The 56,048-nt window shown below is 63.2% G+C and carries 55 protein-coding genes (2 of these 55 only partly in view); 30 read left to right on the top strand and 25 right to left on the bottom strand.

Going from position 1 to position 56,048, the window contains the following annotated elements; all coding sequences use genetic code 11:
- Positions 1–735, top strand: the 3' portion of a protein-coding gene (locus tag BcanWU425_RS31160) for a TAXI family TRAP transporter solute-binding subunit (RefSeq protein WP_204513738.1). Its footprint begins 243 nt before the window's first position; 735 of the gene's 978 nt are visible here — the last part of the coding sequence; its start codon lies off the left edge, out of view; its stop codon occupies positions 733–735.
- 184 nt (positions 736–919) lie between these two features.
- Here BcanWU425_RS31160 and BcanWU425_RS31155 read toward each other — a convergent pair whose 3' ends face one another.
- Positions 920–2,149 carry an ABC transporter substrate-binding protein gene (locus tag BcanWU425_RS31155; RefSeq protein WP_204513739.1) on the bottom strand — a complete coding sequence of 410 codons (1,230 nt, stop codon included), beginning with the start codon at positions 2,147–2,149 and terminating at the stop codon, positions 920–922.
- Between the two features lie 99 nt (positions 2,150–2,248).
- Entirely contained in the window at positions 2,249–3,142 is an 894-nt protein-coding gene (locus tag BcanWU425_RS31150; protein WP_204513740.1) for a helix-turn-helix transcriptional regulator, read from the bottom strand.
- 301 nt (positions 3,143–3,443) lie between these two features.
- On the opposite strand from BcanWU425_RS31150, the gene BcanWU425_RS31145 reads away from it, so the two are divergent.
- From BcanWU425_RS31145 to BcanWU425_RS31135, 3 genes are read left to right on the top strand one after another with little or no spacing between them, the layout of a single operon-like run.
- Positions 3,444–4,277 (top strand): substrate-binding domain-containing protein, encoded by an 834-nt coding sequence (locus BcanWU425_RS31145; protein WP_204513741.1) that lies wholly within the window; start codon positions 3,444–3,446, stop codon positions 4,275–4,277.
- 54 nt (positions 4,278–4,331) lie between these two features.
- Positions 4,332–5,438, top strand: a complete 1,107-nt coding sequence (locus BcanWU425_RS31140) for a molybdopterin-binding protein (RefSeq protein ID WP_204513742.1) — start codon at positions 4,332–4,334, stop codon at positions 5,436–5,438.
- A 12-nt stretch (positions 5,439–5,450) separates the two neighbouring features.
- Positions 5,451–7,400: a molybdopterin biosynthesis protein gene (locus BcanWU425_RS31135; protein ID WP_085384383.1), complete on the top strand. Its 1,950-nt coding sequence runs from the start codon at positions 5,451–5,453 to the stop codon at positions 7,398–7,400.
- A gap of 7 nt (positions 7,401–7,407) precedes the next feature.
- Here the strand turns inward: BcanWU425_RS31135 and mobA are convergent, their stop codons facing one another.
- Both mobA and fdhD read right to left on the bottom strand, forming a co-directional pair.
- Complete coding sequence (gene mobA, locus BcanWU425_RS31130) at positions 7,408–8,043, bottom strand: molybdenum cofactor guanylyltransferase MobA (protein WP_085384396.1); 636 nt, start codon at positions 8,041–8,043, stop codon at positions 7,408–7,410.
- Positions 8,030–8,920, bottom strand: coding sequence for a formate dehydrogenase accessory sulfurtransferase FdhD (gene fdhD, locus BcanWU425_RS31125; RefSeq protein WP_085359762.1), 891 nt, complete (start codon positions 8,918–8,920; stop codon positions 8,030–8,032). The genes mobA and fdhD overlap by 14 nt, the downstream gene beginning before the upstream one ends.
- Before the next feature lie 207 nt (positions 8,921–9,127).
- On the opposite strand from fdhD, the gene mobB reads away from it, so the two are divergent.
- The 8 genes from mobB (at position 9,128) to ybaK (ending at position 19,046) form a co-directional block, all read left to right on the top strand.
- The gene (mobB, locus tag BcanWU425_RS31120) at positions 9,128–9,655 is read left to right on the top strand and encodes a molybdopterin-guanine dinucleotide biosynthesis protein B (protein ID WP_085350470.1); all 528 of its coding nucleotides are present in this window, start codon (positions 9,128–9,130) and stop codon (positions 9,653–9,655) included.
- Positions 9,656–9,664: 9 nt separating this feature from the next.
- Entirely contained in the window at positions 9,665–10,921 is a 1,257-nt protein-coding gene (locus BcanWU425_RS31115; RefSeq protein ID WP_204513743.1) for a molybdopterin molybdotransferase MoeA, read from the top strand.
- Positions 10,922–10,987: 66 nt separating this feature from the next.
- On the top strand, positions 10,988–11,251 hold the full coding sequence (locus tag BcanWU425_RS31110; protein WP_018456154.1) for a sulfurtransferase TusA family protein: 264 nt from the start codon (positions 10,988–10,990) through the stop codon (positions 11,249–11,251).
- Positions 11,252–11,569: 318 nt separating this feature from the next.
- Entirely contained in the window at positions 11,570–13,225 is a 1,656-nt protein-coding gene (locus BcanWU425_RS31105; RefSeq protein ID WP_018456153.1) for an OFA family MFS transporter, read from the top strand.
- Positions 13,226–13,316: 91 nt separating this feature from the next.
- Positions 13,317–13,604, top strand: a complete 288-nt coding sequence (locus BcanWU425_RS31100; RefSeq protein WP_204513744.1) for a hypothetical protein — start codon at positions 13,317–13,319, stop codon at positions 13,602–13,604.
- 248 nt (positions 13,605–13,852) lie between these two features.
- Entirely contained in the window at positions 13,853–15,562 is a 1,710-nt protein-coding gene (locus tag BcanWU425_RS31095) for an NADH-ubiquinone oxidoreductase-F iron-sulfur binding region domain-containing protein (protein ID WP_018456151.1), read from the top strand.
- Positions 15,559–18,327 carry a formate dehydrogenase subunit alpha gene (fdhF, locus tag BcanWU425_RS31090; protein WP_204513745.1) on the top strand — a complete coding sequence of 923 codons (2,769 nt, stop codon included), beginning with the start codon at positions 15,559–15,561 and terminating at the stop codon, positions 18,325–18,327. The genes BcanWU425_RS31095 and fdhF overlap by 4 nt, the downstream gene beginning before the upstream one ends.
- Positions 18,328–18,572: 245 nt before the next feature.
- Positions 18,573–19,046 carry a Cys-tRNA(Pro) deacylase gene (gene ybaK / locus BcanWU425_RS31085; protein ID WP_204513746.1) on the top strand — a complete coding sequence of 158 codons (474 nt, stop codon included), beginning with the start codon at positions 18,573–18,575 and terminating at the stop codon, positions 19,044–19,046.
- 12 nt (positions 19,047–19,058) lie between these two features.
- On the opposite strand, the gene BcanWU425_RS31080 is transcribed toward ybaK, so the two are convergent.
- Positions 19,059–19,742 (bottom strand): GntR family transcriptional regulator, encoded by a 684-nt coding sequence (locus BcanWU425_RS31080; RefSeq protein ID WP_231188853.1) that lies wholly within the window; start codon positions 19,740–19,742, stop codon positions 19,059–19,061.
- A gap of 154 nt (positions 19,743–19,896) precedes the next feature.
- On the opposite strand from BcanWU425_RS31080, the gene tcuA reads away from it, so the two are divergent.
- The 3 genes from tcuA to tcuB are packed head-to-tail and all read left to right on the top strand — an operon-like array spanning position 19,897 to position 23,456.
- On the top strand, positions 19,897–21,288 hold the full coding sequence (gene tcuA / locus BcanWU425_RS31075) for an FAD-dependent tricarballylate dehydrogenase TcuA (protein WP_204513747.1): 1,392 nt from the start codon (positions 19,897–19,899) through the stop codon (positions 21,286–21,288).
- A 28-nt stretch (positions 21,289–21,316) separates the two neighbouring features.
- Positions 21,317–22,345 (top strand): esterase, encoded by a 1,029-nt coding sequence (locus BcanWU425_RS31070; RefSeq protein ID WP_085384376.1) that lies wholly within the window; start codon positions 21,317–21,319, stop codon positions 22,343–22,345.
- A gap of 4 nt (positions 22,346–22,349) precedes the next feature.
- Complete coding sequence (gene tcuB, locus BcanWU425_RS31065; protein ID WP_204513748.1) at positions 22,350–23,456, top strand: tricarballylate utilization 4Fe-4S protein TcuB; 1,107 nt, start codon at positions 22,350–22,352, stop codon at positions 23,454–23,456.
- Between the two features lie 72 nt (positions 23,457–23,528).
- Here the strand turns inward: tcuB and BcanWU425_RS31060 are convergent, their stop codons facing one another.
- The gene (locus BcanWU425_RS31060; protein WP_204513749.1) at positions 23,529–26,933 is read right to left on the bottom strand and encodes an acyl-[ACP]--phospholipid O-acyltransferase; all 3,405 of its coding nucleotides are present in this window, start codon (positions 26,931–26,933) and stop codon (positions 23,529–23,531) included.
- 537 nt (positions 26,934–27,470) lie between these two features.
- Here BcanWU425_RS31060 and BcanWU425_RS31055 point away from each other — a divergent pair.
- Positions 27,471–28,091 carry a TetR/AcrR family transcriptional regulator gene (locus tag BcanWU425_RS31055; protein ID WP_204514092.1) on the top strand — a complete coding sequence of 207 codons (621 nt, stop codon included), beginning with the start codon at positions 27,471–27,473 and terminating at the stop codon, positions 28,089–28,091.
- Positions 28,092–28,105: 14 nt separating this feature from the next.
- Here the strand turns inward: BcanWU425_RS31055 and BcanWU425_RS31050 are convergent, their stop codons facing one another.
- The 3 genes from BcanWU425_RS31050 to BcanWU425_RS31040 form a co-directional block, all read right to left on the bottom strand.
- Entirely contained in the window at positions 28,106–29,413 is a 1,308-nt protein-coding gene (locus BcanWU425_RS31050; protein ID WP_018456141.1) for a GGDEF domain-containing protein, read from the bottom strand.
- Between the two features lie 246 nt (positions 29,414–29,659).
- The gene (gene pncB, locus BcanWU425_RS31045; RefSeq protein ID WP_018456140.1) at positions 29,660–30,964 is read right to left on the bottom strand and encodes a nicotinate phosphoribosyltransferase; all 1,305 of its coding nucleotides are present in this window, start codon (positions 30,962–30,964) and stop codon (positions 29,660–29,662) included.
- A gap of 51 nt (positions 30,965–31,015) precedes the next feature.
- Positions 31,016–31,960 (bottom strand): LysR family transcriptional regulator, encoded by a 945-nt coding sequence (locus BcanWU425_RS31040; protein ID WP_204513750.1) that lies wholly within the window; start codon positions 31,958–31,960, stop codon positions 31,016–31,018.
- A gap of 95 nt (positions 31,961–32,055) precedes the next feature.
- Here BcanWU425_RS31040 and pcaH point away from each other — a divergent pair, with 95 nt between their 5' ends.
- Both pcaH and pcaG read left to right on the top strand, forming a co-directional pair.
- Positions 32,056–32,844: a protocatechuate 3,4-dioxygenase subunit beta gene (pcaH, locus tag BcanWU425_RS31035; RefSeq protein ID WP_085350039.1), complete on the top strand. Its 789-nt coding sequence runs from the start codon at positions 32,056–32,058 to the stop codon at positions 32,842–32,844.
- A 4-nt stretch (positions 32,845–32,848) separates the two neighbouring features.
- Positions 32,849–33,475, top strand: coding sequence for a protocatechuate 3,4-dioxygenase subunit alpha (gene pcaG, locus BcanWU425_RS31030; RefSeq protein ID WP_026233093.1), 627 nt, complete (start codon positions 32,849–32,851; stop codon positions 33,473–33,475).
- A gap of 18 nt (positions 33,476–33,493) precedes the next feature.
- Here pcaG and BcanWU425_RS31025 read toward each other — a convergent pair whose 3' ends face one another.
- Both BcanWU425_RS31025 and BcanWU425_RS31020 read right to left on the bottom strand, forming a co-directional pair.
- Positions 33,494–34,105 carry a LabA-like NYN domain-containing protein gene (locus tag BcanWU425_RS31025; RefSeq protein ID WP_018456136.1) on the bottom strand — a complete coding sequence of 204 codons (612 nt, stop codon included), beginning with the start codon at positions 34,103–34,105 and terminating at the stop codon, positions 33,494–33,496.
- Between the two features lie 360 nt (positions 34,106–34,465).
- Complete coding sequence (locus BcanWU425_RS31020) at positions 34,466–35,371, bottom strand: helix-turn-helix domain-containing protein (protein WP_204513751.1); 906 nt, start codon at positions 35,369–35,371, stop codon at positions 34,466–34,468.
- A gap of 48 nt (positions 35,372–35,419) precedes the next feature.
- Between BcanWU425_RS31020 and pobA the strand changes: the two genes are divergently transcribed.
- Complete coding sequence (gene pobA / locus BcanWU425_RS31015) at positions 35,420–36,592, top strand: 4-hydroxybenzoate 3-monooxygenase (protein ID WP_085359785.1); 1,173 nt, start codon at positions 35,420–35,422, stop codon at positions 36,590–36,592.
- A gap of 35 nt (positions 36,593–36,627) precedes the next feature.
- On the opposite strand, the gene BcanWU425_RS31010 is transcribed toward pobA, so the two are convergent.
- Together BcanWU425_RS31010 and BcanWU425_RS31005 are read right to left on the bottom strand one after the other, a co-directional pair.
- Positions 36,628–38,769: an adenylate/guanylate cyclase domain-containing protein gene (locus BcanWU425_RS31010; protein WP_204513752.1), complete on the bottom strand. Its 2,142-nt coding sequence runs from the start codon at positions 38,767–38,769 to the stop codon at positions 36,628–36,630.
- A gap of 18 nt (positions 38,770–38,787) precedes the next feature.
- Positions 38,788–39,459, bottom strand: a complete 672-nt coding sequence (locus tag BcanWU425_RS31005; RefSeq protein WP_085384366.1) for a hypothetical protein — start codon at positions 39,457–39,459, stop codon at positions 38,788–38,790.
- Positions 39,460–39,611: 152 nt separating this feature from the next.
- On the opposite strand from BcanWU425_RS31005, the gene BcanWU425_RS31000 reads away from it, so the two are divergent.
- Together BcanWU425_RS31000 and BcanWU425_RS30995 are read left to right on the top strand one after the other, a co-directional pair.
- Positions 39,612–39,947, top strand: a complete 336-nt coding sequence (locus BcanWU425_RS31000; protein ID WP_161494832.1) for a hypothetical protein — start codon at positions 39,612–39,614, stop codon at positions 39,945–39,947.
- A 101-nt stretch (positions 39,948–40,048) separates the two neighbouring features.
- Positions 40,049–40,507, top strand: coding sequence for a hypothetical protein (locus BcanWU425_RS30995; protein ID WP_085359789.1), 459 nt, complete (start codon positions 40,049–40,051; stop codon positions 40,505–40,507).
- Positions 40,508–40,547: 40 nt separating this feature from the next.
- Here the strand turns inward: BcanWU425_RS30995 and galE are convergent, their stop codons facing one another.
- Together galE and BcanWU425_RS37470 are read right to left on the bottom strand one after the other, a co-directional pair.
- A complete protein-coding gene (gene galE, locus BcanWU425_RS30990; RefSeq protein ID WP_204513753.1) occupies positions 40,548–41,540 on the bottom strand; it encodes a UDP-glucose 4-epimerase GalE in 993 nt (330 codons plus the stop codon).
- Positions 41,541–41,569: 29 nt separating this feature from the next.
- Complete coding sequence (locus tag BcanWU425_RS37470; protein WP_268738914.1) at positions 41,570–41,695, bottom strand: hypothetical protein; 126 nt, start codon at positions 41,693–41,695, stop codon at positions 41,570–41,572.
- A gap of 239 nt (positions 41,696–41,934) precedes the next feature.
- On the opposite strand from BcanWU425_RS37470, the gene BcanWU425_RS30985 reads away from it, so the two are divergent.
- Complete coding sequence (locus BcanWU425_RS30985) at positions 41,935–42,219, top strand: hypothetical protein (RefSeq protein WP_085384365.1); 285 nt, start codon at positions 41,935–41,937, stop codon at positions 42,217–42,219.
- A gap of 148 nt (positions 42,220–42,367) precedes the next feature.
- A complete protein-coding gene (locus tag BcanWU425_RS30980; protein WP_018456126.1) occupies positions 42,368–42,814 on the top strand; it encodes a CHRD domain-containing protein in 447 nt (148 codons plus the stop codon).
- 44 nt (positions 42,815–42,858) lie between these two features.
- Here the strand turns inward: BcanWU425_RS30980 and BcanWU425_RS30975 are convergent, their stop codons facing one another.
- From BcanWU425_RS30975 to BcanWU425_RS30965, 3 genes are all read right to left on the bottom strand, one after another.
- Positions 42,859–43,224, bottom strand: a complete 366-nt coding sequence (locus tag BcanWU425_RS30975) for a VanZ family protein (RefSeq protein ID WP_204513754.1) — start codon at positions 43,222–43,224, stop codon at positions 42,859–42,861.
- Between the two features lie 115 nt (positions 43,225–43,339).
- Positions 43,340–44,929, bottom strand: a complete 1,590-nt coding sequence (locus tag BcanWU425_RS30970; RefSeq protein WP_204513755.1) for an EAL domain-containing protein — start codon at positions 44,927–44,929, stop codon at positions 43,340–43,342.
- A 600-nt stretch (positions 44,930–45,529) separates the two neighbouring features.
- Positions 45,530–45,703 (bottom strand): hypothetical protein, encoded by a 174-nt coding sequence (locus BcanWU425_RS30965; RefSeq protein WP_162847250.1) that lies wholly within the window; start codon positions 45,701–45,703, stop codon positions 45,530–45,532.
- A gap of 999 nt (positions 45,704–46,702) precedes the next feature.
- Between BcanWU425_RS30965 and BcanWU425_RS30960 the strand changes: the two genes are divergently transcribed.
- The 3 genes from BcanWU425_RS30960 (at position 46,703) to BcanWU425_RS30950 (ending at position 47,915) form a co-directional block, all read left to right on the top strand.
- Positions 46,703–46,978, top strand: coding sequence for a hypothetical protein (locus BcanWU425_RS30960; RefSeq protein WP_018456121.1), 276 nt, complete (start codon positions 46,703–46,705; stop codon positions 46,976–46,978).
- A gap of 41 nt (positions 46,979–47,019) precedes the next feature.
- Positions 47,020–47,436: a hypothetical protein gene (locus tag BcanWU425_RS30955; protein WP_018456120.1), complete on the top strand. Its 417-nt coding sequence runs from the start codon at positions 47,020–47,022 to the stop codon at positions 47,434–47,436.
- Positions 47,437–47,639: 203 nt separating this feature from the next.
- Positions 47,640–47,915, top strand: a complete 276-nt coding sequence (locus tag BcanWU425_RS30950) for a hypothetical protein (protein ID WP_083926416.1) — start codon at positions 47,640–47,642, stop codon at positions 47,913–47,915.
- A gap of 20 nt (positions 47,916–47,935) precedes the next feature.
- Here the strand turns inward: BcanWU425_RS30950 and BcanWU425_RS30945 are convergent, their stop codons facing one another.
- Positions 47,936–49,159, bottom strand: a complete 1,224-nt coding sequence (locus BcanWU425_RS30945; RefSeq protein ID WP_018456118.1) for a hypothetical protein — start codon at positions 49,157–49,159, stop codon at positions 47,936–47,938.
- A 104-nt stretch (positions 49,160–49,263) separates the two neighbouring features.
- Here BcanWU425_RS30945 and BcanWU425_RS30940 point away from each other — a divergent pair, with 104 nt between their 5' ends.
- Positions 49,264–49,596, top strand: coding sequence for a hypothetical protein (locus BcanWU425_RS30940; protein WP_231188852.1), 333 nt, complete (start codon positions 49,264–49,266; stop codon positions 49,594–49,596).
- A 323-nt stretch (positions 49,597–49,919) separates the two neighbouring features.
- Here the strand turns inward: BcanWU425_RS30940 and BcanWU425_RS30935 are convergent, their stop codons facing one another.
- A complete protein-coding gene (locus tag BcanWU425_RS30935) occupies positions 49,920–50,312 on the bottom strand; it encodes a hypothetical protein (RefSeq protein WP_204513756.1) in 393 nt (130 codons plus the stop codon).
- A 205-nt stretch (positions 50,313–50,517) separates the two neighbouring features.
- Between BcanWU425_RS30935 and BcanWU425_RS30930 the strand changes: the two genes are divergently transcribed.
- A complete protein-coding gene (locus BcanWU425_RS30930) occupies positions 50,518–50,904 on the top strand; it encodes a hypothetical protein (protein WP_231188851.1) in 387 nt (128 codons plus the stop codon).
- Positions 50,905–50,945: 41 nt separating this feature from the next.
- Here the strand turns inward: BcanWU425_RS30930 and BcanWU425_RS30925 are convergent, their stop codons facing one another.
- Positions 50,946–51,485, bottom strand: a complete 540-nt coding sequence (locus BcanWU425_RS30925) for a hypothetical protein (RefSeq protein ID WP_231188850.1) — start codon at positions 51,483–51,485, stop codon at positions 50,946–50,948.
- A 183-nt stretch (positions 51,486–51,668) separates the two neighbouring features.
- Positions 51,669–52,406, bottom strand: coding sequence for a metallophosphoesterase family protein (locus tag BcanWU425_RS30920; protein ID WP_085359805.1), 738 nt, complete (start codon positions 52,404–52,406; stop codon positions 51,669–51,671).
- Positions 52,407–52,598: 192 nt separating this feature from the next.
- Between BcanWU425_RS30920 and BcanWU425_RS30915 the strand changes: the two genes are divergently transcribed.
- Positions 52,599–53,222 (top strand): transglutaminase-like cysteine peptidase, encoded by a 624-nt coding sequence (locus BcanWU425_RS30915; RefSeq protein WP_085359807.1) that lies wholly within the window; start codon positions 52,599–52,601, stop codon positions 53,220–53,222.
- A gap of 10 nt (positions 53,223–53,232) precedes the next feature.
- Here the strand turns inward: BcanWU425_RS30915 and BcanWU425_RS30910 are convergent, their stop codons facing one another.
- From BcanWU425_RS30910 to BcanWU425_RS30900, 3 genes are all read right to left on the bottom strand, one after another.
- The gene (locus tag BcanWU425_RS30910; protein WP_085359809.1) at positions 53,233–54,513 is read right to left on the bottom strand and encodes a hypothetical protein; all 1,281 of its coding nucleotides are present in this window, start codon (positions 54,511–54,513) and stop codon (positions 53,233–53,235) included.
- 176 nt (positions 54,514–54,689) lie between these two features.
- Positions 54,690–54,965: a hypothetical protein gene (locus BcanWU425_RS30905; RefSeq protein ID WP_085359811.1), complete on the bottom strand. Its 276-nt coding sequence runs from the start codon at positions 54,963–54,965 to the stop codon at positions 54,690–54,692.
- Positions 54,966–55,039: 74 nt separating this feature from the next.
- Positions 55,040–55,477 carry a hypothetical protein gene (locus BcanWU425_RS30900; RefSeq protein ID WP_231188848.1) on the bottom strand — a complete coding sequence of 146 codons (438 nt, stop codon included), beginning with the start codon at positions 55,475–55,477 and terminating at the stop codon, positions 55,040–55,042.
- Positions 55,478–55,891: 414 nt separating this feature from the next.
- Here BcanWU425_RS30900 and BcanWU425_RS30895 point away from each other — a divergent pair, with 414 nt between their 5' ends.
- Positions 55,892–56,048: the start of a polysaccharide biosynthesis/export family protein gene (locus BcanWU425_RS30895; RefSeq protein ID WP_085359815.1), read on the top strand. 1,046 nt of this gene lie beyond the right edge of the window; the window shows 157 of its 1,203 coding nt (coding positions 1–157); it begins with the start codon at positions 55,892–55,894; the stop codon falls past the right edge of the window.

Here is a 56,048-nt window from a genome sequence, read left to right as displayed (position 1 = left end):
TTGGAGAAGGGCGCGCTCGATCTCGCTCTGGTCGCGGGCGAGCCGGCCTATGAAGCCTTCGCCGGCATCGGCCGCGCGCCGGTACGGTTGAAGATTCTCACGGCGATCTATTCCAACCCCGGCATGTTCGTGGTGCGCGCGGACAGTTCCTCCAAGACCATTCGCGATCTGGTCGGTCAGCCCGTTGCATTCGGCGCCAAGGGCTCCGGCCTGCCGATCCTGGCGCGTTACGTGCTCGATGGTCTCGGGTTGAAGCAGGACGAGGACTTCAAGGCGATCTATCTCGACCGCGCCGGCGATGGCCCCGCGATGGTCGAGGATGGCCGTGTCGCCGCACTCTGGGGCGCCGGCATCGGTTGGCCCGGCTTCGCCGCGGTGGCCTCGAGCGTATCAGGCGCGCGCTTCATCGCGCCCAGTGCCGAGGAGATCGCGCGCATCCGCGCCAAGCATGCGTTCCTGAAGCCGCTCACCGTGCCGGCCGGCAGCTACCCGAACCAGTCCGAGCCGATCGCCTCGCTCGGCTCCTGGAGCTTTGTGCTGACACGCGAAGATTTGCCTGACGATGTCGCCTATCGCCTGGCGAAGACGCTGCACGGCGTCGAGCCCACATTCTGCAAGCAGCTCGCCCAAGCCTGCGAGACCACGGCCGCGAACACGGTCGCCGCCGCGCCGAAGCCCGAGCTGATCCATCCCGGCGTGATGAAGTACTTTCGCGAGATCGGGGTGCTGAAGTAGGGCGCTTCCTTCCTTCTCCCCCTGTGGGAGAAGGTGGCGCGAAGCGCCGGATGAGGGGTATCTCTCCGCGAACTCAACAGCGAGTTGGACTCGCGGAGACGACCCCTCACCCGGCTTCGCTTCGCGAATCCACCCTCTCCCGCAAGGGGAGAGGGTGCACCGTCAGCGCGGCTTCGCTACACCCTCACTTCTTCACCATCGCACACGCCGGGTCCGGCGGACCGAACGCCTTGTCGCCCGAGATCGTGGTGAGGATCTTGTAATAGTCCCACGGATATTTGCTTTCCTCCGGCGTCTTCACCTGCACCAGCCACAGATCGTGCACCATCAGATTGTCTTCGCGTAAGCGGCCGCTGCGGGCGAAGAAATCCTCGATCGGCTTTTCCCGCATTTTGGCGGCTACCTTGAGCGGATCGTCGGTGCCGGTGTCCTTGATGGCGTTGAGATAGTGCATCACGCTCGAATAGACGCCGGCCTGCCACATCGACGGCATCTTGTTCATCTTGGCGAAGTAGCGCTTCGACCATTCGCGGGTCTTGTCGTCCAGGTCCCAATAGAACGATGTCGTCAGCAACAGCCCTTGGGCTGCCTGCAGGCCGAGGCCGTGGATGTCGGTGATCAGCGCCAGCAGCGCCGCCATCTGCTGGCCGCCCTTGAACACGCCGAATTCGGAGCCGGTCTTGATCTCGTTCATGTTGTTCGGCGGACCCGCCGCAATGCCGATGATCTTGGCCTTGGAGGCCTGCGCTTGCAGCACGAAGGAGGAGAGGTCGGGCGTCGCCAGCGGCGGCTTCACCGAGCCCAGCACCTTGCCGCCATTGGCGGTCACGACCGCCGAGGCGTCGCGCTCCAGCGAATGGCCGAAGGCATAATCGTCGGTGATGAAGAACCAGCTGTCGCCGCCGCGCTTGACCACCGCGTCCGCGGTGCCGACCGCGAGCGCGCGGGTGTCGAACACCCACTGGATCGCATAGGGCGAGCAGAACTTGCCGTGGAAATCGGCGGTGCCGGTGGAGTGGGTGATGAACAGCCGCTTCTTCTCGTTGGCCATGTTCTGCACCGCGAGCCCGACCGCGGAGACCGGTACGTCGACGATCAGATCGACCTGGTCGACGTCGTACCAGCGCCGCGCGATGGCGCCGCCGATATCGGCCTTGAGCTGGTGGTCGCCGACGACGATGCTGATCGGCTTGCCGAGCACGGTGCCGCCGAAATCGTCGATCGCCATCTGCGCCGCCGTCACCGAACCCTGGCCGGTCGGCGCCGAGGCCGGACCGTTCATGTCGGTGAGCACGCCGATCTTGACGACGTCGTCGGACACCTGCGCCATTGCGGCGCCCGGCAGCAGCGTCGCCGCCAGGAACGTCGCTGCAAAGCCGGCAGCGACCGGCAGTCCAAATCTCGTTGGCTTCATATTTGTCCTCCCCTGATCCGGCGCGTTGGCCGGTGTACCCCCGGGTATGGCCCGGCTGAATTGGTTTCTTTTGCAACTATTTGGGGGCGGGCGTCAACGTCAGGCGGCGAAGCGGATTTGTCCGGCCGGGGAGGGATCGTAGCCGGTCAGCTCCTCGGCGCGCTGGAGCAACCGCTTTTCGCCGAGGAACCGGATCAGGCCCTGCATAGCGGGGCGGAAATAGCTGCGCTGCCGCATCGCGAGGTCGAAGTTCTCCCAGACCAGCGGCACGAAATCGAGGCCGGCCGAGCGCGCGGACGCACGCGTCGCGATGCCGCAATCGGCCTGTCCCGCGCGAACGATCTCGGCGAGATCCGGCCCGGTCAGGGCCGGCATCTCGATCCGGCGCAAATCGCGCGCCGAGGCGCCGGCGCGCTTCAGCAGCACATCGAGCAGCATCTGCGCGCCCGTGCCCTGCTGTCGCATCGCCATCCTGGCCCCGAGCGCGAGCACGTCGGAAAGGCCGCGCAGCCGCTTGGGATTGCCCGGCGGCAGCACGAGACCCTGCTCGCGGCGCGCGAACGCGACCAGCAATGCATCATGCAGGTCCGGAGCGTCTCGCAGAGCCGTCGCATTGGCATCGGCGGCAAGATTGCCGTCGGCATCGAGGCTGTGGAAGTGCATTGCCACGGCCATCACCTCGTCCCGCTGCAAGCGCTCGAGCCCGCGCGCGCTGCCCTCGCTCATCGATCCCAGGCCCGAGCCGGATTCGCGCAGACTCCAATCCAGAAGCTCGTCCTGGCTGCCGCCGACGACCGGCGGCGGCTCCGCGATCAGCATGCCGGCCGGGCGCGCCAGTCCGGACAGCACCCAGAGGTCGAGTTCGTGCCGCGGGAAGAGCCATTTTCCGGTCACCTTGGTGCAGGGGATCGCACCGGTGGTGACGAGTTCGTAAAGCTTGCGTTCGCCGAGCCGAAGATAGTCGGCGGCTTCGCTGGTCGTCAGGAATTCCATCCTGCATTCCTATGCAAATTCTTGCTTCTTTTTGAAGTTCGACGCAGGTGGAATTCTGCATTTCAAGTTTTGTCCGCCACGACCATGCCCGATCATCTCGCTGCTTTGCAACACATCCCCACGCGCGATTTCTGCCTTGGTGAACGATCCTGAATCGCTCGCGTGGTGCGGATCTTGCGGTCTTCGCGCGCGGCGCATTGCCGGAATTTCCCGACGCTGCGGGCACAATGTGCAAACGCGTCACGAGTGCGGCGCAATCCATCAGCATCATGATCGCGTCATAGCCAGTGGGAACCCGATCATGGCCGTCCGCCGCCTCTCCGTTGCACTCGCGCTTCTCTGCGGCCTCGTCGCCGGCGTTGCAGCGTCATCCGCGGAGGACCGCGCGATCGTGCTCGCCACGACCACAGCGACGCAGGAGTCCGGCCTGCTCGACTATCTGCTGCCGATGTTCCGTGAGAAGACCGGCATCGAGGTGACGGTGATCGCGCGGCGCGCCGACGAGGTGCTCGAGGGGGCACGAAGGGGCGAAGTCGACGTCGTGCTGATGCATGCACGGCCGCAGGAGGAGAAATTCGTTGCCGACGGTTTTGCGGTGAAGCGCTTTGACGTGATGTACAACGACTATGTGCTGATCGGGCCGAAGAGCGATCCCGCCGGCGTGAAGGGCAAGGACATCGCGACCGCGCTGAAGGCGATCGAGGGCAAGGGCGCGCCGTTCGTGACGCGCGGCGACCGCTCGGGCACGCATGCCGCAGAGCTCGCGCTCTGGATCGTCGCCGGCATCGACATCGCCCGTACCAAGGGCGCATGGTATCGCGAAGCCAAGCAGGACATGGCCTCAGCCCTTGATGCAGCGCGCACGGCGAACGCCTATGTGCTGTCCGACCGTGGCAGCTGGATCGCTTTTCGGGATCGCGGCGATCTCGACATCGTCGTCGAAGGCGACAAGCGGCTGCTCAATCAGTACGGCGTGATGCTGGTGAACACCGCGAAGTTTCCGAACGTCAAGAAGGAATTGGGGCAAGACTTCGTCGACTGGCTGATCTCGCCGGACGGGCAGGCGGCGATCGCCGGATACAAGGTCGACGGACAACAACTGTTCTTCCCCAATGCGGACAAATCGGGCGGCTGACGTTCGTGTCGCCAGCGGTTGCCAAACCGGGCGATGCATGGTCCATCATGGCGCATGACCCAGCGCCTGCCGCCATCGCTGACGCCACTCGACACCGCGCTCGCCGCGTTGCTGAAGGGGCTTGATCCGCTCACGCCGGTGGAGTTGCCGCTGAGCGAAGCGGCCGGCTGCATCGCCGCGGGCAATCCGCTGCTCGCGCCTCGACCATCCTGTGACGTCGCTGCCGCGGACGGCTGGGCGTTATGCGCCAATGATCTGGTCGGCGCGTCCTCCTATTCACCGCTGCCGCTGCCGACAGCGCCCGCCTGGGTCGATGCCGGCGACGCGATGCCGGCGGGATGCGACTGTGTGCTCGATGCTGACGCAGTCGAGGTGTCTGGTCCGCTCGCCCAGGTGTTGGCGGAGGGCGTGCCGGGGCAGGGCGTCAGGCGCGCAGGAAGCGACATCGACGGACGAACGCCTGCCGCCGCAGAGGGGTATCCGGTCGGTCCTGCCGCTCTTTTGCTCGCGCGCGCCGCCGGGCTGGACCGGCTGAGCGTGCGCCGTCCGCGGCTGCGCATTGTCAATGTATCAGGTGCAACGCTGACCATGCATTTGATCGCGGACATTGCTCGCGCCGCTGGACTGGATGTGCAGACGAGCGAGGCCGGCGCGCGAGACGCGGGATCGATCGCGGAGACGTTGGGGACGCCTACCTGCGATCTCCTGCTGACGATCGGCGGCAGCGGCGTCGGTCGCAAGGATGCCGCGGTCACGGCGCTGGCCCAGGGTGGTGACGTGATCGCCCATGGTCTTGCGCTCCAGCCCGGACGCACCGCCGCGATCGGGCGGCTGGGAACCATTCCTGTCGTCGGCTTGCCCGGATCGCCGGACCATGCGCTCGCGGTCTGGCTCGCGCTCGTGCTGCCGCTCGTCGACCTTCTGTCGGCGCGGCAGCCGCGCCGACAGATAGTCTTGCCGCTCGCGCGAAAAATTGCATCCAGCGTCGGCATCGCCGAAATGGTCCTGCTGGCCGAGGAACATCATGCGTGGGTGCCGCTTGCGGTAGGAGAATGGCCGCTCCAGGCAATGGCCCGTGCTGATGCATGGCTGCTTGTTCCCGCCGGCCACGAGGGATTTGCAGCGGGCGCGCCGGTCGATGCCTATCTGATGCGGGAATGATATGGGTTTAGCATGACCATGATCCCGCAATCGCAAGTCCGCAGCGCACTCGAACAGGAACAGTTCCTGAAAATCCTTTCCCGCGAGGAGGCCCAGGCACGCTTCGAGGCTGCGCTGTTCCCTCGCGCGATCTCAAGCGAAAGACGCAAGCTCGCAGCAGCGCTCGGCGCGTCGCTTGCTGAAGACATCACTGCGCCAATCGACGTGCCACCGTTCGACCGTTCCAACGTCGACGGCTTCGCGGTGCGCTCAGCGGACCTTGCGACAGCCGGCGAAGGTGCGCAAGTTCGCCTCGGGCTGAATGGCGAGACTATTCACTGCGGCACCGTACCCGCGCTGCAGGTGGCGGCGGGAACGGCAACGCCGATTGCCACCGGCGGTCCGCTGCCGCGCGGTGCCGATGCCGTGGTCATGGTCGAGCATACCCAGCCGGCGGGATTGGCCACCATCGACGTCCGTCGCGCCGCCTCGCCCGGGCAATTCATATCCTACGCAGGATCCGATATCGCGCGCGGCGAGGCGCTGCTGCGCGCCGGCACGATCGTGGGCTCGCGCGAGGTGGGCATGCTGGCGGCTTGCGGTCTTGCCGAGGTGAGCGTCGTGCGCAAACCTCGTGTGGCCGTGATCTCCACCGGCGACGAACTGGTTCAGCCCGGCGAGGTGCTCGCGCCTGCTGCGATTTACGATACCAACGGCGCGATCGTCACTGCTGCGATCGACGAGAACGGCGGAGAGGCGGTTTTCCTCGGCGCCATTCCCGACGACGAAGCTCAGCTCGAAGCCGCCATGCGGCGTGCGCTGGCGGACGCCGACATGCTAGTGCTCTCCGGCGGCACGTCGAAAGGCGCCGGCGATCTGTCTCATCGCATCATCGGCCGGCTCGGCCAGCCCGGCATCATCGCGCATGGCATTGCGCTCAAGCCCGGCAAGCCGCTGTGTCTTGCGGTGTGCGACGGCAAGCCGGTGGTGATCCTTCCCGGTTTTCCGACCTCGGCGATGTTCACCTTTCACGACATGATCGTGCCGGTGTTGCGCAAAATGGCCGGACTGCCGCCGCGCTCCGATGCCAAGGTGAACGCGACCGTGCCGGTGCGCATTGCTTCCGAGCTCGGCCGCACCGAATTCGTCATGGTCTCGCTGGTCGAAGGCAAGGACGGCTTGATCGCTTATCCCTCAGGCAAGGGGTCCGGTGCGATCACGTCGTTCGCGCAGGCCGACGGTTTTCTGCGCATCGACGCACTCGCCGACCAGATGCCGGCCGGGACCGAAGCCGAGGTGACGCTGTTCACGCCGCATGTGCGGGTGCCCGATCTCGTCATCGTCGGCAGTCATTGCGCCGGCCTCGATCTCGTCACGGCGCAACTCGCGCATGCCGGGCTGACCGTGCGCTCGATCGCGGTCGGCAGTCTCGGCGGACTTGCGGCGGCGCGGCGCGGCGAATGCGATCTGGCGCCGATCCATCTGTTCGACGACAAGAGCGAGACCTACAATGCGCCTTACCTCGTCGAAGGTCTCGAACTCGTGCCGGGCTGGCGACGGATGCAGGGCATCGTGTTCCGCAAGGGCGACAAGCGTTTCGAAGGCCACAGCGCGAAGGACGCCGTCGTCGCGGCGCTCGCTGATCCCTCCTGCATCATGGTCAACCGCAACCAGGGCGCCGGCACGCGCATCCTGATCGACCGGTTGCTCGGTGGTGCGCGCCCGGAAGGCTACTGGAACCAGCCACGCTCGCACAACGCGGTGGCCGCGGCGGTCGCGCAGCATCGCGCCGACTGGGGCATGACCATTGCGCCGGTCGCCAAGGCGGTCGGCCTCGGTTTCATTCCGCTCGCGGAGGAGCATTATGACTTCGCGTTGGTGACGGCGCGGAAGCAGCGTCCGGCGGTGCGGGCCTTTCTCGATGCGCTCGGCTCGGACGAAGCGCGTGCCGCGCTGGAGCGGGCCGGATTCCGGCCGGCGTAGAGCTTGGTTAGGACGCCGCATCCAGTGCGGCGAGCCGCTCGGCTTCCGCGATATCCTCGACCGTATTGGCATTGAAGAACGGATCGAGCGGTTCGGTCGGCCACGTCACGGTCGCGAGCGGATAACGCGCGGTCCAGCGGTCGATCTTGCGGAGATCCTCGACCACCAGCGCGTGACGCAGTTCGTCGCGCAAGCCAACGCGCCACAAGCCTATCACCGGATGCGACTGGCCGCCCGACGCCGCAACGGCGAGCTCGGCATTCGCCGCGATGCGTTCGTCATGCAAGCGTGCAACAAGATCGCGCGGCAGAAAGGGGCAGTCGCCGGCGGCGCTGAGCACCCACTTCGCCTCAGGCCGGTTCGCCGCGGTCCAGTCGAGTGCGGCAAGGATGCCGGCGAGCGGACCGGGAAAGCCGGGCACGTCGTCGGCAACGACCTGCAAACCGAACGCGGCGAAGCGGGCGGGATCGCCGTTGGCATTGAGGATCAGCCCGCTGCATTGGGGTGATAGGCGCGCGATCACGCGTTCCAGAATGGTGCGGCCGCCAATGGTGCGCATCGGCTTATCGCCGCCGCCCATGCGCCGCGCGAGGCCACCGGCGAGCAGCACGCCTTGCGTGGTCGGAAAGCTAATCGTCACCACCTTCACCCTTGCGCTTGTGCTTGGCCGCTTCCTCCTCGACGTAAGCGAGGTTCTGGTCGTAGACGATGCGCTCTTCCCCCGACAACGCGATGAAGCGTTTGCCGCGCGCGCGGCCGACCAGCGTCAAGCCCACCTGCCGGGCGAGATCGACGCCCCAGGCGGTGAAGCCGGAGCGCGACACCAGGATCGGAATTCCCATGCGGACCGTCTTGATCACCATCTCAGAGGTGAGCCGTCCCGTGGTATAGAGGATCTTGTCGGATGCATCGACGCCGTGGCGGTACATCCAGCCCGCGATCTTGTCGACGGCGTTGTGACGGCCGACATCCTCCGTGTAGCAGAGCGGCTCCCCCTCCCTGCACAGCACGCAGCCGTGGATCGCACCGGCCTCCAGATAGAGCGAGGGCATGGTATTGATGGTCTGCGTCATCTGGTACAGCCAGGAGGTCCGCAGCTCCGCCTTCGGCAGCGCCACGCTCTCGACCGCCTCCAGCAGATCGCCGAAGGCGGTGCCCTGCGCGCAGCCCGATGTCTGCGTGCGCTTCTTCAGCTTGGCTTCGAAATTGGTGTGATGCTCGGTGCGCACCACCACGACCTGGAGGTCGTCGTCGTATTCGACCTCGGTGACCGCGTCATTATACTTCAGCATGTTCTGGTTGAGCAAATAGCCCAGCGCCAGATATTCCGGATAGTCGCCGATCGTCATCATGGTGACGATCTCCTGCGAATTCAGGTAGAGCGTCAGTGGCCGCTCCACCGGCACCTTGATCTCGATTCTGGCGCCGGACTGGTCGGTCCCGGTCACGCTCTCGGTGAGGCGCGGGTCGTCGGTATCAGGGACGATCAGGGGCACTGGGGCTTTGTCGATCTTCATCATGGCCGCGACGTTAGCATGACATTCGGGTCAAGCCGATATAAGCATGCTAGCGAGCGAACGAAATGCCGCCCATTCGTCATTGCGAGCGAAGCGAAGCAATCCGGGCTGCCGCTGTGGATCCATTCGTAGATGCTTCGCGGCGCTCGCAATGACGGAAGAGAGAGTGGTTCCATCAGGGACCTGGTCGCTCGCGGAGACGGAGCTGGAATGAAAGTCATCGGCCTTGCGGGCTGGAGCGGTGCGGGCAAGACCACGCTGTTGACGCGGCTGATCCCGCATTTCAATGCGCTCGGGTTGCGCGTCTCGGTCATCAAGCATGCGCATCACCAGTTCGACGTCGACGTTCCCGGCAAGGACTCCTGGCGCCATCGCGAAGCCGGCGCGGCCGAGGTGCTGGTTGCTTCGTCAAATCGCTGGGCGCTGATGCACGAATTGCGCGGGGCGGCGGAGCCGCGTCTGCCGGAACTGTTGAGCAAATTGTCAGCCGTTGACCTCGTCGTGGTCGAGGGTTTCAAGCGCGAGCCGCATCGCAAGATCGAGGTGCATCGCGCGGCCAACGACAAGCCGTTGCTGTTTCCCGATGATCCCGGAATTTACGGGATCGCGGCCGATGTCGCCATTGAAACGCGACTGCCGACCGTCCATCTCGACGATATCGCCGCTGCCGCGGAATTGCTGCTGCGCGCGGCGATGCCGGTCGAGGAAGCGGTCGCGAAAAGCGCTGCGATGCGCTGACGAGGCACCATGGCGCAATTGTCGGACGATTGTTTTGCCTTCGGCGGACCGATGATGTCGGTCGACGAGGCGGTTGGCCTGATCACGACCCGCGTCAACGCGATTGTCGATCTCGAAACCGTAAGGCTCATCGATGCTGATGGGCGGGTGCTGGCCCGCGATATCGCGGCGCCGCTGCCGTTGCCCCCCTTCACCAATTCCGCTGTTGACGGCTACGCCGTGCGCAACGCCGATCTTCCGGACAGCGCCGAGCGGGCACTCCCGCTCGACGGCCGCATCCAGGCCGGCGGTCTGGCACTGGCGCCGATCAAGGCCGGCCACACCGCGCGCATCTTCACCGGCGCGCCGATGCCGCCGGATGCCGAAACCGTCTTCATGCAGGAAGACGTCCGCGTCGATGACGCCGGCCGAATTGTGCTGCCGCCGGGGCTGAAGCCGGGCGCGAATGTCCGCCCTGCGGGAGAGGACATCCCCCAGGGCCACGTCGCGCTGCGCGCAGGCCAGCGCTTGCTGCCGCAACATGTCGCGCTCGCGGCGGCGTTCGGCCTGGTCGGGCTCGACGTCGTCAGGCGCATCCGTGTCGCGGTGTTCTCGACCGGTGACGAATTGACCTCGCCCGGCGAGCCGCGCGCGGCCTCGCAGCTGTTCGATTCCAACCGCTTCATGCTGATGGCGATGCTGCGCCGGCTCGGCTGCGAGGTCAGCGATCTCGGCATTTTGCGCGACGAACGTACCTCGCTTGCGAATGGCCTCAAGCAGGTCGCAGGCACGCACGATCTGATCCTCACCACCGGCGGCGTCTCGACCGGAGAGGAGGACCACGTCAAGGCCGCGGTCGAAAGCATCGGCTCGCTGGTGTTGTGGCGGATGGCGATCAAGCCGGGACGGCCCGTGGCGATGGGCATCATTGAGGGCACGCCGCTGATCGGATTGCCGGGCAATCCCGTCGCGAGTTTCGTCACCTTTGTGCATGTGGTGCGGCCGACGGTGCTGGCCCTTGCGGGCAGCCTGCCGGCGCCGCTGTTGCCGATCCCGGTGCGTGCGGCATTCACCTACAAGAAGAAGGCGGGCCGACGCGAATATGTTCGCGCCTCCTTGCGGCGCACGCAGGACGGCGCACTCGAGGCAATCAAGTTTCCACGCGAGGGGGCTGGGCTGTTGTCCTCTCTGGTCGACACCGACGGCCTCATCGAGCTCGATGAGGAGGTCACGCGTGTCGAGCCGGGGCAGAGCGTGGGTTTCCTGTCCTATGCCGATTTGCTCTGAGTCTGAACGTGATGCTGGTGCTGGCTCGGCGTTGACGCCATCGGTCGCTCCCGCCATGTTGCGCCGATGACCAGAACGACGCTCGATCTCACCGGACTGAAATGCCCGCTGCCCGCCCTGAAGACGCGCAAAGCGCTGAAGCCGTTGCATCCGGGGGATCAGCTCGAAGTGTACTGCACCGATCCGCTGTCGGTGATTGACATTCCGAACCTGATCCGAGAGACCGGCGACACGGTAGAGATCACCGAGCGCAACGACGCGCGCATCGTGTTCTTGATTGAGAAGGCCGATCGATCGATAGAAAATATCAATGGTGCGCCGCCCACTTAGCTCGCGGTCACTCGGTTGATACCTACCTTTTGTCTATCGACATCGATCATCACTTCTGCCCCAATTGAGGTCCTCCGCCGAGACGCGGAGGTCGAGTCGTGCCTGCGATATGCGGAGCAAATGGGCCGTCGAAAGAAGCCCGGCCGTGGCGTCGGGCATAGTCCCCACGGTTAGGGGTTTAACGTCTCGGATGCGCGTGACGATCCTGGCGCGCGTCGATCATTGTGCGGAGCAGCAGGGACAAGGGCTGCGCTGCAGGCTGAGGAACAGGACCGTCGTGGCAGGCCGTTCAGAAGGGCGGCTTTAGGGGAGGAATGCATGTCTACCATCGAGAGCGCTGGAACACTTTCGGGTGCCGGCGCAGGTTTTCTGGATCGCGAGCGGACCATCGCGACCGCCGGGTTCAATCGCTGGCTGGTGCCGCCGGCTGCGCTGTGCATCCATCTCTGTATCGGCATGGCCTACGGCTTCTCGGTCTTCTGGTTGCCGCTGTCGCGTGCGATCGGAGTCACCGCGCCGAAGGCGTGCGCAGACATGTCACTGTTTCAGGAGTTGTTCACGACCAGCTGCGACTGGAAGGTCGCCAGCATGGGGTGGATGTACACGCTCTTTTTCGTGCTGCTCGGTATCGCGGCTGCGGTCTGGGGCGGCTGGCTGGAGCGCGTAGGCCCGCGGAAGGCCGGCTTCGTCTCGGCCTTGTGCTGGTGCGGCGGCCTCTTCCTCGGTGCGATCGGGGTTTACACCCATCAGCTCTGGCTGTTGTGGCTGGGTTCGGGCGTGATCGGCGGCATCGGTCTCGGTCTTGGCTATATCTCGCCGGTCTCGACGCTCGTGAAGTGGTTCCCGGACCGTCGCGGCATGGCGACCGGCATGGCCATCATGGGTTTCGGCGGCGGCGCCATGATCGGCGCGCCGCTGGCTAACCTCCTGATGAACTACTTCAAGACCCCGACCTCGGTCGGCGTCTGGGAGACCTTCGTCACGATGGGCGTCATCTACTTCGTGTTCATGATGATCGGCGCGTTCCGCTATCGCTTGCCGCCGCCCGGCTGGCAGCCCGAGGGCTGGACCGCGCCGTCGAAGGCCAACGCGATGATCTCGAAGGCCAACGTCCATCTCAACGACGCGCACAAGACGCCGCAATTCTGGCTGATCTGGTGGGTGCTGTGCCTGAACGTGTCGGCCGGCATCGGTGTGATCGGCATGGCATCGCCGATGCTGCAGGAGATCTTCGCCGGCAAGCTGATCGGCCTGCCGGAGGTGGGCTTCAACGCGCTCGATGCGGGACAGAAGGCGCAGATCGCCGCGATCGCCGCGGGATTCGCCGGATTGTTGTCGCTGTTCAACATCGGCGGCCGCTTCTTCTGGGCATCGCTGTCGGACAAGATCGGGCGCAAGAACACCTACTATACGTTCTTCATCCTGGGCATCGTGCTCTACGCGCTGGCGCCGACCTTTGCGGCGATGGGTTCGAAGCTCCTGTTCGTGCTTGGCTTCGGCATCATCCTATCGATGTATGGCGGCGGCTTCGCCACCGTGCCGGCTTACCTCGCCGACATGTTCGGAACCCAGTTCGTCGGCGCCATCCATGGCCGGCTGCTGACGGCGTGGTCCACCGCAGGCATCATCGGTCCCGTCGTCGTCAACTACATCCGCGAGTTCCAGCTCGCGGCAGGCGTGCCGCGCGATCAGCTCTACAACACGACTATGTACATCCTCTGTGCGATGCTGATTGCGGGCTTGATCTGCAACTATCTGATCAAGCCGGTCGATTCGAAGTGGCACATGAAGGACGCCGATGTCGCCAAGTTGCAGGCTGCAAGCGCCAGCGCCGCCGCCGCGGGGCCGCACGGCTCCTACGGCATCGGATTTGGCGGGCTTGACGCCAAGGCGGCGCTGTTCTGGGCGTTCGTCGGCGTCCCCCTGCTTTGGGGTGTTTGGAAGACATTGGAGAGCGCGGTCAAGATCTTCTGACCGTCGTCGAGACAGAAGCGGGATGCTCATCAGGCGTCCCGCTTCGTTGGCCTTTCGGACATCATCAGAAATGGGACTTAGGGGGATTGAAATGATTCGCACCCGAATTTGCCTTCGAATTTGCCTCGCGGCCGTGTTCCTCGTCGCTGGCCTTCATGCCGCATCCGCGCAGACGGCGACGCCGCCGGCGGCGCCTGCTGCAGCGACGCAAGCCAAACCTGGCAAGATGAAGCTCACCATGCAGAAGCTGAAAGACATGAAGGCGAAATGGGCAACCAACAAGCCGAAGCTGAAAGCCTGCCGCGCCGACGTGAAGTCCAAGGGCCTCGCCGGCGACGATCGCTGGTTCTACATTGAAGAGTGCATGAGCAAGACTTGAGATCGGGTTCCATCCGACGCTTGCGCAAAAGGGCACGGCGGGCGACCGCCTGCCTCCTAAATCATTCTAGAGACGCTCTAAATTCTCTTGCATCTGGCATACCAGAGATTAGAGTTGCGTCGAATTTGGCTTGATCGGCGGGACGCAGGAACCGGTGGTTCCGTTTGATCGAGTCGGGAAATGAAGACTGATCGCCTTGGCGGTCCGGTCCAAACTCATCACGCATTTGAAGAGAACGCGACGTCTCCATGAGCAGCAACGACGACGTTCACAAGGTTCGCGAGTTCGAACATCCCGGCCAGGGACGGAAGCGCGCCAAATCCACACCCAAGGGACGGCAGGTCGATCCCACCGCCTCTCATGAGATCGCGCAGTTGCTCGGCGACCGACCGCGGCGTCGCGACCTGTTGATCGAATATCTGCACCTGATCCAGGATCAGTACCGCCAGATCTCGGCCGCGCATCTCGCCGCGCTCGCCGACGAGATGAAGCTCGCGTTCGCCGAAGTGTTCGAGACCGCGACCTTCTATGCGCATTTCGACGTGGTAAAGGAAGGCGAGCCCGATATCGCGCCGCTGACGATCCGCGTCTGCGATTCGCTGACCTGCGCGATGCTCGGCGGAGAGAAGCTGCTCGCGGATTTGCAAGACGCGTCAGGTCCCGGCATCCGCGTGGTGCGTGCGCCCTGCGTCGGCCGCTGCGATACGGCGCCTGCCGCGGAAGTCGGACACAACTTTGTTGACCATGCGACGGTGGCCAATGTCATGGCGGCGGCGAAGGCTGGCGATACCCACGCGCATCTGCCCAACTATATCGGCTATGAAGCCTATGTCGCCGGCGGCGGCTACAAGCTGCTCAATCGCCTGTGCTCGGGCGAACTACCGACGGACGACCTGCTGAAGGCGCTCGACGACGCCTCGTTGCGCGGTCTCGGCGGCGCCGGCTTCCCGACGGGACGTAAATGGCGCGCGGTGCTTGGTGAACCCGGCCCGCGCCTGATGGCGATCAACGGCGACGAGGGCGAGCCCGGCACGTTCAAGGATCGCGTCTATCTCGAGAGCGATCCGCACCGTTTCCTCGAGGGCATGCTGATCGGTGCGCATGTGGTGCAGGCCTCGGATATCTACATCTACCTGCGCGACGAATATCCGGCCTCGCGCGAAATCCTCGAACGTGAGATCGCGAAGCTGCCGCCGGGCGGTCCGACGCTGCACATGCGCCGCGGCGCTGGCGCCTATATCTGCGGCGAGGAATCCTCGCTGCTGGAAAGCATCGAGGGCAAGCGCGGCTTACCCAGGCACAAGCCGCCTTATCCATTCCAAGTCGGTCTGTTCGGCCTGCCGACGTTGATCAACAATATCGAGACCTTGTGGTGGGTGCGCGACATCATCGAGAAGGGCGCCGACTGGTGGAAGGGCCACGGCCGGCATGAGCGGCACGGCCTGCGCAGCTTCTCGGTTTCGGGCCGCGTCAAGAATCCCGGCATGAAGCTCGCGCCTGCTGGCATCACCGTGCGCGAGTTGATCGACGAATATTGCGGCGGCATGGCCGATGGCCATCAGTTCTACGCGTACCTCCCGGGTGGTGCGTCCGGCGGCATCCTGCCGGCGGCGATGGACGACATCCCGCTCGATTTCGGCACGCTTGAAAAATACGGCTGCTTCATCGGCTCTGCCGCGATCGTGATCCTGTCGCAAAAGGACAGCGTGCGCGCGGCCGCATTGAACCTGATGAAGTTCTTCGAGGACGAGAGCTGCGGCCAGTGCACGCCGTGTCGCGTCGGAACCCAGAAGGCCGCGCTGCTGATGCAGCAACCGGTCTGGAACCGCGCTCTCCTGGACGAATTGAGCCAGGCGATGCGCGATGCCTCGATCTGCGGGCTCGGACAGGCGGCATCGAATCCGCTTGCCACCGTGATTAAATATTTCCCTGACGAGTTCAAGGAAGCGGCCGAATGACGAAGATTACGTTCGAGCTCGACGGCAAGCAGGTCGAGGCCAATGCAGGCGAGACGATCTGGCAAGTCGCAAAACGCCAGGGTCGCGAGATTCCGCATCTGTGCTACTCGCCCGCGCCGGATTATCGCCCCGACGGCAATTGCCGCGCCTGCATGGTCGAGATCGAGGGCGAGCGCGTGCTCGCGGCGTCCTGCAAGCGCACGCCATCGGTCGGCATGAAGGTGAAGACCGAGAGCGCGCGCGCGGTTTCCGCGCAAAAAATGGTCATGGAGCTGCTGGTCGCCGACCAGCCGGCGCGCGAGACCTCGCACGATCCGGACTCCAAATTCTGGCACTGGGCCGAAACCACTGGGGTCACCGAGAGTCGCTTCCCCGCCGCCGAGCGTTGGGCGACCGACGCCAGCCATCCGGCCATGCGCGTCAATCTTGACGCCTGTATCCAGTGCGGCCTGTGCGTGCGCGCCTGCCGCGAGGTCCAGGTCAACGACGTCATCGGCATGGCCTATCGTAGTCACGGCTCGAAAATCGTGTTCGATTTCGACGATCCCATGGGCGAATCCACCTGCGTCGCCTGCGGCGAATGCGTGCAGGCCTGTCCGACCGGGGCCCTGATGCCGGCCGTAATGCTGGACGAGGCGCAGACCCGTGTCGTCTATGCCGACAAGAAGGTGGATTCGCTCTGCCCGTTCTGCGGCGTTGGTTGCCAGGTGACCTATGAGGTCAAGGACGAGAAGGTGATCTATGCCGAGGGCCGTGACGGCCCCGCCAACCGCAACCGCCTTTGCGTCAAGGGCCGCTTCGGCTTCGACTACATCCATCATCCGCATCGCCTGACCAAGCCGCTGGTGCGGCTGCCCAACGCGAAGAAGGATTCCAACGACCAGGTTGATCCGGCCAATCCGTTCACGCATTTCCGCGAAGCGAGCTGGGAAGAAGCGCTCGACATCGCGGCCAAAGGCCTGGTCAAGATCCGCGACGAGAAGGGCGTGAAGGCGCTGGCCGGCTTCGGTTCGGCGAAGGGCTCCAACGAGGAGGCCTATCTGTTCCAGAAGCTGGTGCGCACCGGCTTCGGCTCGAACAATGTCGACCATTGCACCCGTCTGTGCCACGCCTCGTCGGTCGCGGCGCTGTTCGAAGGTCTGAGCTCGGGCGCCGTGTCGGCGCCGTTCTCGGCTGCGATGGACGCCGAAGTCATCATCGTGATCGGCGCCAACCCGACCGTGAATCATCCGGTCGCCGCGACCTTCATCAAGAACGCGGTCAAGCAGAACGGCGCAAAGCTATTCGTCATGGACCCGCGCCGGCAGACGCTGTCGCGCCATGCGACCAAGCATCTGCAGTTCAAGCCGGGCTCCGACGTCGCCATGCTGAACGCGATGATCCACACGATCATCACCGAAGGGCTGACCGACGATCAGTACATCGCCGGCTACACCGAGGGGTTCGAGGAGCTCAAGGAGAAGATCAAGGAGTTCACACCGGAGAAGATGGAGCCGATCTGCGGTGTCCCGGCGCAGACCCTGCGCGAGGTCGCGCGAACCTATGCGCGGGCAAAATCGTCGATCATCTTCTGGGGCATGGGCATCAGCCAGCATGTCCACGGCACCGACAATGCGCGCTGCCTGATTGCGCTGGCGCTGATCACCGGCCAGGTCGGGCGTCCCGGCACCGGCCTGCATCCGCTGCGCGGCCAGAACAACGTGCAGGGCGCTTCCGATGCCGGTCTGATCCCGATGTTCCTGCCGGATTATCAGCCGGTCGGCCGCGACGACATGCGCGGCGCCTTCGAGAAGCTGTGGGGCCAGGATCTCGATCCCGTGCGCGGTCTGACCGTGGTCGAGATCATGAACGCGATCCATGCCGGCGAGATCAAGGGCATGTATATCGAGGGCGAAAATCCAGCGATGTCCGACCCCGATCTCCAGCATGCGCGCCAGGCGCTTGCCATGCTCGACCATCTCGTGGTGCAGGATCTCTTCGTCACGGAGACCGCGTTCCACGCCGACGTCATCCTGCCGGCCTCGGCGTTCGCCGAAAAGGAAGGCTCCTTCACCAACACCGATCGCCGCGTGCAGCTCGCACGCCAGGTGATCAAGCCGCCGGGCGATGCGCGGCAGGATCTCTGGATCATCCAGGAGATCGGCAAGCGCATGGGGCTGCCGTGGAATTATGCCGGTCCCGGCGAGGTCTTCACCGAGATGGCGGAGTTGATGCCGTCGCTGAAGAACATCACCTGGGAGCGGCTGGTGCGCGAAGGCGCGGTGACCTATCCCGTCGACGGTCCCGACGTGCCCGGCAACGAGATCATCTTCACCACGGGCTTCCCGACCGCCAGCGGCCGCGGCAAGATCGTTCCGGCTCACGTCATCCCGCCGGACGAGATCCCCGACACCGAATATCCGATGGTGCTCTCGACCGGCCGCGTGCTCGAGCATTGGCACACCGGCTCGATGACCCGCCGCGCGCAGGTGCTTGACCAGATCGAGCCCGAGGCGGTCGCGTTCATGTCGCCGAAGGACATGCACAGGAAGAAGCTCGCGCCGGGCGATTTCATCCGGCTCGAGACCCGCCGCGGCGCGGTCGAGGTCAAGGTCCGCTCCGACCGCGACGTGCCCGAGAACATGGTGTTCATGCCGTTCTGCTACGCTGAGGCGGCGGCCAATCTCCTGACCAACCCGGCGCTCGATCCGTTCGGCAAGATCCCGGAGTTCAAGTTCTGCGCGGCCAGGGCGGAGCGGGCCGAGATGCGCGACGCGGCGGAGTAGGCTGCGCGCTCGCCGGTTATTTGGCGGCACAATGCCTGCGGTGTCGTCCCGGCGAAGGCCGGGACCCACACCGCGAGGTGTCTCGTTAGCGGATGGTGGGCGTACCGAACGACGAGTCTTCTCCAAACTCCTCCCTGTGGTTATGGGTCCCGGCCTTCGCCGGGACGACGCTGAGGCTGTGGTGCATGTGTCCATCCGTGTCGCCGTCCCTTCGCTTCTCGCAGCGGCGGTGCTAGACATCGTCCATGTCCAAAGCCACCCCAGCCACACGCGCGCTCACGGCCGCCGGTGTTGCCTTCACTGTCCACACCTACGACTACGATCCCGACGCCGAGAGCATCGGCCTTCAGGCTGCATCCGCACTCGGCGAGGATCCCGCGCGCGTCTTGAAGACGCTGATGGCGCTGGTCGACGGCAAGCCGGTCTGCGTGATCGTCCCGTCCGATCAGGAAGTCTCGATGAAGAAGCTCGCCGCTGTTGTTAGCGGCAAGTCGGCGCAGATGATGAAGCCGCCTGAGGCCGAGCGCCTCACCGGCTACAAGGTTGGCGGCATCAGCCCATTCGGGCAGCGGAAGCCTGTGCGCACCGTGATCGAGCAGAGCGCGCTCGCGGATGATTACGTGTACGTGAATGGCGGTCAGCGCGGACTGCAGGTGCGGCTCAGTCCGGGCGATGTGCGGGACGTGTTGAAGGCGATCGTCGCGGAACTGGTCGCCTGAGGCGGCGCTCTGCTATTGTTTTTGCAACAGCTTCAGCCGACAGCGCAGCGCTTCGCGGATGTGTGTGCGCGCGAGCTGCTCCGCTTTGCCGCCGTCGCGAGCCGCGATGGCGTCGATGATGGCCTGGTGCTCGCCGTGGCTGGTCGACGGGCGACCGGATACGGTGAACGTGGTTGGACCGAGCAGGGCGATCCAGTCCTGCAATTCCCGCGAAGCGTTGTCGAGATAGCGGTTGCGCGCGGCGCGGCAGATCGCCTCGTGGAAGGCGCGGTTGAGCCGCGCCATCTCGGCGGGATCAGTCCCCGAGGCTTCCACGAAGGTCTGCTCGATGTCCCTGAGCGCGTCGACCTCGGTCGCAGACGCGTGCTCGGCGGCAAGTCGGGCGGCAACGCCCTCCATGATCTCGCGCATGGCGTAGAGCTCGAGCACCTCGGAGATGTCGAGGTTGCGTACGATCAGGCCGCGGCCGCCGGCAGGTTCGACGAACCCGCGCGCGGCAAGCCGCCCGAGAGCTTCCCGCACCGGGGTGCGGCTGACCTTCAGCCGCTGGGCGACCTCTTCCTCGCGCAGGCGGTCGCCCGCACGGTAGCTGCCGGCCTGCAGCGCCTCGCAGAGCGAGCGGAACACGGCTTCGCCGAGCGCCACGCCGCCGCCGCGCGCGATCGAGCCGCCTGCCTTTGTCGGGCGTCTTGCCATGCGTCCTCGTGGGCTCGCGCATCCTGCCCATGCAGCGATGGCGCTTGTTGGATTTCTGTATATCTTTGTATACAAAGGTGCGCAATGGCAGACCGGATTGACCGGGCCGCCGGCGGGCAGAATGTCTCCAACTTCGTCGCATCGGGCAGACGGCATGAGCAGCAAATACGATGTGCTGGTGATCGGCGGCGGCAACGCGGCGCTGTGCGCGGCAATCAGCGCGCGACGCGGTGGGGCATCGGTGCTGGTACTCGAAGGCGCGCCAAAGTTCTATCGCGGCGGCAACACGCGCCACACACGCAACATGCGTTGCGCACATGACGAGGCGACCGAAATCCTCACCGGCCCCTACACCGAGGGAGAGTTTTGGGAGGATCTCCTGCGCGTCACCGGCGGCCAGACCGACGAGGTGCTCGCCCGGCACATGATCCGCGAGTCCAAGGACATCTTGAACTGGATCGTGGAGCAGGGCGTGCGCTGGCAGCCCTCGCTCGGCGGCACGCTGGGCCTCGGCCGCACCAACTCATTCTTCCTCGGCGGCGGCCGCGCGATGTTGAACGCACTTTATCTCACCGCCGAGAAGCTCGGCGTCGAAATCGAATATGACGCCGAGGTTATCGACCTCATGATCGAAGACGGCATGTTTCTCGCCGCCCACCTCAGGCGGCCGATCAAGGGCGACACCGAGATCCGCGCGACGTCGCTAGTCGCCGCCGCCGGCGGATTCGAGGCCAACATCGAATGGCTGAAGCAATATTGGGGTGAGGCCGCCGACAATTTCCTGATCCGCGGTACCCCCTATAACCGCGGCTCGATCCTGAAGATGCTGCTCGCCAAGGGCGTGCAGGAGGTCGGCGACCCCACCCAGTGCCATGCGGTCGCGATCGACGCGCGCGCGCCGAAATTCGACGGCGGCATCATCACGCGGCACGATTCTGTCGTGTTTGGCATCGTCGTCAACAAGCACGCGCAGCGCTTCTATGATGAAGGTGAGGACATCTGGCCGAAGCGTTACGCGATCTGGGGCCGGCTGGTGGCCGCGCAGCCCGAACAGATCGCCTACATCATCTTCGACTCCACCGTGGTCACGAGCTTCATGCCGACGCTATTCCCGCCGATCGCAGGGCAGACGGTGGCTGAGCTTGCCGGCAAGCTCGAGCTCGATCCGGCCGCGCTGGAAAAGACGATCACCGAATTCAACGCCGCGGTGCAGCCCGGCACCTTCGACCACACCATTCTGGACGATTGCCGCACGGAAGGCATCACGCCGCCGAAGACGCATTGGGCACGGCGGATCGAGACACCGCCCTACCTTGCCTATCCGGTGCGGCCCGGCATCACCTTCACCTATCTCGGCACGCGCGTGACCAGGGAAGCGCGCATGCTGATGGCTGACGGCAAGCCGTCGGCCAACATGTTCGCGGCCGGCGAGATCATGGCCGGCAACGTGCTCGGCAAGGGCTATGCCGCCGGCATGGGCATGACCATCGGCAGCGTGTTCGGGCGGATCGCAGGACGGGAAGCGGCACGCCACGCGAAGAATTAGGCGGAAGAACAGACACGAGGGAGGAACCATGTCACGCATTGCCATTGCTTCGATCGCGGCGCTGCTGACCGTCGGCTACGCCCACGCGGCCGAGCCGATCACGCTGCGAGACATGGGCTCGTTCCATGTCGGTGGCCGTCTTGTCGAAATCTCGGGCAAGCCGGTGAGGGAGGTCGTGTTCGCGCCCGGCGGAGTGCCGGCCAAGGTTGATCCCAACGGCACGTATCAGGTCGAGCAGATGTATGTTCAGTATTTCCTGCCGGCAAACGAGAAGGGTGCCTATCCTTTGCTGATGTGGCATGGCGGCGGACTGACCGGCGTCACCTACGAGACCACGCCTGACGGACGCGAAGGCTGGCTGAATTATTTTCTACGCATGGGGTGGGGGGTCTATAACTCCGACGCAGTAGAGCGCGGACGCGCGGGCTGGGCGCAATATCCCGATATCTTCAAAGGCGAGCCGGTCTTCCTGACCACGGCCAACCCGTTCGAGCGTTTCCGCATCGGCGATGGGCCGAACTCGTACGATCCCGATCCCGCCAAGCGAAAATTGTTGCCGGGCAACCAGTTCCCCGTCGAGGGTTACGAGAATTTCGTCAAGCAGAACGTACCGCGCTGGACCACGACCGACGATGCGACCATCGCCGCCTATATCGCTGAGATCGATCGCGTCGGCCCCTCGGTGCTTCTGTTCCACAGCCAGGCCGGCACCTTCGGCTTCAAGGTCGCGCAAGCCCGCCCTGACAAGGTCAAGGCGCTGATTGCGATCGAGCCGGCCGGCATCGGCGATCCCGCCAAAGCGGATGTGCTGAAGAACATCCCGACCCTCATCATCTACGGCGACTATATCGAGCGCGATTCGCGCTGGCCCAAGATCCGCGCCAACGGCATCGCCTTTGCGGACGCCATCAAGGCGGCCGGCGGCAGCGTCGACATCATCGATCTCCCGCAGACAGGCATCAAGGGCAATTCGCATATGGTGATGATGGACAAGAACAATCTCGAGGTCGCGGCCCTGATCCAGAAATGGCTCGAGGGCAAAGGCCTGACGAAGTAAAGCCATGCACGGAAGCAGAATTTTGGATGAAGGCGACCGCCTGATGACGGTCTGCAATTCCTGCCGTTACTGCGAAGGCCTTTGCGCGGTTTTTCCCGCCATGGAGATGCGCCGCGCCTTCTCCGACGGCGACCTCAATTATCTCGCCAATCTCTGCCATGGCTGCGGCGCCTGCTACGTCGACTGCCAGTTCTCGCCGCCGCACGAATTCAACGTCAACGTCCCGCAGACGCTGGCGATCGCGCGCGCGGAATCCTATGCGACCTATGCCTGGCCTCAGGCGCTGTCCGGTGCCTTCGCCCGCAATGGTCTCGTCATCAGCATCGTCGCCGCGCTCAGCATGGCCGCCTTCATACTCGGCTTCGCTGCCCTAAACGACCGCAGCGTGCTGTTTGGCGTGCACACTAGCCCCGGCGCGTTCTACAAGTTGATGCCGCACAACGCGATGGCAGCGTTGTTCAGCGCCGCCTTCCTTTATGCGATTTTCGCGCTGGTGATGAGCGTGCGTGCCTTCTGGCGGGATATCGGCCCGCCGATCGGCGGCCGTGCGGACGGCGGCTCGATCTTTCAGGCGATGCGCGACGCTGGTGAGCTGCGCTACCTCCATGGTGGCGGCGTCGGCTGCTACAATGAGGATGACAAGCCGACCGACCGGCGCAAGCTTTTCCATCACCTGACCTTCTACGGCTTCCTGCTCTGCTTCGCCGCGACCTCGGTCGCAACGCTGTATCACTATCTGCTCGGCCGCGAGGCGCCGTATCCGTGGTGGGATCTGCCGGTGGTTCTCGGCACGCTCGGCGGCATCGGCCTGATCATCGGGCCGATCGGCCTGTTCGTCGCCAAGATGCGGCGCGATCCGGCGCTGCTCGACGAGCAGCGCTACGGCATGGATGTCGGCTTCATCGCCATGCTGTTCCTGACCGGGTTCACCGGCATGCTGCTTCTGATTCTGCGGGAGACTGCCGCCATGGGACCGCTGCTGGCACTCCATTTAGGTGCAGTGTTCGCGCTGTTCATCACCATGCCCTACGGCAAGTTCGTGCACGGCATCTATCGCTTCGCGGCGCTGGTGCGTTATGCGCAGGAGCGACGCGGAGAAGCCGGTTCTTGAGATTCAGGCGGCGCGGAAGCGGCCGATCGGGGCACCGCGCCTCGCCTGATTGAGGCGCCTCGTGCATCTCTCTTATGCCACCTCGCGCTCTGGTCCAGACGCCTGCTCGCGAGCCATCGTCGTTGCGGTGACGTAGTCGGTCTTGCCGGTGCCGAGCAGCGGCACCTTGTCCGCCACCATGATCGCCGCGGGAACGGTCAGCTCGGATGCGCCGATCGCCTTGGCTTGGCCCTGCATGGCACTGCGCTCGGCACCCTTTTCCGTCGTCAGCAGCACGATACGCTCGCCCTTGCGCGGATCCGGGATCGAAACCGCGACCGATGCGGCCTGCGGCCACAGCGTTGTCGCGATGTTCTCGACCGCCGACAGCGAGACCATTTCGCCGGCGATCTTGGCAAAGCGCTTGGCGCGACCCTTGATGGTGATGAAGCCGGCCGGGTCGATCGCCACGATGTCGCCGGTGTCGTGCCAGCCGTCGGCGAGCGGTTCGAGCACGCCGGGATTTTCGGCCCGCAAGTATCCGAGCATTACGTTGGGTCCGCGCACCGACAGGCGTCCGCCTTCCTCGATGCCGGGGACCGGGTCGAGGCGGCTTTCCATCAGCGGCGACAGGCGGCCGACCGTGCCTGGACGATTGGCCATCGGCGTGTTCATCGCCAGCACCGGTGCCGTCTCGGTGACGCCATAGCCTTCGAGGATGCGGATGCCGTAACGCTCCATGAAGACCTGCCGGGTGCGATCCTTGACCGCCTCCGCGCCGGCGATCACCAGGCGCAAGGTGCGGAAGTCGTAGGCATGGGCCGAGCGTGCATAGCCCGTGAGGAATGTGTCGGTGCCGAACAGGATCGTGGCTCCGGTCTGGTAGATCAGCTCGGGCACGATCCGGTAGTGCAGCGGCGAGGGGTACATGTAGATCGGAATGCCCGCGAGCAGCGGCATCATCATTCCACCGGTCAGCCCGAAGGAGTGGAACACCGGCAGCACGTTGAACACCTTATCATTGGCGTTGGCATCGACCCGCGCCAGCGCCTGTGCGGCGTTCGCAAGGATATTGCGGTGGGATAGCACAACGCCCTTGGGCGTGCCTTCCGAGCCCGACGTGAACAGCACGACGGCCGGATCGCTCGCCTGGCGGACGACGCGCGGCGTAGTACCGGCGAGCAGACCCTTGATCTTGTCGGCGGTGCCGATCGAGGCCCGGACATCCTCGAGATAGACGACGCGGACTTCCGCGGAGACCGCCGCCATCAGCTTGTCGAGCTTGCCCTTCTCGATGAAGGCCTTCGACGTCAGCACGGTCTTGACCTGTGCGGCCTTCATGGCGGCGAGCACGTTAACCGGGCCGGCCGAGAAGTTGAGCATCGCCGGCACCCGGCCGATGTTTTGCAGCGCCATGAAGACCACGGCGACGCCTGCGGAATTCGGCAGCAGCACGCCGACATTTTCACCGATGACGGTGCCGTTCTCCAGCTTCCGGCTCAAGACCTGCGCGCCAAGGATCAGCTTGCGATAGGTCAGCTTGGTGCCGAGCGCGTCCTCGACGATGACCTTGCCGGTGTCGCGGTCGCGATAGGCGTGTCCGAGCGCCTCGAACAGGGTGTGATCGAGCATGGCGTTCTTCACCATGGCGTCGATCATCACGTCCTGAAGTGCTGCGCCCGCGGCGTTGCGGCGCGCCTTGCCCTTGAGCGACGGATCGACCGGAAGCTTGACTGGCGGCAGGATGGTGACGGTCACCCGCGGAAACCACGAGCGCTTGATCTGGCTGCCGTTGAGATAGCTGAGATGCGAGCGCTGGGCGCCTTCGATGCGGACCGGGACGACGACTGCGTCGGCCTTGTCCGCGATCATCGCGGTGCCGTCATAGACCTTCATCAGCGAGCCGGAAACAGTGATGCGTCCTTCCGGGAAAATCACCACCGGCTCTCCGGCGGCGACGAGCTTGATGAGGTCGCGCGCCGCCAGCGGCTTGGTGGGGTCCATGGTGTAGTGCTTGACCACCCGCAGGAACGGCTTGGCCCACCAGGCCTTGGCGATGCCGGTATCAACCGCGAAGCTCGCGTCGATCGGGAGCACGGCGTGCAGGAGCGGGCCGTCGATCAGGCTGACATGATTGGGCGCGATCAGCATGCGCGTGCCAGCAGGCGGCAGGTTCTCCAGCCCGCGGACCTCGGTGCGGAACAGCGCGCGGAACAGCAGCCCGCCAAAGTCGCGCACGCCTTCCTTGCCCCACTTGGTCAGCACGAACCAGACTGCGCCGAAGCTGATGACGCCGAGGCCAAAGAAGATCCAGCCGATGTGCAATCCGCCGGCCTGCAGCAGCGCGACGAACAGCGAGCCGGCCACCATGAAGGCGGCCTGCAGCACGTTTCCGGCGGCGATGATGCGGGCGCGCTCGGAGGGGGCGGACCAGGCCTGGACGGCGGCGAAGGACGGCACGACGAACAGCCCGCCGCCGAATGCGAAGGCAACGAAATCGACCAGCATGCGCAATCCCGCGAACGAGGTTGCGAAGTCGCCCGCTGTGATGTCCTGCCCCTTGGTGGTCACGCCGATCGCCCAGGCGAGGTCGAGGCCGGCAAACCCCATCATGATGGCGCCGATCGGCACCAGCGCGAGGTTTGGGCGAACGTGGCTCAGATTCGCGGCGAACAGCGAGCCGATGGCGATGCCGATTGCGAAGATCGCGAGACACAACGTCACCACGCCCTCGGTGCCGCCGATGACCTCCTTGACCAGCGCCGGCAGCAGCGAGAGCACGATGGCGCCCACCAGCCAGAACCAGGACACGATCACGGTGCCGTCCCACAGCCGGTGATCGGCGTGCAACGTCTTCAACAGGCCGAGCGTCGAGGTCCAGGGATTTCGATTGACCGGCAGATCGGGTGCGGACGGCGTCGTCGCTGGTATGCGGGAGGCGAAGGCCCAGGACAGCAGGGCCAGCACGACCACGACCGATGCGACCCAGCCCATATGCGCGGAGCCGGCCACGAACTGGCCACCGGCAACGGTGCCGAGCAGGATGGCCATGAAGGTCGCGCCTTCGACCAGCGCGTTGCCGGTCGCGAGCTCGCCGAGCTCGAGCTGGTCCGGCAGCATCGCGTATTTCACGGGTCCGAACAGCGCGGCGATGACGCCGAACAGTGCGAGCGCTGCGAACAGCAGCGGCACCGAGTGCAGGAAGAAGCCGGCCGCGGCAAAGCCCGCGGCAAAGATCTCGGCGAATTTGAGCCGCCTTGCGACGACGGATTTGACGTATTTGTCGGCGAGCTGGCCGCCGAGCCCGGACAGGATGAAATAGGGGAAGATGAACACCGCGCCCGCGACCGTCACCAGCGCATCACCGTGGCCGGTCGCGGCACTGTAAAGCAGGATGATGACGAGTGCGTTCTTGAGCACGTTGTCGTTCAGCGCCGAGAAGAATTGCGCCCAGAACAGCGGCGCGAAGCGGCGTGACGACATCAAATCCCTGATCATGACTAGTCCTGTTTTGGAAACGCTGTCTGAGGTTGTTTCATTGTCGGATGGGCGTCGGGACCCGAGGAGATGCGACGGGCATTTGCGGGTTGACGAACGATCGCCCCGGCCTGCTCTGCGCCTTTACCTTCCGATCCTGTTGGTCTCCGCGTGGCGACGTTTGGTTCGCAAATGGCTGGTCGCGGCTCTATCACGCCCCGGCAAGGAGGCGTGCGCGCCTCAGGTAAGGTGGGCAAGGCGGCGAAAGGGCGAGAGGCGGCCGAGCAGGCTAATGCGGCGGCCCTCATGACGGGCGCGGTCGCGGTTGGCCCGCCACATCGGGAAGGTCACGCGGCGCTCGGTCAGGACGCCGGCAATGTCGCAGGCATTTGCAATGCGATCGATCGGCCCCGTCGCGAACCGCAGGAAGGCGCGGCCAAATCCGGTCACGAGAGCTGTGGCGTCATCGACGAAGGTGAAGGCGATATCAACAGCGAGGGTTTGCATTTTGCAGATCTCCAGGTTAATTTGAACATTGTTCAAATGAGTACCTTGAAAATGAACAATGTTCAATACGAATCGTTGCGAGACCGAAAAAAATCTCGCCGGCGGCAGCAGATCGTGGAGATCGCTCGCAGCATTATCGCGACTAAGGGGCTGAAATCGTTGAAAGTCCGGGATGTTGCGGACGCCGCAGGCTGCTCGGTTGGGAGCGTCTACAACGAGTTCGGCGACTTCGACGGGGTGATCCTGACCGTGAATCGGGAGACCGTTAAGGAGCTGACGGTGCGGCTGGGCCAGGTTCCCGCCGAGGATCCCGTTCGCCAGCTCTACGGGCTGGCCGCGACCTACCTCGAATTTTTTGCGGAGCACGCCAATCTGCTGCGCTCGCTGTTCGAACATCGGATGGAGGACGACCGCCCTTACCCCGATGACATCCTTCAGATGGTGATGGACGCCTTCGCGCTGATGCATCCACCCCTGGTGCGGCTGCTTCCGAATGCAGACGACGTGCAGATCGCGCTGCTGTCACGCACCCTGTTTTCCGCCGTGCACGGGATCATCTCGCTCGGCCTCGAAGAACGCATGGTAGCCGTGCCGCCGCAGATGCTGCGCCAGCAGGTCGATCAGTTTCTGGATGCGCATCTCGCAGGGCTCGGGATTGTGCCAGTACGATAAAGTGTGGAGCGCTGCTACGCGCTGGCGGCCTTGCGGTGCCGCGAGGTGACGACGACGACGTCCGTCGTCCCGTTGTCGACCTGAACACGGTTGCGTCCGTTCTCCTTGGCGCGATAGCAGGCGGCATCCGCGCGCCGCATCGCGTCCTCGAGCATGGTGTTGCCGTCGGTGATGCAGGCAACGCCGATGCTGGCGGTCACTGCAAAGCAACGATCGTCCCACGCGAAGACGGATAGCTCGAGCGACCGGCGCAGCCGTTCGGCGATATCCACGGCGTCGTACGGCGTGCTTTGTGGAAGGATTAGGCCGAATTCGTCACCGCCAAGCCGGGCCACCAGGTCATGCGGCCGTCGTTCCTGTTGCAGGAGACGCGAGATCTGGCAGAGCAGGCGGTCGCCGGCGAGATGACCGCAGCTGTCGTTGACGTCCTTGAATTGGTCGAGATCGAGCAGGACCAGGCCCAGGGAACCCGCCGCGGTGTCGTCCAACTCGCTTTGCAGGCGGGCCTCGAACGCGCGCCGGTTGGACAAGCCGGTCAGCCAGTCGTGCGACGCCTGCCAGACTAGGCGCTCCTTCTCGGCATGCAGGGCATCCTCAAACGCCTGTCGTTGCAGCACCAATCGCCGCGTGTGCCAGATCAGGAGCAGGATCAGCGTCATGGCTGTGACGATATTGACGCCAGTCAGCGTCATCTTGATGGCGCGCGAGCCTTCGCCGAGAACGGTGGAGAACCGCTTGGCGTGCACCGTGAACTGAGTGTTGAGCTCCGAAAGCCGCGACGACAATAATTGCAGGCGGTTGCCGTCCTGAACCGGTCCGCTCTTCAACTCTGACCGGATGACCTCGCCGAAAACGCTCAGCTCCAGCAGCATGGGGTCGGTGGCAGCCCACTCGCTGATCGCTTCCTTGAGAAAGCTGACCTGTTTGAAGTAGCGAAACAGCCAGATCAGTCCCGGCACGTCATCGGGATGGTTGCCGCCTTGCAGGAAGCCGATGCGGGCGGCCTCGACGTCGACCGGATCGCGCTCGAGCGCCCAGCGCGCGAACTCGTCGCCGATGGGAACGGCCAGCGAGGTCTGATATTGCGCAAACTGGCTGGCGTCGCCCGAATGCAGATAGAGATTGAGGAAATAGACGGCGTTCTTCTGCGAGCGCGACCACAACGCTTCGCCCGCGACATAGGCGCGGACCGAGGACATCACCTCCAGGCTGAATCCGGCGATCGCCGCCTGCAGCAGAACGACGGTGACGAAAGGCGAAACGAGCTTGATGACGTGAAGGAAGCTTCGTCCCTTCGTTGACGGCGCTGTTCTGCGAAACACTATGCGTTCCCCAAGTCGCTCAACGACCCCAGCGGAGCGATCCGCTCATAACGCGGATTACGCGCGAAAGGTGCTTAACTCGACTTGAAAATGCCAGGAGACTGCGTCGCAGGGTGAAGGCGTTGTGAAGTGGATGCTTGCAGATCGTCGCAAATGCCGTCGACCCGGAACTGACGCGGCATCGGCGAGCTGATGTCGCGCATTTGCCCCAGATGGTTTACTTGATGGAGATAGATTGCTCTGGCGCTAGACCAGCACCGGCTTGCGCACGCGGCCGGCGTCGCCGAAGACGCGCAAATAGCGCTCGATCTCCGAAGGCAGGCCGGTCGCCTTCTCGGGATTGTCGGAAAGCTTGACGGCCGGACGTCCGTCCACCGACGACACCTTGCAGACCAGCGAGATCGGATCGAGGTTGAACGAGCCGTCCGGCGTGCAGCCGACGAAATCATTGGTGAGATTGGTGCCCCAGCCGAAGGAGAGCCGCACCCGGCCGACGAAGTGGTGGTAGGTCTCCTCGATCGAGCCCACGTCCATCGCGTCGGAGAACACCAGCAGCTTGTCCCTGGGATTGCGGCCCTTCTGCTCCCACCATTTCATGATCTCCTCGCCGGCTTGAATCGGCGGCGCGCTGTCGGGGCGGAAGCCGGTCCAGTCGGCAACCCATTCCGGCGCATCGCGCAGGAAAGCCTTGGTGCCAAAAGCGTCGGGCAGCGCAATCAGGAGGTTGCCGCCATAGGTCTGGCGCCACTGGTCGAGGATGCGATAGGGCGCCCAGCGCAATTCCTCGTCGTCCTTGGCCAGCGCAGCCGCGACCATCGGCAGTTCATGGGCGTTGGTGCCGATGGCTTCGAGATCATTGTCCATCGCGAGTAGCACGTTGGAGGTGCCGATGAAGGACGGGCCCAGGCCTTCCTTCACGGCCTCCACGCACCAGCGCTGCCAGAGGAAGCCATGGCGGCGACGGGTGCCGAAATCGGAGAGCCGGAGGCCATCCAGCTTGCGCAGGCGTTCCACCTTGGTCCACAGCTTGGCCTTCGCGCGGGCATAGAGCACGTCGAGCTCGAAGCGGCCGCGGCCCTTCATCGCCGCCCGCGAGCGCAATTCGTTGAGGATGGCGAGCGCAGGAATTTCCCACATCGTGGTATGGCTCCACGGCCCGTGGAAGTGCAGCTCGTACTGGCCTTCGACCTTGCGCAGCTCGTATTCGGGCAGCCGGAATTCGGCGAGCCAGCGGATGAAGTCCGCCGAGAACATGTGGGTCTTGCCGTAGAAAGTGTTACCGGCAAGCCAGATCAGCTCTTTCTTGGTGAAGCGGATGGTGCGGGCGTGGTCGAGCTGGGCGCGCAGCTCGCCCTCGTCGATGATTTCGGCGAGCCGGACATGGCGCGATCGGTTGATGACCGAGAATGTCACCTGCTGATTCGGGTAAGCTTCCCGAATCATTTGCAACATCAATAGCTTGTAGAAGTCGGTATCAAGCAGGCTGCGGATGATGGGATCCAGCCGCCAGCTGTGATTGTAGGTCCGGCTCGCAATGTCGGTCACTGTCATGGGGGAATTCTAGCGTGGCGGCCGCGGCGCAACCAGTGGGTTTGACGGGGATCAGGTTTTCGCGGGGGCGGGGTGCGAGGCCGTCGCCGCCACGGTCTCGAGTTGGCTTCTGATCCAGCGATGCGCGGGGTCCTTCTGATAGCGCTGGTGCCAGACCATGAACATCGGCAACTCAGCCAGGGTTCGCGTGCGCGAGGCCAGCGGAATCCGCACCTGGGCGAAGCCATGCATCACGCCGGTCGCCAGCAGGCTCGGCATGCTCGCCAGCATTTGCGAGCCACGCAGGAAGGACGGCACGCCGGAGAAGCTCGGCACGGAGATCGCGATGTCGCGGTGGAAGCCGTTGGCTGCAAGCCGGCGATCGAAGTCGAGCCGCTCATTGTCAGTGTAGACCACCGTGACGTGACGCGCCGCGAGATAGGCGCCGCGCGTAGCCGGCGTCGCGCGCGCTTTGGGGTCGTAGTAACAAACGTAATGGTCTTGCAGCAGGCGCTTCTGCACGATGTCCACGCCGGATGGCGGCAGCGGCGTGATCAGCAGATCGCAGCGGTTTTCGCGCAGCATCGCCGGCGAGGGCGACTGCGAGGGGATCACGCGCAGGTTCAGGCTCGTCACTTGCGCTGCGACATGATCGAAGAACCGCGGCAGCAGCAGGTCGCGCTGGAAGTCATTGGCGGCGATGGTCAGCGAAAGCTGCGCGCTCGCCGGCTCGAACGTGACGCCGCCGGCAAAGCTGCGCATCTCGTCGATCAGCGCTCGCGCCTTTGCCGCGAGCGCCTGGGCGTGCGCCGTAGCGACAATGCCGCGGCCGGATTTGGCAAACAGCGGATCGCCGACGATCCGCCGCAGCTTGTTCAGGGCGTGGCTGACCGCGGATTGCGTCAGGCCGAGCCGCGTTGCGGCCGCCGTCACCGAACCTTCTTCTAACACGGCCAGGAACAGCTCAAGCGCGTGGCCATCGAGCGCCAAATTATCGATTTTATTCATGGAATGCATTATAATCGATCTATTTATCTTGAGAATAGCCGGCGCCATCATCTCCCGATAAGCCGTGCGCCCCAACGGGAGCGCCAGAGGGAGAGACAACGCCGATGCATGCCCAGGCGCCAGCCTTGCGGGAAGCCCGCCCCAACCGTCCCGAGCCGTTCACGCCGCCGCTCGGTGACGGCGGCTTCTTCCAGCGCGACCGTTCCATGCATCCGCCGGCGCACGCGCCGGGCTACAAATCCTCGGTGCTGCGCTCGCCGCGCCAGGCGTTGCTGTCGCTTGAGAACTCGGTCTCGGAGATCACGGGGCCGGTGTTCGGGCACAACGATCTCGGCCCGCTCGACAATGATTTGATCCGCAACTACGCCAAGGACGGCGATCCCGTCGGCGAACGCATCATCGTCCACGGCCGCGTGCTGGATGAGACCGGCCGCGGCGTGCCGAACACGCTGGTCGAGTTCTGGCAAGCCAATGCCGGCGGCCGCTACCGGCACAAGAGGGACACGTATCTGGCGCCGATCGATCCGAATTTCGGCGGTTGCGGCCGCGCGCTGACCGACGACAGCGGCTACTATTATTTCCGCACCGTGAAGCCGGGACCCTATCCCTGGCGCAACTACGTCAACAGCTGGCGTCCCGCTCACATCCACTTCTCGGTGTTCGGCTCGGGCTTTGCACAGCGTCTGATCACCCAGATGTACTTTGAGGGCGATCCCCTGATCCCGGTCTGCCCAATCCTGACGACGATCCCGGACAAGGATGCGCTGGAGCGCCTCATCGCGCCGCTCGACCTCAACGCATCGACCCCGTTCGACTCGCTCGCCTACCGCTTCGACATCGTCTTGCGCGGCCAGCGCTCCACTTACTTTGAAAATCGCACCGCAGGGAACTAGGTCCATGCCGCAGCCGCTCAACTACCTCAAGGAAACCGCCTCGCAGACCGCCGGGCCCTACGTCCATATCGGCCTGATCCCGGCGATGGCCGGCTTCGACATCTTCGAGAAGAACTTTTCCAACGTGCTGGTGACGCCGAACACGCAAGGCGAACGCATCACGCTGGAGGGCAAGGTGTTCGACGGCAGCGGCACGCCGCTGCGTGACGTGCTGTTGGAGATCTGGCAGGCGAACGCGGCCGGCCGCTACAACCATCCGGCCGATCGGTCGACCGGCGCGCTCGACGAGGAATTTCGTGGCTGGGGCCGCGCCGGCTCCGACTTCGAGAGCGGGCTGGTGACGTTCGAGACCATCAAGCCCGGGGCCATCACCGACAAGGCGGGCCGCAAATGCGCGCCTTACGTCAACATCTGGATCGTCGCGCGTGGCATCAATATCGGGCTCAACACCCGGCTGTATTTCTCCGATGAAGAGACTGCGAACGCCGCCGACCCCGTGCTCAGCCTGATCGAGCAGCCGGTGCGACGTTCGACGTTGATCGCAAAGCGCAGCGAGCGTGGCGCCAAGATCGTGTATGCTTTCACGATCAATTTGCAGGGGCCGGAGGAGACGATGTTCTTCGACGTCTGAGAGCCGCCGCCCGAAGGTTCACTCCACCTGGTCACTGCGATCGATCGCTACGCGCGCGTGGAATTGCGGTGACTGACGCATCTCGCGCGATCCCGGCCTATTGGCCGGATCGCGCCCCACTTTTGGTTTCAGTTCTGCCAAATCGATGAATATGTCCGCCTGTCGGCGCAGCTCGTCAGCGACCATGGCCGGCTGAGTGGAGAGTGTGGAGACGACCGTCACGCGGACACCGAGGCGTTGCAGGGCTTCCACCAGCGAACGAAAATTCCCATCGCCCGAGAACAACACGATCTGATCGACGTGCTCGGCGAGCTCCATCGCATTTACGGCGAGGTCGACATCCATGCTGCCCTTCACTTTGCGGCGGCCGGTGATGGCGTCGACGAATTCCTTCGTGAGTTTCGTGACGACGGTGTATCCGTTATAGTCGAGCCAATCGATCAACGGACGGATTGACGAATACTCCTGATCCTCGACGACGGTCGTGTAGTAGAAGGCCCGCAACAGCGCACCTCGGCTTTGGAATTCGCCGAGCAGTCGCCTGTAGTCGATGTCGAAGCCGAGCGCCTTGGAGGTGGCATGGAGATTGGAGCCATCGATAAAGAGTGCGATCTTCTCAATCGAAGACATTATGCACAAATCTCCAGTTGTACGCGAAAGGTGGCCGGTCCAACCGCCGGGGGCGGTGTGTCGGCCGGAAAAACATTGAAGGCACCGATGGCTTGCCGAAAAAGAAGCGCAGACGACCGGACAGGGGCGGCCGTCTTGCGCCCAGGTTAGGGAGGATACAATGCCACCGGCGCCAGGGCGCCGAATGCAGCCAGGCTAAGGCGCGCGCATTCCCTACTCAATTGTACTGAGGTAAAGGGCGCCTATCCAAAGGATAGGGCCCCATATACGAAGGTTAAGTGGCAGCGCTGGCAACAAGGGCCATTGCGGTTCCCAGCGTGGCCTTCGACCACAGGCGCGGCTGATCGATCGGCCGGTGTGTCAGCCTTCATCGCCATGAAGCTGGGCACGAAAGGCCCGCGGTGACACGCCCGTGGCGGCGGCGTAGACCCGGCTGAAATAGGCGGGGTCCTCGAAGCCAAGCGAATAGGCGATCGTCGAGACCGGTAAATTGGTGTAGACGAGGTTGCGCCGCGCCTCGCGGATCAGCCGGTTGAGGATCAGGTGCGAGGCGGTGTCGCCGGTTGCTGCCCGGGTCACACGGTTGAGATGGGTCGGCGTGATCGACAGCGCGCTCGCATAGTCCGCAACGCTCCAGCGTTCCAGATGATGCTGTTCCAGCAGCGCCTCGAAGCGGCGGAATAGTCCGCTTTCAGCCGTGCCGTTGCCACCGCTCTCGCCGGTGAGCGCGCGGGCCACCAGCCCGATCATGGCCGCCGAAAGTGCACGCAGCACATGCGCTCGGCCGAAATCGCGCGCGGCGTGTTCGGCAAAGATCTGCTTCATGGTGGTCCGAATCTGCGGCGTGCCGCGTATCACGGCCGAGCGCGACAAGGCACCTCGCAGCCCTTCGGAGGCGAGCAGCGCTTCGTCCAATATTTCCGCGGCGATGGTCAGCACCCAGCCCTGGGTATCAGGCACGAAACGGAAGCCGTGGACGTGGCCGACGGGCACGTTGACGATTTGCATCGGCTTCAGCTGCACCACGCGCCCGTCGAGCGTCGCTTCGCCGCCGCCGCGCTCGATCAGCAGCACCTGGTGCAGCCGGGCATGGCGGTGCACGGCGAGCGTCCAATCGTGCAGCACCGAGCGCGACGCTATCGTCTCGCAATGCACGACATCGGGCAGATCACCGGATTCGCCGAACAAATTGTAGACCCGGATTGCCGGGGCGGGGGCTGGGTTTCTCATGTTCGAATAGTACAAGACAAAGACGAAAGCCTCCATCCGTCAGCGGCGCTGAATCTGCAAGAAAGTGCCGAGGAGGACGCAAAAATGAAAGTCCAGGTCTGTATCATCGGCGGCGGGCCGTCCGGGCTGCTGTTGTCCCAGCTCCTGCACCTCAAGGGCATCGACACGGTCGTGCTGGAAAAGTACAGCCGCGACCACGTGCTTGCCCGGATCCGCGCCGGCGTGCTCGAGCACGGCTTCGCCAGGCTGATGCGCGAGGCACAGTGCGGCGAGCGGATGGACCGCGAGGGCGAGATCCACAAGGGATTCGAGATCGCCCATGACGGGGTGCTCTCCCAGATCGACCTCCACAAGCATTCCGGCGGCAATTCGGTGCTGGTCTACGGCCAGACCGAGCTGACGCGCGACCTCTACGAGGCGCGCGATCGCCTTGGCGGCAACGTCGTGCACAATGCCGAGGACGTGACGCCGCATGACCTGACCTCGGACCAGCCGTACGTGACCTATCGTTCGAATGCCGAAACCGTCCGAGTCGATTGCGACTATATCGTCGGCGCTGACGGCTTTCACGGCGTCAGCAGGAAGTCGATCCCGAAGGACGTGCTGCGGGAATACGAGAAGATCTATCCGTTCGGTTGGCTCGGCGTGCTGTCGCGCACGAAACCGGTGTCGCCGGAGCTGATCTATGTGAAGCACGAGCGCGGCTTCGCGCTGTGTTCCTTGCGGTCGCAAGTGCTGAGCCGCTACTACGTCCAGGTGCCGCTCACCGACAAGGTGGAGGACTGGAGCGACGATGCGTTCTGGGCCGAGCTGAAGCGCCGTTTGCCGCACGAGGTCGGCGATCGCCTGATCACTGGGTCGTCCATCGAGAAGAGCATCGCGCCGTTGCGCAGCTTCGTCGCCGAGCCGATGAGCTACGGCCGCCTGTTTCTCGCCGGCGATGCCGCCCACATCGTGCCGCCGACCGGCGCGCGCGGGCTGAACAGCGCCGGCTCCGACATCTATTATCTCTACCACGCCATGCTCGCGCATTATCAGAAGGGCGATGATTCCGGGCTCCAGGGCTATTCCGCCAAGGCGCTGGCGCGGATCTGGAAGGCGCAACGCTTTTCGTGGTGGATGACGATGCTGCTGCATCGCTTCCCCGACCGTTCCGAGTATGAAGAGAGGCTTCAGCAGACGGAGCTGGAATATCTGCTGTCGTCCGAGACGGCGCAGCGTCTGCTGGCGGAGAATTACGTGGGGTTGCCGTTCTAGCGGGGAGTGGACCCGAAAAGCGGTGGGACGCTGCGCTACTTTCCTTCTAGGATGTTCACCGGCGTCCAATCCGACCCCGGTGGATTTGTAGCGAGCGCAGTCGCGCGCTTGCCAAAAAGCGCTGACGCCGGATCCATTTCCGCCATTCGCCCGAACGCATCAGCCGCCTTCGCAAACTCCCTTGCCCGCCAGCACGCCAGCCCTTCCGCATACGCGGCGGCAACCTTCGTCTGCCCGGCACTCTCCGTGCCCTTCTCCGCGAGGGGCTCGAACACCTTGATCGCCTCGCCGCGTCCTATCACTTTGATGGCGTCGAGCTCGCGCCAGGTGAAAGTATTGCCTGTCTGCGCGACAGTCGTTTCTGAAGCCATGATTGCGGTGCCATAATATTTGTTGGCGCCTTCGAGCCGCGAGGCGACGTTCACGGTGTCGCTCATCACGGTGTAGTTGAAGCGGCGGCGGGAGCCGATATTGCCGACGACAGCCTCGCCGCTGTTGAGCCCGATGCGGTGCGACAGGCCGCGGCCGGCGAAAGCGGCGCTGCCGGCGTTGAGCTCCGCCAGCTTTGCGTGACATTTCAGCGCGGCATGGACGGCGTGGCGCGCATGCGCGGGATCGTCGGCGGGCGCGCCGAACATGGCGACAATGGAATCGCCGATATATTTGTCGACATAGCCGCCATGGCTCTCGATGATGTCGGTCATGGCCGACAGATATTCGTTCATCAGCGTCACCAGTTCGCCCGGCGTCATCGTCTCGGCGATGGAGGAAAAGCCACTCAGGTCGGAGAAGAACATGGTGACGTTGCGCATTTCGCCGCCGAGCACCGGCATCTTGCCGGACGCAACCATAGTGTCGATCACTTCGGGGGCGAGATAGAACGCAAAGCTCTTGCGCAGGAAACGCTCGTCGCGATCGGCCAGCATGAAACGGTAGCCAATCATCATCGCGAGCGCGGCAAGGCTCGCGAGCGCGGGCTCGGCCAATGGTAGCGCCAACGCGTGTACGAAAGCGGCGACGGCTGCAGCGGCGTAAACGGCGGTGAGGACGAACCAGGCGATTAGTGCGCCACCCGGTGCGAGCACGCAGGCCGCGCAGGCCACGATCGCTGCGAACACGATCGTGAGAATGCTCCGCAGTGGAAAGCCGAGCTCGGTCACCGCATCGCGTTCGATCAGATTTCGCACCGCGTTGGCATGCACGAAGACACCGGCGATGTCGCTGCGGGCTTTTTGTTCAGTGGTTGCCGGTGCGGGCAGGGCGCATCTTGCGGCCGGCGTTCCGTCATAGCCGCCGGAAAGACGCATCGAGGTGATCTTGCGGTCATCGACATTGAGGATCGTGCCGAGCACCACAATCTTGCCACCGAAGGCGCGGCGGAAGAAGTCGCGGTCGTTCTTCTCGACGCAGGCGTGCAGGTCTGCGAACGAATATGTCGGCACGTCGCGGCCGAGTCCTCGGAAATTGAGCGTTAGCGTGTTCGGCACCGCGCTCGGGATCGTATACCCGGACAAAGCAGTCACGCCAGAAGGCGCGGTCTGCGGTTTTGCGCCGAGCGCGCGGGTGGCGAGTTCGACGGCCATTGCGGGAGCTGGCATGTCGCCGACAGGAAAACTCAGCGGCATTCGCCGGATTACATGGTCGGTGTCGGTATAGACGTTGAGGCCGCGGACGTTATTCCCCACAGCCAATTGCTGTGCGCGGTCCGGATGATCGCTGCTGAGGACCTCGCCCAGCACCAGCTTGCCGTCACTAGAGAGTTTCCGCAAGGCGATGAGATAGTCTCGGTCGAATCCCTTCAATCGCGCGCCAAGCGGCGCATCGCCAAAGGGAATCTCCGACCGCTCGATCGAGCTCGGAAAGATGACATCGAAACCGATCACCTTGGCGCCGCCGTCGGCAATGCTGCCGAGCACCCGGCCGATCTCGCGCGTCCAGGTCAGCGTCGGCGACCCCTGAAACGGCGGAGTGTCGTAGGTCTCGCCGTCGATGGCCACGACGACGACCGGTGATGTCGCGGGATCGCGGTGGTCGCCGACGAGCTTGCCGCGCAGTGCCGTGAGGATGTCGAGCGACAGGCCCTGCAGCGTCTGGAACGGCGGAGACGTGACGACGGCGCCTGCAAGAAGCGCAATCAGGATCGCTGCAACGATGTCCCGTCTGCCGATCCGCCGCATCGCCCCGTCGCTAGCTGCCTATTCGAGCCGCAGCAGGCGTCCCACGATCGGCGTCGGCGACGACGTGGCGCTGGGATCGACCTGGAAGGCGTAACGCTTGGTGCCGAGGATGGCGAGATAGCTGCCGCCCGGCGTCAGCGACTTCCCGGCCTTGGCGAAGTCATAGAACTTGCCTCCGACCATGGTCTCGCTCTTGAGCGGCACGCTGATCGTGGGCTCCTTGCCATCGGTGCGCTCGATCACCAGGGTGCTGCCGCTCTTGGCCTGCACCAACGGCGCGACACCGTAGAGCGTCGGCAGCTTGGCCGGAGCGCTGCCCTTGGCGTCCGACCGCATGGTGCGGAAGGTCGTCGCGGCACTCTGGTTCGCCTCGCGCTCCGACAGTTTTGCCGCGTTGGTATCGCAGGGGACCTTTTCCCGCTTGACCTCGCCGAGTTGCACGGTGCTCTGCTCGGTGCCGACCATGACGACGCCTTCGCTGATGGTCTCGCGCTGGCACGATTTGAGATAGCTGAGCGTAATGGTTGCCTTGGGCCCCAGCTTGATGATCTTGCCCGGCACCACATAATCCATGAACGCGACACCGTCGACCTTGCCTTGCACGTCCTCGACGATGGCGGTCGGGCTCTCCGCCAAAGCCGGAGCAGCAAGACAGCATGTGCCGACAACAGCGCCGATCAGGCTTTTCATGGCAATTCTCATCCAATTCGACCAATATTTGCCGGTCCCCATCCAGGCCCGATGCTTAGCAGCGAAACGCCCAGGCAAGTGTGACCGGAATCACTCTTTGATATTGGTGCACTCTATCAGGAAGAGGTTCAAGCCGGCGACCCGAGAAGACAGTGCGCCGGCAAGCTGGATGGATAATTTCATTCGGCTGGGACGGCCTCAACCGGGTGGCTCTCCATATCTATGATGGGCGCGAGCGTAGCCTCGGTCTTCTGATACGGCGTCGCCTGCTGACCGGCGGCGATCTCGACCACTTCCTCCCGCGTGACAGGCTAGCTGTCACGAGCTGGCTGGAGTTGATAGCGGTTATATGCGTGCTGCCAAACGAGGTCGGCACGCCGATCGTTTTTAGCGCGGTATGCAACGAGGTCCAGCTCCAGCTTTCTTGCCCGCCGCACGGGAAGCGTGCGCCCGCGTCGCTGCGCCTCGGCGTCAAATTGACGGGTTGATTTTGCAGGGCGTTAACCGTGGCGGAATGCTCCCCGCGCGGGTCATTGTCGCGCCCCAGAGTTGGTTGCAAATACGTTGGAGTTTTACGGTGGATGTTTTCATGCTGAGAGACGGCAAATATGCGGCCTGGTTCAGGACCCCGCGCGGTCAGGGCACGGGCGTCGTGCATCTGGCGGAGGGACGAATCTCCGGCAGCGACAGCTTCTTCACTTATGGAGGCTCTTACCGAATTGACGAGCAGCGCTTCACGGCGGTTCTGACCACGCGGCGTCATGCCGAGGGGCCGCCGACCGTGTTCGGGCTCGACGAGGTCGAGGTCAAGCTCTCGGGCGTGTGCAGCGGTGCGATGGCGACCTGTTCCGGAACGGCCGAGCAGGCCCCCGATGTGACCTTCGAGGCGACGCTCATCTACAGCCAGGACGAGGTGCCGGCCGTTGACGCCCGAGGTGCGGTCGTGAAGCTCAACGCCGACAAGCTGCCCAAGGGGCTCGACGGCCGTTCGCGATCGCGCCATCCGTTTGCGCCGGGATCGCTCGGCTCAGAACGGAATAGACCATAAGGCCACGTCTTATCCCGCCTGATCGACTTCGAGGATGTTGTCAGGGCTGCTTAAGCGGATGAGCCCTCTGGTGCCAGGCCCAGGCGGTGCGGATTACAGTCGGCAGATCCGAATATCGCGGCACGAAATTCAGCGCTTTTCGCGCTGCGGAGGGATCGGCGACCAGATAGGTGGGATCGCCGGCGCGGCGCGGTTTGACGGCGTGGGGCACCTCGCGCCCGGTCTCGTGCCTGATGGCGGTCAGGATCTCCCGTACCGAAAAGCCGGAGCCGGTGCCTAGATTGAAGCTGCCGCCGGCATGCCCTTGTTCCAGCAGCTTCAGCGCCGCGACATGCGCTGCGGCGAGGTCGGTGACGTGGATGTAGTCGCGGATCGCGGTGCCATCGGGCGTGTCGTAGTCCTGACCGAACACGGCAAAATCGACATGGCCCTGTAATGCCATCATGGCGCGCGGAATGAGATGGGTTTCATTGTCACGCAATTCGCCGATGCCGCCGGCAGGATCGGCGCCGCTGGCATTGAAATAGCGCAGGCAGAACGCGCCGAAGCCGTAAGCGGCGCGGTAATCGGCGAGCATGCGCTCGATCATCCACTTCGATGCGCCATAGGGGTTGATCGGCGCGCAGGGGAAGTCTTCCGGCAGTTCCTTGGAATCGGCATTGCCGTAGACGGCGCCGGTCGAGGAGAACACGATACGATGGCAGCCCGCATTGCGCATCGCCTGCAATAGCGACAGCGTGCCCTGCACATTGTTGATGTAGTACTTTTGCGGGTCGGTCATGGACTCGCCGACGAGACTCGCCGCCGCGAAATGCATGACCGCCGTGATTTTGTGCTCGGCGAAGGCGCGCGCCAGCGTGCCGCCGTCGAGCAGATCGCCTGTTACCAGCGGGCCGGCGACGAAGCCGCGATGACCTGTCGACAGATTGTCATAAACGACGGGCTGATAGCCGGCGGCGGTCAGGGCGCGACAGGCATGCGAGCCGATATAGCCCGCGCCTCCCGTAACGAGGACAGTCGGTCGGTCGGTCATGTCTGCTTACCTCGAGGTGAAATCAACGATCATCCATGCGCCGCGGCCAGCACCAAATCGGCACCCGGCACGAGCACCGCAAGCGTCAGCCATGCGGGACGTTTGCGGAAGGCGAGGACATGCCGCGTGGCGCCACGGGAGACGACATCAATCAAGGAGAGGGCTTCCGAAGTGACCTGTCCCAATGCGATTGCCTCAGTTCAATAGTTGATCGATCTGGTGAGCATAGATTGATCTTCGCTGTATGCAACCCACCGGCGGCTCGGCACGATCGTCCTTCTTCGTTTAGCTCGCATTGACCCTATCGCTGCGAAACGGTGGGCGCGCGCATCGCGGCAACCGAAGCTTTAAGAACCAAAATTAAGCTGATGCCGAGTAAAGGAGTGACTGAAACATGGCACAGATCTGGATGACCTATGACGAACTCGCCGAGCTTAGCGGCTGCACGTCTGCCGAGGCACGAATGCGGGCCATCCATTTGTCACTTGACCGCCGCAAAAGCCGCGACGGCGCAACCCGCGTCAAGCTCGATCTGGCGCTGACGGCCAAATATTTCGCCTCTGTCCGGGACGCCGATTTTGATCTGGACGGCGCCATCGAGGCGCTCCAGGCCACCCATCGGCAGATGGCAGAACTCCTGACGCCGAACCAGTTCCTGGGCCGGCGCCGCTCGGCTTAGCTCCCGCACGCAATCCATCAGGCTCCGGGTATAAGGAGCCGAGATTCTCGCGATAGTTGTTCCGAATCAGGCATAAATCTCCATCCGGAATTTTCATTGCTGGCCGGGGTTTAACCGCAGCGGGCCGTAGAGCCTGCAGGAGGATGCCATGAGGAACGACAGCGATCGAGGCTACGCGACACTGTTGGCAGCGGCGATGCTGGGTGCGCTGATCATCATGACAGCCGCAACGGCAAATGCAGAGCTCGTGAAGTTGCAGGCCGATTTAAAAGGCAGCAATGAAGTGCCTCCGAACAACTCGCCTGGAACAGGCAAGGCCGAGGCGACCTACGATACGGAGGCGAAAACCCTGACCTACACAGTCAGCTTCGCCGGCTTGACCGGGCCAGCCATGGGGGCACATTTCCATGGCCCCGTGGAGGCCGGCAAGAACGCCGGCATCGTGCTGCCGTTCAAGACGGTCCAAAGCCCGATTCAGGGGAGCGCAACGCTCACCGAAGCTCAGGCTGCGGACCTGCTGGCTGGGAAATGGTATGCCAACATTCATACGGCCGCGAACCCGGGCGGTGAACTACGCGGACAAATGATAAAATAAGGACGGTCACTTCCCCGATGCAGACGTGCAGGCCATGCATCTGCTCAGGAGGGCGGCCTCGGTAAGAAGGCCAGGATTGTTTGAGCGAGGAGGACCCCGACGGTCCCGCCTGCTGCTTTTTGCAGCACGTCCAGGAAACCCGGATCACGATCGGGCGTCATTGCTTGCAGAATTTCCAGCCCCATTGCGACCGCCACGACAAGCGAGCATGCGAGGGTGAGCCGACCGGGCAACAGGAAGGACAAGAGAAATCCCAGCAACCCGTAGGCGCTGAAGCGCTCGATCACGACGACCCAATAAGCGTCGTGATGGCCAATAAGCACGGGTCTCCCCGCCAGTCTCGCAAGCGTGGCATAGACGATGAGCGCGAAGCAGACGCCTGCGGCTGCGATAAGGTGGTTGCGGCGCATTGGACGACCATAGCCGGACCGGAGCCAGGCCGCGTTGAAAGATGAGAGTATCGTTAAGGCTGATTGAGCAAGGGGCGCGGCGCGTTTGCCGTCTCGGGTTAACGGCTCAATCCTTTCAGGCCACCAACGCCGCGTCGGTCGGCAATTTAGCGCTCTGCGCCAAGCAGCGTGACTCGACCAACTCGTTGAATCGAGGGAAGGGCAGTGGGGCGGAGACCAGATAGCCCTGCCCCTCCTCTACGCCGGATGAAATAAGCGCCCGGACCTGCTCCTCCGTCTCGATGCCTTCCGCGACCACCGTCATTTGGAGGTCCTTCGCAAGTGCGACCAGCATCTCCACGATCGTGGCAGTCGATGCGTCCACGGTGATCGTGTCGACGAAAAATTTGTCGATCTTGATTGTATTGGCGCCCAGGCCCTTGAGCCGGGATAGCCCGCTATGACCGACGCCGACGTCATCGATGGCGACGCGAAACCCGTAGTCCCGCAATTCGCTGACTACGGCTGCGGCGCGTGCGAGGTCGTCGAGCTCGTCGCGCTCGGTCACCTCGATGACGATCTGGCGCGCGGAGACTTGCGCCGCCATGACCGTGCGGCGGAGCGTTTCAATGAAGCCCGCACTCAAGAGATGCTTTGGTACGACGTTGAGGGAGAGCTTAAAATCCTTGTTCGCTTTCAACAGCGGCTGCAGATCCGACAGCGCTGATCGCAGGATCTGCCAGGTCATGACCTGGATGCGGCCGCTGGATTCCGCGAGCGGGATGAAGTTCATCGGAGGCACGACCGATCCGTCTTTGAGGAGCCACCGAGCCAACACCTCGCAGCCTTTGATCCGACCGGTCTTGAGCTCGAAGATGGGCTGGTAGTACGGCTTGAATTCGTTCGCGGCCAGCCCGCGGTCGAGATCGGCGACGGGCCCTTCCATGCGGCGGCTCCGCGCGAAAAGCCCGCCGAAAAGGGCGCCGATTGCAAATGCTACGGCCAGCGTCGGCCAGTAAGCCTCGTTGTTCCACGTCGAGAGGATGCCGCGTTCGAGGCGAATGGTCGCATGGAGTGGGAATCGAGCTGAATTTTTGTCGAGATCGATCGGGGCCTGCAAGGCTTTGTCGGGATCGAGCAGGAATTCGCCAAGTTTCTCGCCGTTGCTCAACGCGAGGATCACTTCGCTGTGGGCGCGCAACTCGGCGGGCATGATGTCGAACAGGCTGGCGTTGACGCCAAGAATGGCGACCAATGCGGCATTGCCGTTGATGTCTTTGAGCACGCCCAGAGCATCGCCGCCGAATTGCTCAACACGGAAGAGCGAAAGGTTCTTGTCGTGCGAGGGAAGCATATCGCGGCGGTCGATCCATCCCTTGTCGAATTCCAGCGTTTCGGAATAGGCCGAACAGATCACCGAGCCATCTGGGTTGACGAGGCGCACATCCTTGATTGCGGAACGTTGGTAGACGTGGAGCCGGATCGCCTGCAGCGTCGCGGGCCCACAATCGGCAAGATCGCGCCGCGCGAGTTCGCCCAGGCTCGCGCCGGCAAAGTCGACCGCAAATTCGGCGCGACGCAGAACCACCTCGGTCAATTCGTCGAGCTGGTGGGCCTGCTGGTACCGAATGAACGAAGTTGCCGCAAAGTGGCCAGCCACGCCGAACGCGGCCGCGCTCGCGAGCACGAACGCCGCAAATACGAAAGTCGGTCGCTGCAATCTCATTCGGCCCGGCGGAACAGAGGGAAGCGTCGGCCGATCCTAATCAGGACCCGCTAAGATAGGGTTTAATGCGCGGGCGAGGCATGTGGAACCGGCCTTTGGGGGTGGGCAGGCGAGGGACCCGTCTGCCCCCGGACCGGGGGACCCTATCGAAAATGCTACTTAACCTTCCGCTCCCAAGTTCTGGCGGCCCATTCGATGGCGGAGGGAAGCGGGTGCGGGAGTGTAGGGCGCGATGGAAGCCTGCCGAGGGCTGCCACCATGCTGTGGCCGGGTGGCTCGCAAGCGCAAGACCACGAAGGCGATATTGATAGCCAACCAGACCAGAATGACGGAAATGGCAAGATGGGCCACGGCCAGACCTCGCGATGAAGTTGGAGTCAACGCGAGCGCGCTGGTTCGGTTCCCTGGCGAACCGGGCTAGAGCGCATCTATTTCATGTAGCCGGAGTCGAGCCTTCGGGGCGGACGGCGACCTCACCTTGCCTTGAGGTCCTTGCTCTACTCCGATCAGCAACACGACGCATTCGTTCTTCGTCAGAACCGGCGATCGCGCGCCCGCGGCCATCATGACGTCGTTGGCGGAACGCCGCCGCACGCTCGCTTAGGCCTTTTTTCTCGCCTTCGTTTTCAACGAAAGACCAAGGCGCAGGGCCATGCGCTTGATCGCATCGGGCGATCGTCCGAGCTGTTTCGCCGCCTCCTCCAATGAAGCCGAAGACTTAGCCAACTCCATCAGCCGGCGGTCTTCCTTGAACGACCAGGGCTTGCGCGCCATAACCGAAATCATCCTCTCGTCGCGACAAGGACAAAGCCGCCAAGCGGACCCATGTCGCTCGACGGCTTTGCTTGGGTGGGGCCGAGCTTGGGGGAGCCCGGTGAGACGATGGGATAAGTGATTAGTGAGAATTCGCAACAAACAACGCGGATTAAGCTAACCGCTCAACCTTAACGCGTCTAATCCGGCTTTGTCGCTCCGTACTATCACGGAGGTGTCAATGCTGATCAGCGGCGGCCGTTACCGCGCTTTGAATGGCTGGAAGCCGAATTGTCGGGCGCCGGTTCTGAAGGCTGCATGGACTGCGTGAACCCCGATTAACATCCGGCCGGATCCAACTTCAATCAGTGAGACGTTTTGTCATTCCCTGGCCCGCGGCTGTCCGGCAACGACCAAACTTCAATCAGCTCCTTGCACAAATTTCGTCATCGCCTGGCAAAACTTTCAGCGGTGCCGATCTTGAAGTCGTCACAACGACAAGATGAAATGCAATGGGAGGAACGCGCCGAAAAAATGGGACGTTCAAATGTTGGCAATTGTGGTTTTGGGTTCGATCTTCGCGGGCGGTTTTGCTTGCGGCTATGGTGCGAGGGCGTGGCGCTCACGCAAGCGATCGGCAAGATATCGTCTCTATGCGCCCTATACTCCCGCAACAGGGGCGGGACGAAGTCGGTCGCCCTCCTAATGATGGTATTTCGCGCCTGGCCTGTTTGCCGAGCGATCTCTGTAGCATTATCGAAATAACCATGTGCGGTTAGGTTAACTTGTCGCAATTCTTGAGAGCCTAGCCAATGCCACCTAGAACATCTCGATTCACGGCGGAAGCTTAGCCGCCCCGATTTTTCCGTGGCCCCGCGTTAGAGTAGGCGTAAATGACGTATCTGATTGCATTGCTGGGCGCGATAATTTGCATCGTTATTTTGATGGTTTTCGTTCGCGCCTATGATCGACACCTGAAAGATCTTCCAGGTCCTTGGATCATGGACGAGGCTCATTCGAATGACTGAAAGGCACAACGCGCCCCGCAGGTATTTCGTTGATGCGCAAGGGAAGCGGGTGCTGATAGGGCTGTCGCTTCCGGAAACGGCGGAGTTCGAAGCGCTGGACATCACATCGGGAGAGACGGTTCAAATCGGTCCGGGCGATGGGGCCGCCGCGGCGCACGAAGCTCGATGGCTTGAGCTTTATTCGAAACACGAAGGAGCCTGGCGGGCGTGGATCGTACAAAGCCAGGCGGAGCAGCCACAAGATTCAAGCTTTGTTAACTATGTCTGACCGATGTTAGCGGTCCAAATCTCGAACGTGGGATGGCCCAAATGTTTCAGCTGTTCCTGAGAGCGCGCGCACACAATTTTCTCAGCTCCCGCCGTGAGGACAAAGGCTTCAAGGCCCGTACCATCGAGCGCGATGCGGAGACGGACCGCGTTCGAATCGATGCCGTCATGGTCGCGATCGATACGGCATTGCGCGATGCGGAGAGGGAGCAGGTCGGCCTCGGACGACGTGTTGATGACGCACTCGCGCGTGCATCCGTCACTTTCGGAAACGGCACCGATGAATATCTCGAACGGGAGCCGATCGACAGTCATCATCAAGATCTCTTTGCCGCCGACATCTCCAACGGCCAGCGGCGGCTCAAGGAATTGGCAAACACCATCGCTCATCTGAGGTTTATCAGGACCGCGATGCTCACGCGCTTTCCGAACCTGAAGCCGCCGCAGCTCAATAGCTAGGATCGAGGGTTTGGCTCGGCACCCTTCCGTCTGCTAAACGCAGCAGGTTTGGGCACGATGGATATCTCGGTCCGAAAAGCATAATCTCTCGCTGAACAGCTTTGCCACGGGACAATTCGGGCGCCGCTTTGCCGTTTGGCTCTTCTGCCGGTTTTGATATGGTCCCGTCCAGCGTTCTCGGACGGATTGAAGGAGCGAGCCAGGTGATCTCCAGAAATTTGCAAAGGTCTATGGGATTGGCATTTGTTTTGGCTATTGGCGCGCCAGTAACGGCGTCGGCCGTCACTGTAGAAGTAGCGCGTGCATGCGACGCAGCTTTGGCCAAGGCCTTTCCTCCAAAGCAAATCGGCAATCCCGCTGCCGGCAGCGCAGGGACAGCCAAGGAGCGGCGCGATTATTTCAGCAAATGCGTCACGAACAACGGCAAGGTCGATGATGCGCCCGCGGATGCGCCTAAAGACGCCAAGGCCAAGAAATAAACGGAACGGGTCGCGCCACTTTAGCGTCGCGGCGGGCAGGGGGAGTAGAATGCGCCGTTCGTTGCATTGATGCGTTCGACGCATTGATTGGGATCAGTCGGCGTCCCGGCCACCGTGAAGTCATAGCCCATACCTTTGACGACCACGACGTAGCGACCCGGCGAAAGCGTAAAGCCGTCCTGCTCCGGCTGCAGCGATAGCATTCTCGGCTGATCCTCGACCGGACCTACTTTGTAAGGGAAGGACATGCTGCGGATGACCCAGGTGTCGCCGGCAGAGACCATGGCCGCTTTCCCGGTTGCATCGACGCCCATCGCTCGGGAGACTTTTGCGACTACTCGAACCTCGGTCCCGGTTGCATCGACACCACCGTCGGGCCTGAAAACAATGAAGCTGACATCTCCGCTTGTCAGGGTCGTCGCGCTCGGTGTGGTGATTGCTGCTGAGATCGCGACACGACGATCCGGAATCTTCCCGGGGACCGGCTTGAGCTCCTGGAGCTGGCCCTGGCTCAGGGCGTAGACGCCGAAGGTCGTTGGCAACGGCATCGAGGGTTGCGCAGGCGTCACCGGCTCCTTCGGTTGATCCGGTGTCCGTTCGACGCTCTCACCGCTCGATGGAGTCACAGCCCCGGTGGGGTGAGGCTCGGGGCTTGTGGAGGTGCGCTTGGACAGCGTCGCGGACTGCCACAATGCGAGGGATTGTGTCCTCAACCGCGGCCAATAAGTAACCGCCGCGCTGGCACCGGCAATGACGACCAGGATGGCGGCTAATCGGATGAGGGAGTTGAGGATGCCGCTTCGCCGAGATTGGTCGGGCGGGCTTGGCGGTGCGACAGAACCGCGCCCTGTTTCCGCAGGCTTCGGGACGGGCGGCGAGGGCGGAACGGGCGCCAGATGCGGAACGGGCTGAGGAGCCGGGGGACTGGGTGGCGACTGATGCGAAGCGACGTCTAGCGCCAACTCCGGCGCTTTGGACAGCGCGTCGCGCTCGCTACGGTCAAATGAAAGCTCAACCTCCCGGATGGCGCGCTCAAGCACTTGCTGGAGCTCGCGGGACTCCCGTGCGTCGCCATGCGTTAATTGTTCCAGAAGCTTGATGCGAGCCAGCTCGTATACGATTTCGCGGATCTGCCGGGGGTCGCTGGATATGTCGCGAATCCGCCCGGACAGGAGACGCACAAACCCGGCCTTGATCGCGTGCATATTTGGCGCGCCGGCGGCGGTGTCGCTGGGGTCGGTCATCAAGGCCGATCAAGTAACCCGGAACAGGCTGTTTCGCTAGGCTTTTCCGCGTCAAAATCCTATCTCGGCGAAAGCCGCTCTGATCGCCAGCCTTGCAAGAGCCCATGGTCGAACAGCTTCGGGGGCTTGCTTTTGGGCAGAAAGCTGTGACAGTTCGACGAGCTCCTCTTTCCGGTATTTTGATCATGCGCGACGGTTTCATAGCACTCACGTTTGTGGCTCTCCTGGTGCAACCTTCTTTTGCACAAGGGACCAAGGACAAAGCCAATTTGACGAGCACCAGCATCGTGACCACCCCTACGAAGAAAACCCAAACGGCCCAGAGCGCCTCACGACCCACAGCCACCCGAAACCTGGCGCCGGGCAAGCTGCCGAGCGGGATGGCGGCTCAGGGGGTCTGGAGAGACGGCAAGTTGATCGCCGTGCCTCGGCAATGACGACCCAAGCAACCGTGAAGGAACGGTGATCGCCTCCCGATGTTCTCGCTTGGGAGACATCTTATGAAACGATTAGTCCTGACCGCGTTTACGCTTCTTGTGACGGCAAGCACGTGGGCCCTCAGCGCTCGGGCCCAGGGGGTCAATGATCCATCGACCCCCGATCGAAATGTAATTATCGTCAATCCCTCGCAGCCCGCGCCGAGCACGGCTACGCGGAATATTCCGAGCCAGATTCAGCCGCCTCTGGTCAGTGGAGGGCGCGCGCGCCCCTATTACGGCAACAGAACGCGGACTAGTGGGTCGAGCAGGCGTTAGTCTGGCTACTGTACGTTGGGTGTCATTCCGCCGCCGGCGGGGAAGTTGCTGGATTTGAGCGCCATCCCACTGACGCGAAAGCGGACATTTCCTGCCAGATACAGATAGTCCGACGTCGTGCTGCTGACGGTCCGCACCTCGACATAGGTCAGTGTGATCGAACCCACGCTTGGGGTTACCTGGGTGATGTCGACAAACCGAGCTCCCGGGAAAAGCTTCTGGTCCAGGCCATAGAAGATCTTTTCCCGCTCCGACCACAGCACGAAGTGACCCCCGGTCTTCTGATCGACGGCTTCGTATTGCGTATGGATCACTTGCGGGTATTCGATCTGGCCTGCTGTCGCAAAGTGAGTGCCTAAAAAGATCACCAGAACCAGGAAAGTAACGTTGCGGACCACTGGTCAATATCCTCGCGAGCTAAAGCACGAAGCTTGCCCGCGATTTGGCTTTCGTGCAATCGGCAAACGTATAGATTGAAGGGAATGGACGAGAAGTTTCCGGCCCTTGCTCGTTCTTCTCGCTCTGCCCTGGAGTTACAGCGTGCCAACCGCGCGACCTCACACCTTTCTAGCTCATGCCAGGCGGCTTGGGCAGCTGGCCGGAGTGGTCCTGACCGTTGCCGGTGCAATCGACTTCGGTCTCGCCAATCCGCCCTCGTGTTTTGCGCAGACCGAACCGGAGCCCTCGGTCAGCGACTATCTTCCACCAAGCGAGCCGGAAGTCAGCCGTGACGAGTGGCGTCAGCGTATCGAAGATGCGCGGCGACGAGCCAAGGAGCTCTCGCGCGAGCGGCGGGACCATCCAGAGCTCTATAAACCGGTCCCGGAGGATCCGGACCTTGTCGCGACCGAACGCCTCCTCAACGACGACAGCCTGCAGCGCGGCGACATCGTCTCGACCAAGAAGGGCATGTTCGTCTACCAGGGGCGACCGGATCAACCGCGCCGTGAGCGGGATTTCGTGCCGATCGCACCAAAAGCGACGCGCTGAAAAATTGACTGCAAGCCAGCAGGCTAACTCGCGCTCGAACTTCAGTACCGCCGCAAAATCTGATTGAACTTGGGATCGGTCCCCTGCGTGGTCTCCAGAAGCAGCGACTTGCCTTGCGGCGTGGCCTGCAGGTAGGCAGCGATCAGGAGCTGCTCGTAGCGAGAGCGGTTGGCAAGCGCCGCGCGGACGTCCGATTGCGCCAGCAGCTTGATCTCTTCGTCGGCTGCTGCCGCGTTCGATGTGACGGTTTGGAGCCGTGCGAAGGCGACGGCGATCGGCACCGCGCCGGCCAGGTAAGACATTTTCACTGCAGGCGTCGCCAGCTCACCCGCCTGCGTCTTCAGCGTGCCGAGCGTCAGCCAAAGCGCGGGCCGGATGGGCGATACTTTCAGAGCCGCAACAACGGCATCCTGGGCAGCCTTGTTCTCGGCGGCCCTGCTGTTCACATCGGCTGCAGGACGGTGAAGAAAATCCGCGGCTTTGGCCGCCGCATAATTCGCCAGCAAGTCGCCGTCGAACGAAAGGGGCGCCAGAACGCCCGAAGCGGCTACGTTGACCTTCTCGGGCGGAAACTCGCCCAAGAACAAATCGCTCGCCCGAAAGTTCGACCGCGTGAGATCGCCGTAAAACCCCAATGCTGCGTAAAGCAGCAACATCACTGCGATGCAGGCGCCAATGATGCGAAGCAAGGTCATGCGGCTCATGATGAATTTCGATGCCCGTGTGGAAGGGCGCAGGAGTTGGCCAGCAACTCTGCAAAAGTCCTAAATTGCGAGCAGACTATCGCCCTGGATCGTGAGCAAGGTCAAGTTGCCGGTCGCGTAAGCGCCGGTGTCGATATTGATCCGGTTTGAGCGGATATCCGGGACGCTGACCGGGGTATGGCCGTGGACGATATATTTGCCGAAGCGTCTTTCGGACTCGAGGAATTCCTCGCGGATCCAGAGCAGATCCTCCTCCTTCTGACGTTCCAGGGCTACGCCCGGCTTGACGCCGGCGTGCACAAAGAAGAAGTCGCCACACGCGAAGGACGGGCGGAGCTGCTGAAGAAACGAAAGATGCTCCCGCGGAAGCGCCTGCCTCAACCCTTCGATCAATTCAATCTGCTGCTCCGGCGTCGGATTCATCGTCGGGTTGATGCCGTATGAAACAAGGGTCAGCAGGCCTCCGTAGCGACGCCATTCCTCCAGGCGCGCCGGGTCCTTGAGGACCTCGAGCAGGAACACCTCGTGATTGCCCTTGAGGCACACTGTCTCATGCGACTTCGAGCGCTCGATCAGGAGATCAATCACAGCGCGCGAGTCCGGGCCCCTGTCGACGTAGTCGCCAAGAAAGACCTGAATCGCTCGTTCGGGAGCGGAGCGGGCAAGGTCGGCGTCGATGACAGTTAAGAGCGACTGAAGCAGGTCGGCGCGTCCATGCACATCGCCGATGGCATAGATCCTCACGCCGTCGGGGAGCCGCGGCTTGACGTTCTTACGAAAACGCTTGGAAAGGCCCATCAGCTGGTCGAATCGGGTCTGGCGTCATGAATGGAGGGCATGGTCGCTCATAGCAGAACAAGTTACGCATCGGTATTCTTAATTGTTTCTGACGGAGTCGCAGCGGTTTTGATTAAAGGATCGCTCGGCTTTTGAGCCGGATTTCAAGACGTGTCCCGTAGCGTTTCCCCAACAAGAAATGGGGAGCGCGACATGCGCAAGACTTTAAAGTTCCTGGCGATTGCCGCCGCTCTGTTGGCTGGGGCGGCTCAACACAAGGCCGAGGCCGCCTTTGTCGGTGCGCCGTCGGCGTTGCGCGGCGCCATCCAGTACATCAAGTTCGACCAGCCGACCCTGGCGCCGATGGCTTTCACGCTCTTTTGCCTGAAGTACGAGGGCGAGTGTAAGCCGCGACCGCAGCAAATCGTGTTCAGGGGCGGACGTCTCAAGCTCACGGCCGAGCGCATGGCCCAGCTTCAGGAGGTCAATCGGCGGGTCAACAGCGCGATCCGACCCGAGCCTAATTTGGAGGGGCTGCGCGGCGAGAAGTGGCTGCTGCATCCCACCAGCGGCGACTGCAACGACTACGCCGTGACAAAACGCCACGATCTGATTGCCAAGGGCTTCCCGGCGCGATCGGTGTTGCTCAGCGAGGTCGTGACGACCTGGGGTGAGCATCATCTTGTGGTCGTGGTGCGCACGTTCGCCGGCGATCTCGTGCTGGATAACCTCACCGGGCACATCCTGCCCTGGTCGAAAAAGTCCTATCGGTGGGTCCGCATCCAAATGCCCAAGAACCCGACCTACTGGGCGTCACTGGCTGATCGCGACGTCTAACGACGAACGACTAATGACCCGTGCCGCGTGGGGACTGGGTGATGCTTTGGGACAAGCCGAGTCCCATGATCGTTGACAGGCAAAGGATTGCTGCCGGATGCAGCAGTCCTGAACCGGCGAAGCCCTCAACCAGCGCGAAGACAAGGCAGGCCGCGGCCGCCGCAGGGAAGAACGAGTCGCGGCCGCGCTGCAAAGCCCCCAAAAACAAGCGGCCCAAAGCCAACATGCCCGCCAGCAGCGCGGCGGAAAAACCGATCCATCCGGTATCCGCGAAGATGGCAAAAGCCGTCGAGGGCGCCATCAAAGCCGCGCCGGAATCGCTTTGGTAGATCCTGCCAACGGCAGAAAATGTGCCTGCCCCCGCACCGAACCACCTGGTGTCGGCCAACATTCGCTCCAGCGCGGCTCTGGTTTCGGCCCCCACCTCCGCGACGAGCCGCAAAAGAATCGGCCCTGCATTCTTTTCGAACAAGAAGCTCAGGACAATGATCGCTCCGACCAGCGCGGCTAAGGACAGCGCGCCTGCGGCCAACGGGGATAGGTCGATCCTTCGAATGACAAGGATCAGCAACATCAACACGAGGCCAAAGGCCGCGGCGATCGCGCTGTTCGTCCCCGACAAGCCAAAAACCGCGACCGCGCTGGCCAGAGCGCCCACAAGGCCGCAAAGGCCGATGGCGACCGATCGAACGACCGAGTGGCGCGTTTCGGCCCGCTCGGCGGCCAGCTGCATGACGGCTATATTAAGCATGACGCCAAGACCGGCCATCGTTGTCGCCAGGTCGGAAGGAACGGCGGTTGCAAGGGCGGATGAGAACGGACGCAAATCCAAGGTCAGAGCCGACACCGCTGTTACCCCGCTCAGCACGAACAGCACCAGTTCGGCACGGCTGCGGTCACGGACCACGACGATGGTCACGCTGAGCAACGAGATCGCTGCGAGGGCTTGAAACAGCGCATTCAGGGTGAGGCCGAGATCCGCCGTCACTGGCCCAAGCGACAGGCCAGCCAGAGCATCGTGGCTGCTCGCCCAGATCGGATGCGCCCAACTCAGCCACAGCGGCACCAGCTGAGCCGCGATACAAAGGGGAATGCCGATCAGGATCCAACGGCCCCAGACCGTGGCACGCAGATAGTGCTCGTAGTCGGCCTTTCGTGCGCTGAAGACCGCTGCAAATAGCCCCAGGGCCGTAGCCGTCATCCCGAGCTGTACGCCGAATTTGGCGCCGGCAATGTCGAGAGCGGATGCAGAAACAAGGCAAACGATGAGGGCAAAATAAGCGAAGGACAAACGTGCGCCTGGAAGGAATCCTGAAAGGGTCAGGCCACCATACAAGCCGGAGGCAAGTTTTCAAACAGAGCTCTGCAGCCAACGCAGCTCCCAACCCCAACCCAACCCAACCCAACCCCACATTAAGGCAGCGTCGCGTGCGGGGGATCAGACGGACTCTTGATGCGCCAAAGAGGTCAGCGGGCGGTCTTGAGCGGACGGGCAAACACGCGGGCGGCACGACCGGCGGCGAGAGCAAAGCGGGCGGCCGAGCCGAAGAGATAGCCGGCCTGGAGCGCGATAGCCGCGAACGCCACGCCCTTCAGGCCGTCAAGGAAGCCCAGATTGGCCATCCAGCCGACCGGGATCGCGGCGAGCAGCATGACGAATGTCAGCGGCAGGAGCACCAGGACGCGAAAGCGTTGGCCCAGAACTGCGCCCACGAGAAAGCTGAAGATCAAAAGCTCGGTCATCCGAAACACTCCGTGCTCCGGACCTTAGGTTCCCCACCCTAAAAAGACCCTTAAGTCGTATGGCTAAATTTTGTCTATTGGCCGCAACTTGCCGCCAGAGAATTATAGGCTTCACGAAGCCCGCTCAGGGTCACCACGCCTTTGATTTCGGTGTCACTTTCCTTCACCACCACGGAAAGCGAGGGCGTCGTCTGCCACTTACCGGCCGCGAACGCAGAAACTTCGTCGGGTAATAGGACGGCAGCGCCGGCCGCCGCCATGCTGGCCTCGAACGTCTGGGTACCGCCGCCAGTTGAGGAGATCGTCACTCGCGGGTGGCTCCGTGGCGGGAACGGCCGGATCAAGGCGACCAACACGTCGATCTTGCCCTTGGGAGCGCAGCGGACGATCAGGCCGGCGAACTCCGGGTCAGACTGCATCGTCTCGGCTGTCTTGGAAATGGAAGCGAAGCTCTCGCCCTCTTTGGGGCCTTGGGTGCGGGTGAATTTCCAGATCGAGGATGGGCTTGCCACCGCAAACGTGCAGACCGAGTGCAATCCTGATGGCCCGACGGCGCAATCACCTCTCAAGGGGGCAGAGCCCGCAGCAGGAGGCGATGAAAGTCCCCCAAATAAGGACGACAACAATCCAAGAAGGGCCAAAGCCAGAATCGGCACGTCGGAAATCCATCAAATTGGTGCTGTCGGCTTTACTAGCAGAAGGGCGGGGGTTTTGGAGAAGGTCTCTTCCTGGGCATGGTGCCCGTACATCGGGCAAAAGGATGTCAACAAACAGTCACAAAGGGTTAGCGGGGTTCCGAACCGTGGCTTGCACGCAACAGTTGGGGACTCATTGGGCCGTTAACCATTCGCTCGGGGCCGGGAACCCTTGTCGCACTGCCCACTAGGCCGTACCAATCGATGCAATTGGAACTACGGGGGCCATTCATGCATACCTTTGCCAAAACGTATCTATTCAAGCCGGCTTTCCTGGCCGTCGCTTTGGCGCTGGGGGCGTGTTCGACCAACCCTGGCTCCGGCCCGTTAACCGACGACGTCAACAACAAGATCCAGACCGAGAATGCACCGGCGTACGAGTTGGTGC

The sequence above is a fragment of the Bradyrhizobium sp. WU425 genome (assembly GCF_021052305.1).
GTDB classification, from domain to species: Bacteria; Pseudomonadota; Alphaproteobacteria; order Rhizobiales; family Xanthobacteraceae; genus Bradyrhizobium; species Bradyrhizobium canariense_D.
Note: the sequence above shows the minus strand (reverse complement) of the source record. Positions and strands in the feature narration are given on the sequence as shown.

Coding starts and splice junctions, on each gene's coding strand:
- BcanWU425_RS31155 (WP_204513739.1), bottom strand. CDS start 2,149: ATGAAGCCAACGAGATTTGGACTGCCGGTCGCTGCCGGCTTTGCAGCG.
- BcanWU425_RS31060 (WP_204513749.1), bottom strand. CDS start 26,933: ATGATCAGGGATTTGATGTCGTCACGCCGCTTCGCGCCGCTGTTCTGG.
- BcanWU425_RS30905 (WP_085359811.1), bottom strand. CDS start 54,965: ATGACCGAGCTTTTGATCTTCAGCTTTCTCGTGGGCGCAGTTCTGGGC.
- BcanWU425_RS31080 (WP_231188853.1), bottom strand. CDS start 19,742: ATGGCAAGACGCCCGACAAAGGCAGGCGGCTCGATCGCGCGCGGCGGC.
- BcanWU425_RS31135 (WP_085384383.1), top strand. CDS start 5,451: ATGACCATGATCCCGCAATCGCAAGTCCGCAGCGCACTCGAACAGGAA.
- BcanWU425_RS30920 (WP_085359805.1), bottom strand. CDS start 52,406: ATGGGCCTTTCCAAGCGTTTTCGTAAGAACGTCAAGCCGCGGCTCCCC.
- tcuA (WP_204513747.1), top strand. CDS start 19,897: ATGAGCAGCAAATACGATGTGCTGGTGATCGGCGGCGGCAACGCGGCG.
- BcanWU425_RS31005 (WP_085384366.1), bottom strand. CDS start 39,459: ATGAAAAGCCTGATCGGCGCTGTTGTCGGCACATGCTGTCTTGCTGCT.
- BcanWU425_RS31110 (WP_018456154.1), top strand. CDS start 10,988: ATGACCAGAACGACGCTCGATCTCACCGGACTGAAATGCCCGCTGCCC.
- BcanWU425_RS30940 (WP_231188852.1), top strand. CDS start 49,264: ATGGTCGAACAGCTTCGGGGGCTTGCTTTTGGGCAGAAAGCTGTGACA.
- BcanWU425_RS30945 (WP_018456118.1), bottom strand. CDS start 49,159: ATGACCGACCCCAGCGACACCGCCGCCGGCGCGCCAAATATGCACGCG.
- BcanWU425_RS31040 (WP_204513750.1), bottom strand. CDS start 31,960: ATGCATTCCATGAATAAAATCGATAATTTGGCGCTCGATGGCCACGCG.
- pncB (WP_018456140.1), bottom strand. CDS start 30,964: ATGACAGTGACCGACATTGCGAGCCGGACCTACAATCACAGCTGGCGG.
- BcanWU425_RS31010 (WP_204513752.1), bottom strand. CDS start 38,769: ATGCGGCGGATCGGCAGACGGGACATCGTTGCAGCGATCCTGATTGCG.
- mobB (WP_085350470.1), top strand. CDS start 9,128: ATGAAAGTCATCGGCCTTGCGGGCTGGAGCGGTGCGGGCAAGACCACG.
- BcanWU425_RS31055 (WP_204514092.1), top strand. CDS start 27,471: ATGAACAATGTTCAATACGAATCGTTGCGAGACCGAAAAAAATCTCGC.
- BcanWU425_RS30980 (WP_018456126.1), top strand. CDS start 42,368: ATGAGGAACGACAGCGATCGAGGCTACGCGACACTGTTGGCAGCGGCG.
- fdhD (WP_085359762.1), bottom strand. CDS start 8,920: ATGATGAAGATCGACAAAGCCCCAGTGCCCCTGATCGTCCCTGATACC.
- pobA (WP_085359785.1), top strand. CDS start 35,420: ATGAAAGTCCAGGTCTGTATCATCGGCGGCGGGCCGTCCGGGCTGCTG.
- ybaK (WP_204513746.1), top strand. CDS start 18,573: ATGTCCAAAGCCACCCCAGCCACACGCGCGCTCACGGCCGCCGGTGTT.
- BcanWU425_RS30975 (WP_204513754.1), bottom strand. CDS start 43,224: ATGCGCCGCAACCACCTTATCGCAGCCGCAGGCGTCTGCTTCGCGCTC.
- BcanWU425_RS31140 (WP_204513742.1), top strand. CDS start 4,332: ATGACCCAGCGCCTGCCGCCATCGCTGACGCCACTCGACACCGCGCTC.
- BcanWU425_RS30995 (WP_085359789.1), top strand. CDS start 40,049: ATGCTGAGAGACGGCAAATATGCGGCCTGGTTCAGGACCCCGCGCGGT.
- BcanWU425_RS31095 (WP_018456151.1), top strand. CDS start 13,853: ATGAGCAGCAACGACGACGTTCACAAGGTTCGCGAGTTCGAACATCCC.
- BcanWU425_RS31070 (WP_085384376.1), top strand. CDS start 21,317: ATGTCACGCATTGCCATTGCTTCGATCGCGGCGCTGCTGACCGTCGGC.
- BcanWU425_RS30960 (WP_018456121.1), top strand. CDS start 46,703: ATGACTGAAAGGCACAACGCGCCCCGCAGGTATTTCGTTGATGCGCAA.
- BcanWU425_RS30965 (WP_162847250.1), bottom strand. CDS start 45,703: ATGGCGCGCAAGCCCTGGTCGTTCAAGGAAGACCGCCGGCTGATGGAG.
- pcaG (WP_026233093.1), top strand. CDS start 32,849: ATGCCGCAGCCGCTCAACTACCTCAAGGAAACCGCCTCGCAGACCGCC.
- tcuB (WP_204513748.1), top strand. CDS start 22,350: ATGCACGGAAGCAGAATTTTGGATGAAGGCGACCGCCTGATGACGGTC.
- BcanWU425_RS31020 (WP_204513751.1), bottom strand. CDS start 35,371: ATGGAGGCTTTCGTCTTTGTCTTGTACTATTCGAACATGAGAAACCCA.
- BcanWU425_RS30955 (WP_018456120.1), top strand. CDS start 47,020: ATGTTTCAGCTGTTCCTGAGAGCGCGCGCACACAATTTTCTCAGCTCC.
- BcanWU425_RS31150 (WP_204513740.1), bottom strand. CDS start 3,142: ATGGAATTCCTGACGACCAGCGAAGCCGCCGACTATCTTCGGCTCGGC.
- BcanWU425_RS31115 (WP_204513743.1), top strand. CDS start 9,665: ATGGCGCAATTGTCGGACGATTGTTTTGCCTTCGGCGGACCGATGATG.
- BcanWU425_RS31025 (WP_018456136.1), bottom strand. CDS start 34,105: ATGTCTTCGATTGAGAAGATCGCACTCTTTATCGATGGCTCCAATCTC.
- BcanWU425_RS30915 (WP_085359807.1), top strand. CDS start 52,599: ATGCGCAAGACTTTAAAGTTCCTGGCGATTGCCGCCGCTCTGTTGGCT.
- galE (WP_204513753.1), bottom strand. CDS start 41,540: ATGACCGACCGACCGACTGTCCTCGTTACGGGAGGCGCGGGCTATATC.
- BcanWU425_RS31100 (WP_204513744.1), top strand. CDS start 13,317: ATGATTCGCACCCGAATTTGCCTTCGAATTTGCCTCGCGGCCGTGTTC.
- pcaH (WP_085350039.1), top strand. CDS start 32,056: ATGCATGCCCAGGCGCCAGCCTTGCGGGAAGCCCGCCCCAACCGTCCC.
- fdhF (WP_204513745.1), top strand. CDS start 15,559: ATGACGAAGATTACGTTCGAGCTCGACGGCAAGCAGGTCGAGGCCAAT.
- BcanWU425_RS31145 (WP_204513741.1), top strand. CDS start 3,444: ATGGCCGTCCGCCGCCTCTCCGTTGCACTCGCGCTTCTCTGCGGCCTC.
- BcanWU425_RS30985 (WP_085384365.1), top strand. CDS start 41,935: ATGGCACAGATCTGGATGACCTATGACGAACTCGCCGAGCTTAGCGGC.
- BcanWU425_RS30970 (WP_204513755.1), bottom strand. CDS start 44,929: ATGAGATTGCAGCGACCGACTTTCGTATTTGCGGCGTTCGTGCTCGCG.
- BcanWU425_RS31105 (WP_018456153.1), top strand. CDS start 11,570: ATGTCTACCATCGAGAGCGCTGGAACACTTTCGGGTGCCGGCGCAGGT.